Source organism: Shewanella colwelliana ATCC 39565 (assembly GCF_000518705.1).
Classification (GTDB): Bacteria; Pseudomonadota; Gammaproteobacteria; order Enterobacterales; family Shewanellaceae; genus Shewanella; species Shewanella colwelliana.
Window position 1 is genome coordinate 230686 of the sequence record NZ_JAEC01000006.1, and the last position, 55991, is coordinate 286676.

45 protein-coding genes and 1 riboswitch (1 of these 46 running past the window's edge) are annotated in these 55991 nt (G+C 46.5%); of the genes, 23 read left to right on the forward strand and 22 right to left on the reverse strand.

Annotation, left to right across the window (positions count from 1 at the left end):
• Positions 1-32, forward strand: partial view of a hypothetical protein gene (locus tag L876_RS0104390; RefSeq protein ID WP_037427952.1) — the final stretch only. The gene continues 274 nt to the left of window position 1, outside the view; the window shows 32 of its 306 coding nt (coding positions 275-306); its start codon lies beyond the left edge, outside the window; its stop codon occupies positions 30-32.
• A gap of 45 nt (positions 33-77) precedes the next feature.
• Here L876_RS0104390 and L876_RS0104395 read toward each other — a convergent pair whose 3' ends face one another.
• The 4 genes from L876_RS0104395 to L876_RS0104410 form a co-directional block, all read right to left on the reverse strand.
• The gene (locus tag L876_RS0104395; protein WP_028762682.1) at positions 78-431 is read right to left on the reverse strand and encodes a hypothetical protein; all 354 of its coding nucleotides are present in this window, start codon (positions 429-431) and stop codon (positions 78-80) included.
• A gap of 41 nt (positions 432-472) precedes the next feature.
• Positions 473-799, reverse strand: coding sequence for a hypothetical protein (locus tag L876_RS0104400; RefSeq protein WP_028762683.1), 327 nt, complete (start codon positions 797-799; stop codon positions 473-475).
• A gap of 167 nt (positions 800-966) precedes the next feature.
• The gene (locus tag L876_RS0104405; protein ID WP_028762684.1) at positions 967-4062 is read right to left on the reverse strand and encodes an efflux RND transporter permease subunit; all 3096 of its coding nucleotides are present in this window, start codon (positions 4060-4062) and stop codon (positions 967-969) included.
• 3 nt (positions 4063-4065) lie between these two features.
• Positions 4066-5145 (reverse strand): efflux RND transporter periplasmic adaptor subunit, encoded by a 1080-nt coding sequence (locus tag L876_RS0104410; protein WP_028762685.1) that lies wholly within the window; start codon positions 5143-5145, stop codon positions 4066-4068.
• A gap of 197 nt (positions 5146-5342) precedes the next feature.
• Between L876_RS0104410 and L876_RS0104415 the strand changes: the two genes are divergently transcribed.
• Positions 5343-6287, forward strand: coding sequence for a LysR family transcriptional regulator (locus tag L876_RS0104415; RefSeq protein ID WP_028762686.1), 945 nt, complete (start codon positions 5343-5345; stop codon positions 6285-6287).
• Between the two features lie 47 nt (positions 6288-6334).
• Here L876_RS0104415 and L876_RS0104420 read toward each other — a convergent pair whose 3' ends face one another.
• Both L876_RS0104420 and L876_RS0104425 read right to left on the reverse strand, forming a co-directional pair.
• Positions 6335-6985, reverse strand: a complete 651-nt coding sequence (locus tag L876_RS0104420) for a Qnr family pentapeptide repeat protein (protein WP_394229285.1) — start codon at positions 6983-6985, stop codon at positions 6335-6337.
• A 5-nt stretch (positions 6986-6990) separates the two neighbouring features.
• Positions 6991-8358 carry an MATE family efflux transporter gene (locus tag L876_RS0104425; protein ID WP_028762688.1) on the reverse strand — a complete coding sequence of 456 codons (1368 nt, stop codon included), beginning with the start codon at positions 8356-8358 and terminating at the stop codon, positions 6991-6993.
• A gap of 224 nt (positions 8359-8582) precedes the next feature.
• Here L876_RS0104425 and L876_RS0104430 point away from each other — a divergent pair, with 224 nt between their 5' ends.
• The 4 genes from L876_RS0104430 to L876_RS0104445 all read left to right on the forward strand — a co-directional run bounded on the left by L876_RS0104430 (position 8583) and on the right by L876_RS0104445 (position 12748).
• Positions 8583-8873, forward strand: coding sequence for a co-chaperone GroES (locus tag L876_RS0104430; protein ID WP_028762689.1), 291 nt, complete (start codon positions 8583-8585; stop codon positions 8871-8873).
• Between the two features lie 56 nt (positions 8874-8929).
• Positions 8930-10579: a chaperonin GroEL gene (groL, locus tag L876_RS0104435; RefSeq protein WP_028762690.1), complete on the forward strand. Its 1650-nt coding sequence runs from the start codon at positions 8930-8932 to the stop codon at positions 10577-10579.
• Positions 10580-11206: 627 nt separating this feature from the next.
• The gene (locus L876_RS0104440) at positions 11207-11443 is read left to right on the forward strand and encodes a helix-turn-helix domain-containing protein (RefSeq protein WP_028762691.1); all 237 of its coding nucleotides are present in this window, start codon (positions 11207-11209) and stop codon (positions 11441-11443) included.
• Between the two features lie 3 nt (positions 11444-11446).
• Positions 11447-12748, forward strand: a complete 1302-nt coding sequence (locus tag L876_RS0104445) for a HipA domain-containing protein (RefSeq protein ID WP_028762692.1) — start codon at positions 11447-11449, stop codon at positions 12746-12748.
• A 365-nt stretch (positions 12749-13113) separates the two neighbouring features.
• Here L876_RS0104445 and L876_RS0104450 read toward each other — a convergent pair whose 3' ends face one another.
• Together L876_RS0104450 and L876_RS0104455 are read right to left on the reverse strand one after the other, a co-directional pair.
• Entirely contained in the window at positions 13114-15708 is a 2595-nt protein-coding gene (locus L876_RS0104450) for an AAA family ATPase (protein WP_037427955.1), read from the reverse strand.
• 63 nt (positions 15709-15771) lie between these two features.
• Positions 15772-16815, reverse strand: a complete 1044-nt coding sequence (locus tag L876_RS0104455; protein WP_028762694.1) for a nuclease-related domain-containing protein — start codon at positions 16813-16815, stop codon at positions 15772-15774.
• Positions 16816-17126: 311 nt separating this feature from the next.
• Between L876_RS0104455 and L876_RS0104460 the strand changes: the two genes are divergently transcribed.
• The 3 genes from L876_RS0104460 to L876_RS0104470 all read left to right on the forward strand — a co-directional run bounded on the left by L876_RS0104460 (position 17127) and on the right by L876_RS0104470 (position 19348).
• On the forward strand, positions 17127-17780 hold the full coding sequence (locus L876_RS0104460; RefSeq protein ID WP_028762695.1) for a hypothetical protein: 654 nt from the start codon (positions 17127-17129) through the stop codon (positions 17778-17780).
• A 139-nt stretch (positions 17781-17919) separates the two neighbouring features.
• Complete coding sequence (locus L876_RS0104465) at positions 17920-18324, forward strand: hypothetical protein (protein ID WP_028762696.1); 405 nt, start codon at positions 17920-17922, stop codon at positions 18322-18324.
• Positions 18325-18487: 163 nt separating this feature from the next.
• Positions 18488-19348 carry a DUF417 family protein gene (locus L876_RS0104470; RefSeq protein ID WP_037427957.1) on the forward strand — a complete coding sequence of 287 codons (861 nt, stop codon included), beginning with the start codon at positions 18488-18490 and terminating at the stop codon, positions 19346-19348.
• A gap of 45 nt (positions 19349-19393) precedes the next feature.
• On the opposite strand, the gene L876_RS22265 is transcribed toward L876_RS0104470, so the two are convergent.
• Positions 19394-20200: a phosphatase PAP2 family protein gene (locus L876_RS22265; RefSeq protein ID WP_051412921.1), complete on the reverse strand. Its 807-nt coding sequence runs from the start codon at positions 20198-20200 to the stop codon at positions 19394-19396.
• A 326-nt stretch (positions 20201-20526) separates the two neighbouring features.
• On the opposite strand from L876_RS22265, the gene L876_RS0104480 reads away from it, so the two are divergent.
• Complete coding sequence (locus tag L876_RS0104480; protein ID WP_028762698.1) at positions 20527-21693, forward strand: BamA/TamA family outer membrane protein; 1167 nt, start codon at positions 20527-20529, stop codon at positions 21691-21693.
• A 2-nt stretch (positions 21694-21695) separates the two neighbouring features.
• Positions 21696-22478 (forward strand): hypothetical protein, encoded by a 783-nt coding sequence (locus L876_RS21080; protein WP_028762699.1) that lies wholly within the window; start codon positions 21696-21698, stop codon positions 22476-22478.
• Between the two features lie 127 nt (positions 22479-22605).
• Here L876_RS21080 and L876_RS0104490 read toward each other — a convergent pair whose 3' ends face one another.
• Genes L876_RS0104490 through L876_RS0104500 form a run of 3 tightly spaced genes read right to left on the reverse strand, consistent with a single transcriptional unit; the run spans position 22606 to position 25903 of the window.
• Positions 22606-23001, reverse strand: coding sequence for a type 2 periplasmic-binding domain-containing protein (locus tag L876_RS0104490; RefSeq protein ID WP_028762700.1), 396 nt, complete (start codon positions 22999-23001; stop codon positions 22606-22608).
• Positions 23002-23012: 11 nt separating this feature from the next.
• On the reverse strand, positions 23013-24248 hold the full coding sequence (locus L876_RS0104495; protein ID WP_037427959.1) for a hypothetical protein: 1236 nt from the start codon (positions 24246-24248) through the stop codon (positions 23013-23015).
• Between the two features lie 38 nt (positions 24249-24286).
• The gene (locus tag L876_RS0104500) at positions 24287-25903 is read right to left on the reverse strand and encodes a methyl-accepting chemotaxis protein (protein ID WP_028762702.1); all 1617 of its coding nucleotides are present in this window, start codon (positions 25901-25903) and stop codon (positions 24287-24289) included.
• 837 nt (positions 25904-26740) lie between these two features.
• Here L876_RS0104500 and L876_RS0104505 point away from each other — a divergent pair.
• The gene (locus tag L876_RS0104505) at positions 26741-28738 is read left to right on the forward strand and encodes a S9 family peptidase (protein WP_428829714.1); all 1998 of its coding nucleotides are present in this window, start codon (positions 26741-26743) and stop codon (positions 28736-28738) included.
• A gap of 86 nt (positions 28739-28824) precedes the next feature.
• On the opposite strand, the gene L876_RS0104510 is transcribed toward L876_RS0104505, so the two are convergent.
• On the reverse strand, positions 28825-29076 hold the full coding sequence (locus tag L876_RS0104510) for a DUF2999 family protein (protein WP_028762704.1): 252 nt from the start codon (positions 29074-29076) through the stop codon (positions 28825-28827).
• A gap of 165 nt (positions 29077-29241) precedes the next feature.
• Here L876_RS0104510 and L876_RS0104515 point away from each other — a divergent pair, with 165 nt between their 5' ends.
• Positions 29242-29640 (forward strand): hypothetical protein, encoded by a 399-nt coding sequence (locus tag L876_RS0104515; protein ID WP_028762705.1) that lies wholly within the window; start codon positions 29242-29244, stop codon positions 29638-29640.
• Positions 29641-29720: 80 nt separating this feature from the next.
• Here the strand turns inward: L876_RS0104515 and L876_RS0104520 are convergent, their stop codons facing one another.
• Positions 29721-30194: a hypothetical protein gene (locus L876_RS0104520; protein ID WP_028762706.1), complete on the reverse strand. Its 474-nt coding sequence runs from the start codon at positions 30192-30194 to the stop codon at positions 29721-29723.
• 27 nt (positions 30195-30221) lie between these two features.
• Here L876_RS0104520 and L876_RS21085 point away from each other — a divergent pair, with 27 nt between their 5' ends.
• Positions 30222-30905, forward strand: a complete 684-nt coding sequence (locus tag L876_RS21085; protein ID WP_248674476.1) for a substrate binding domain-containing protein — start codon at positions 30222-30224, stop codon at positions 30903-30905.
• 49 nt (positions 30906-30954) lie between these two features.
• Here the strand turns inward: L876_RS21085 and L876_RS0104530 are convergent, their stop codons facing one another.
• Together L876_RS0104530 and L876_RS0104535 are read right to left on the reverse strand one after the other, a co-directional pair.
• Complete coding sequence (locus L876_RS0104530) at positions 30955-32328, reverse strand: alanine/glycine:cation symporter family protein (protein WP_028762707.1); 1374 nt, start codon at positions 32326-32328, stop codon at positions 30955-30957.
• A 175-nt stretch (positions 32329-32503) separates the two neighbouring features.
• A riboswitch (glycine riboswitch) is annotated at positions 32504-32636 on the reverse strand.
• Positions 32637-32899: 263 nt separating this feature from the next.
• A complete protein-coding gene (locus tag L876_RS0104535) occupies positions 32900-33529 on the reverse strand; it encodes a flavin reductase family protein (RefSeq protein ID WP_028762708.1) in 630 nt (209 codons plus the stop codon).
• A 365-nt stretch (positions 33530-33894) separates the two neighbouring features.
• Between L876_RS0104535 and L876_RS0104540 the strand changes: the two genes are divergently transcribed.
• Positions 33895-34911 (forward strand): hypothetical protein, encoded by a 1017-nt coding sequence (locus L876_RS0104540; RefSeq protein WP_051412923.1) that lies wholly within the window; start codon positions 33895-33897, stop codon positions 34909-34911.
• Between the two features lie 264 nt (positions 34912-35175).
• On the opposite strand, the gene L876_RS22270 is transcribed toward L876_RS0104540, so the two are convergent.
• Both L876_RS22270 and L876_RS0104550 read right to left on the reverse strand, forming a co-directional pair.
• The gene (locus tag L876_RS22270; RefSeq protein ID WP_156029375.1) at positions 35176-36036 is read right to left on the reverse strand and encodes an energy transducer TonB; all 861 of its coding nucleotides are present in this window, start codon (positions 36034-36036) and stop codon (positions 35176-35178) included.
• Between the two features lie 63 nt (positions 36037-36099).
• The gene (locus L876_RS0104550; RefSeq protein ID WP_028762710.1) at positions 36100-36708 is read right to left on the reverse strand and encodes a hypothetical protein; all 609 of its coding nucleotides are present in this window, start codon (positions 36706-36708) and stop codon (positions 36100-36102) included.
• A gap of 173 nt (positions 36709-36881) precedes the next feature.
• On the opposite strand from L876_RS0104550, the gene L876_RS0104555 reads away from it, so the two are divergent.
• The 3 genes from L876_RS0104555 to L876_RS0104565 all read left to right on the forward strand — a co-directional run bounded on the left by L876_RS0104555 (position 36882) and on the right by L876_RS0104565 (position 38536).
• Positions 36882-37376: a peptidylprolyl isomerase gene (locus L876_RS0104555; RefSeq protein WP_028762711.1), complete on the forward strand. Its 495-nt coding sequence runs from the start codon at positions 36882-36884 to the stop codon at positions 37374-37376.
• A 320-nt stretch (positions 37377-37696) separates the two neighbouring features.
• Positions 37697-37981: a DUF134 domain-containing protein gene (locus L876_RS0104560; protein ID WP_028762712.1), complete on the forward strand. Its 285-nt coding sequence runs from the start codon at positions 37697-37699 to the stop codon at positions 37979-37981.
• Between the two features lie 9 nt (positions 37982-37990).
• On the forward strand, positions 37991-38536 hold the full coding sequence (locus L876_RS0104565; protein ID WP_028762713.1) for a NifB/NifX family molybdenum-iron cluster-binding protein: 546 nt from the start codon (positions 37991-37993) through the stop codon (positions 38534-38536).
• A 15-nt stretch (positions 38537-38551) separates the two neighbouring features.
• Here L876_RS0104565 and L876_RS0104570 read toward each other — a convergent pair whose 3' ends face one another.
• Positions 38552-38887: a thioredoxin family protein gene (locus L876_RS0104570; RefSeq protein ID WP_028762714.1), complete on the reverse strand. Its 336-nt coding sequence runs from the start codon at positions 38885-38887 to the stop codon at positions 38552-38554.
• 225 nt (positions 38888-39112) lie between these two features.
• On the opposite strand from L876_RS0104570, the gene L876_RS0104575 reads away from it, so the two are divergent.
• Both L876_RS0104575 and L876_RS0104580 read left to right on the forward strand, forming a co-directional pair.
• Complete coding sequence (locus tag L876_RS0104575; RefSeq protein ID WP_028762715.1) at positions 39113-40324, forward strand: NnrS family protein; 1212 nt, start codon at positions 39113-39115, stop codon at positions 40322-40324.
• 200 nt (positions 40325-40524) lie between these two features.
• Entirely contained in the window at positions 40525-41796 is a 1272-nt protein-coding gene (locus tag L876_RS0104580) for an ammonia-forming cytochrome c nitrite reductase subunit c552 (protein ID WP_245687000.1), read from the forward strand.
• A gap of 51 nt (positions 41797-41847) precedes the next feature.
• Here the strand turns inward: L876_RS0104580 and L876_RS0104585 are convergent, their stop codons facing one another.
• Positions 41848-42516: a YoaK family protein gene (locus L876_RS0104585; protein ID WP_028762717.1), complete on the reverse strand. Its 669-nt coding sequence runs from the start codon at positions 42514-42516 to the stop codon at positions 41848-41850.
• A gap of 440 nt (positions 42517-42956) precedes the next feature.
• Between L876_RS0104585 and phsA the strand changes: the two genes are divergently transcribed.
• From phsA to nrfD, 3 genes are read left to right on the forward strand one after another with little or no spacing between them, the layout of a single operon-like run.
• On the forward strand, positions 42957-45239 hold the full coding sequence (gene phsA, locus L876_RS0104590) for a thiosulfate reductase PhsA (RefSeq protein WP_028762718.1): 2283 nt from the start codon (positions 42957-42959) through the stop codon (positions 45237-45239).
• Positions 45240-45251: 12 nt separating this feature from the next.
• Positions 45252-45824 (forward strand): 4Fe-4S dicluster domain-containing protein, encoded by a 573-nt coding sequence (locus tag L876_RS0104595; protein WP_028762719.1) that lies wholly within the window; start codon positions 45252-45254, stop codon positions 45822-45824.
• Positions 45821-46762: an NrfD/PsrC family molybdoenzyme membrane anchor subunit gene (nrfD, locus tag L876_RS0104600; protein ID WP_028762720.1), complete on the forward strand. Its 942-nt coding sequence runs from the start codon at positions 45821-45823 to the stop codon at positions 46760-46762. Before L876_RS0104595 ends, nrfD begins: the two co-directional genes overlap by 4 nt.
• 90 nt (positions 46763-46852) lie before the next feature.
• Here the strand turns inward: nrfD and L876_RS0104605 are convergent, their stop codons facing one another.
• Both L876_RS0104605 and L876_RS0104610 read right to left on the reverse strand, forming a co-directional pair.
• Positions 46853-48010, reverse strand: a complete 1158-nt coding sequence (locus tag L876_RS0104605) for a putative sulfate/molybdate transporter (protein ID WP_028762721.1) — start codon at positions 48008-48010, stop codon at positions 46853-46855.
• A 180-nt stretch (positions 48011-48190) separates the two neighbouring features.
• Positions 48191-55991, reverse strand: a 7801-nt coding sequence (locus L876_RS0104610; protein WP_028762722.1) for a VCBS domain-containing protein, incomplete at its 5' end; no start/stop codon positions are given.

A 55991-nucleotide genomic window follows, 5' to 3' on the forward strand; every position in this document is an offset into this window, starting at 1 on the left:
CTAAAACGGTTGCGGCGAGCCGCCCCAGCTAACCGCATTGATTGATGAACGCAGCAAAGGGAGCATCGGCTCCTTTGCTAGCTAGCTTGCGCAATATCCAACTGTTTGCCAATACGGTAGGCATCAATAATTCCCACCACCCAACCGGCGATAAACGCTAGGGTTGCCAAATTGATTAGCAGGCCACTATCGCCTGGCGGCACTTGACTTATCTGCTGATAGATCACATTAAAATCTAACGGAATTTCGCCTGATAGAATGCGATCAGAGATAGCTTGCGCTCGCTCAACCGCTTTATAAAGTAGATAGACCAAACCCGATAAACTTAAAAATGAGATAAGCGTACCCGTGTTATAGCGTTTGAGGTAAAAGTGACCACTGCCGGGGCAGACCAGCGCCGACATCAGTGCGGCGGTAACGGCTTTATTCATGCTGCTCTCTTTATTTCGGTCCGTTGCATTAAGGTGGTTGATTACTCTAAGTCGATACGACGAAGTGCGGTATGTAGATGTTTGGCTTTAACAATCAGTTGTGGTTCGGCCTGAGCGCCCTGTGCTGCCAGTTGGCTTTCGACCCCAGCCAGCTCCTGTACTAACCAGCCGCGAATCATCACATAATAGCGCGAATCGGTGCCATAGTTAGCAATAACCTCAACCGATTTAGCTGAAGGGGAGTCGATGGCGACTGCTAGCGATTGCACCATAGCGCCTATCTGCTGTTGGGTACTTTGCTCCTCATGCTCTGTTGCATGGGCGATACTACTAACTAAGGCTAAGAGTAATATTAAGGTCGCTTTCATTTTGGCTCCTCATTTGTGCTCTTTTTCTACTTGATGAGCAAAATGTATCGCAAAGCGACGAGCTAAGATAGTCGTAATCATGACAAGGATTTTTACAGCAGTGGCTAAGCAGTAATAATGTAAGCCCAGCTCAAGAGAGCTGGGCGCGCCGGGAAGCGAGTTTCGGATTAGTTTTGTGGTAGTGACCTCCTGTTACCCGCAGGGTGGGAGATGCCAAAGAGCAAGGTGTAGGTCACAGGTAATACTATTAAGGTCAACACAGAGGCAAAGCCAAGACCAAAAATAATGGTGATCGCCATGGAGCCAAAAAATGCATCTGACAGTAAGGGGAACATACCTAGCATGGTGGTGATGGCCGCCATCAATACGGGTCTAACCCGGCTCACCGATGAATCGACAACCGCTTGATACGCTGCTTTACCCTGTGACAGTTCAAGGTTTATTTGGTCCACTAACACAATGCCATTTTTAATAATCATACCGGTTAAGCTAAGCAGTCCCAGCAGTGCCATAAAACTAAAGGGGGCATCAAAGAGTAACAGGCCAGACACCACACCAATTAGCGCCAGTGGCACAGTAAACCAGATCACTAACGGTTGTCTGACTGAGTTAAATAGCAATACTGTAATCAAGAACATGGCCAGATAACCCAGTGGGATAGAGCTAAACACCGATACTTGAGCTTCGGTTGAAGTCTCATACTCGCCGCCCCATTCCAGCTCATAGCCAGCAGGCAGTGCCATGGCTTCAATCTTGGGACGAAGTTTTCTAAACACAGAGTCGGCGGTTTCATCGGAACCATTTATCGGATCGGCATACACGGCGAGTACGCGCTTGCGATCGCGGCGCATGATCAGTGGATTCTCCCATTTTGTACTAAAGTCCGACACCACTTGGCTAATCGGTACAAACAGGTTGTTCTCTGAGCTCCACACTTGTAACTCAGACACGCTGTTGGCATTTAAACGTTCGCTGGCCGGTGCACGTGCCACTATGGGTAACAAGTGGCTGTTCTCTCTATATAGACCTATCTGTTTGCCACTAAAGTTTGTGAGCAAGGCATTGTCGATATCTTGCTTGCTGATGCCCGTTTCGCGTGCCTGGGCTAATGCCAATTGCGGACGTATCAGTGTTACCTGATTCCGCCAGTTGTGGCGTACGCCTGTAGCGCTTGGTTCAGCTTTAAAAATAGCTTCTGCCTGATGGGCAAGTTGTCGCAGTATTTTTGGATCTTCACCATAGAAGCGAGCCTCAATCTTAGCCGCTGGGCTAGGGCCATTTTCCATATACTTAAAGCGGTATTCGGCTTCTGGATAACTCAGGCTCAACTCCTGTTCAAGGCTGCGCATATAGCGATTAAGCGTGGTGAGGTCGGTCATCTCAATCAGCAGTTGGGCATAAGCCTTGTAACCTTTTTCAGGCACATAGGGCAGTACAAAACGCTGTGCTCCTTGACCGATGACAGTGGTGATATTAACCAGGCCCCTATCTTCGCTGGCTTGTTGAGATAACAGATCTTGCTCAATGCGTCCCAATAGGGCCTCTGTCGCTTTAATGTCTGTGCCTTCTGGCATCCAAACGTCAACAAAAAATATAGGGGTGTTCGATGCCGGAAAGAAGACATTCTTCACATGGCCAAATCCAACGACAGAGCCCATCAACGCCACGACCACCACCAACAAAGTCAGAGCGCGAAAACGCATCGCTAGGTTAAGGCTGACGCGATAGAGATTAAACAACCAGCCTTTGTATGGGTCGCGATCATTGTCTTCTTCAGTGATACCATCTTTAAACATCAGGTTGCAGAAAAAGGGGGTCAGTGTCATCGCCGTCAGCCAACTAATAAACAGTGATATCAACAACACCTGAAACAGCGATACACAAAACTCACCCGTGGCAGTATCTGATAGGCCAATGGGCGCAAAAGCGATAATCGCGATGATCGTGGCCCCTAATAATGGCCATTGGGTTTGGGTGATCACTTGCTTGGCGGCTTCAAGACGAGTTTGACCCCGCTTAATGCCAATCAATATCCCTTCGGTCACCACAATGGCATTGTCAACCAACATCCCCAACGCGATGATTAGTGCCCCCAAGGAGATGATCTGCAGCTCAATATTGAGTACATTCATCACCACAAAGGTGCCCAGTATCGTCAGCAGCAGTACCAGCCCCATTAAGATGCCGGAGCGAACCCCCATAAAGATCAATAGTACGCCAATAACGATAGCGATCGATTCCGCGAGGTTAATCAAAAAACCATTGATGGTTTGATCCACCATTTTGCTTTGGTCATATACCGTGGTGAGGCTCATGCCTAACGGCAACTCACCCTCTAAGGCGGCAATTTTCTCATTTAACGCCTCACCCACCTTAACCACATTGACCCCACCAGAGAAGGCGATGCCTACGGATAAGGCTTTTTGTCCTGCACCATGATAAAGGGTGGTGGGCACCTCATCTAAGTCTTTGTAGATGTCTGCAATATCATCTAAATAGATGAGTTTTGCACTCCCAGGAGGGCTGACAACTAAGCGTGAGAGCGCATTGGTGCTATCAAACTCACCGGTTGGATGAATACGGATACGATTATCACCCACCTTAATACTGCCAGCATTGGACACCACGTTTTGGCTGTTAATCAGGCCATAGATATAATCTTGGTTGAGTCCGAGTGCATTGATCTTTTGGGTGGAAATTTCTACCACGACTTGTTCATCAACCGCGCCAGCAATACTGATCCGCTTAATGCCCTTTACCAGAACTAACTCGCGTCTAAGAAAGTCGGCATAATTTTGTAATTCGCGATCGCTGTAGCCCTCACCGCTTAAGTTGAGCAAGATGCCATACACATCACCAAAGTCATCAATAACCTCTGGCTCCATGACGCCTTGGGGGAGGATGCCTTTGGCATCGTTCACTTTACGGCGAACCTCATCCCACACTTGCGGCAGTTCGCTCGCGCCATAGTTTTCTTGAATCTCAATCTCTATTTGAGACAAGCCTGCGCTATTAATCGAGGTGATATGCTTGATGCCATCGAGCTGCTGCAAGGCATCTTCCAGTGGCAGTGTCACCTCCTCTTCGACCTGCTCGGGTGATGCTCCGGGGTAGGCGGTGACCACAAGTGCTTGCTTAATGGTGAACTCAGGAAATTCCAACTGTCCTAAATTAAAAAAGGAGAGACTACCGCCAATCAGCAGTAGCAGCGCAAACATCCAACTGACGACTTTGTGGGTGATTGAATACTCAGCAAAATTCATCGACTAAACCCCTCGCTGCCAATGCAAAGGCTTAACTTGCAGATCGTCTTTAAGGTATTGCACGCCCGCCACAACTACTTTGTCGCCAACCTCTATTCCATTGAGCACCTCAATGCCATCGGTGGTGACTTTACCTAGGGTGATCACTTTTGCCTGCACGGCACCCGTATCACTGTTATAGGTCCATACAATGGTTTCACCGTCTAGGTCGCGTTTAATTATTGCACTGGCAGGTAGGGTAACCACTTTGTGGTTTTCGTTGTGTGACAAGTCGATGGTGAGCTGGGCACTCATGCCTGGTAACACGCTAATATCTTGTGGCACTGGGAGCGTAAACACCACTTCATAACTCTGGCTGCCCGGCGTTACTTGGGTGGCAAACTCCTTTAGGCGAGCAGGGTAGCTGTGCTCAGGAGAGTGACTAAACACCACGCTAGGCAGAAAGGGAGTATTAGGGTTAAAGCGTGTCACTTGGCTAGCGAGCGATTCAGGCACTTGAATGACAACATCAATAAAGCGATCTTTTTGCAGCAGTAACACAGGTTGATTGGCTTGAACTATTTGATGATTGTCTATGTTGGTTTTGGCCACTGTGCCGTTAAAAGGGGCCTTAATCACCGTATAACTAAGCTGATCTTGCGCGCTAGCAAGGTTTGCTGCTGCCGATTTGAGTTGTGCTTTAGCCAAGTCATAGTCAGCTTGAGAGATTAACTCACGGCGTAGCAGTGCTCCTTTGCGTTTAAAGTCCGCTGCGGCGAGTTCATGGTCGGCCTCTCGGTTAAGTAAAGTATTGCGTGCATCGCGGTCATCAAGGCGCGCGAGTGTATCGCCCTTATTGACACGTTGGCCCTCAATGAGTGAAAACTCAACGAGTTGCCCCGACAGGCGAAATGATAGCTCTGCTTGTTGGGTTGCGGCAACTTTAGCGGGAAATGTGCGCAATGACGTGGCATTGACATCCTTCACTTCCAAAAGCTTAACAGGTCGAACCGTCGGCACCGTCACCTCAGAGGATTCCGCGCTGCAGCCAGCAAGTATAATGGTCAATACCATTAGTGAAAGAGAGGTTGTCAGGTGTTTCATAACGTAAATCCCATGCGTTGTGACAAGATGTATCAAAGTTGTGGCAACGATAACAGGACTATTTGTTGAGTAAAATGGAATTATATGGAGCTATGGGTTCCACAAAATGAAACTGAGTTTACTTGATTTACCCTTGTGAGTGTGTGCAAAGTAAAAGGGCAGAATGGCCCCCATTTATCCTATTTTGAGATGTCACCATGAAAACTGAAGATATTGCGCTGTTCCACCGTATTGTCGAAACTGGCAGTTTAGTGGAGGCTGCAGATATTTTAAACTTACCTAAGTCGACCCTAAGTCGCCGCTTGCAAGCCTTAGAAGATGAACTCAATGTGAAGCTGTTCCATCGTCAGAGTCGGGCCATGACCTTAACGGCGTCTGGCAGCCATTTTTACGATAAAACTACGCCAATGTTGGCGACATTGGAACAAACCCTATCGGAGCTGTCTGGCCAAGAGGCACAAGTTGCCGGTCATTTACGCATTCTGATTTTCCCCATCCCCGAGATTCTGCACATTACCCACGCTATTTTTGAGTTTATGGATCTCAACCCAGAGTTAACCGTCGAAATTATCGTCAGCTCTGAGCCTAAGGATATGATAAGAAACAACATCGACTTAGCCTTTATGCTCGAAGATGCCTTTAACGAAAATGAGATGGTGGCACGACACATAATTGATGAAACCGTGCATTTTTTTGCTAGCCCAGAATATCTAGAGAGAGCGGGTAAACCCCTCACGCCAGAGGAGTTACCCGCGCATAACTCCATTTTGTTCCGCTACCCTAATGGCCGAATTTTTAACGAGGTCCCCTTTGGTAAAGAGAAAACTCTGTCGGTAACTGGCAACCTGTGTGTGAACAGTTTGGGCACCTGTTTAGAAGCGACTTTAATGGGGCGAGGGATCTCAATGATGCCACTGCCTATTGCACAAGAGTATGTGGAAAACGGCAAATTAGTGATGCTATTTGAAGACGTGGAGCCCTATGAAGGTAAGTGTTTCTTGGTTTATCCCTCACGGCGTTTTATTAGCTTAGCGAGTCAACGATTTATCGACCATATGATGTTGGCGTTAGAGACATGTATTCAAAATGGTGCCTGCGATCGACAAGCCAAAACCAAAGGCGCTATTAAGCCCCTGATCTAGAATATGACCTTGGATTAAGGCCATAAACGTTGAGCCTAACTAGGGTATTAATCGGCGCTGATAATGAGGCCGAAGGGGGCAAGTAGTTGCTCTTGTTGCCATTGATTAATCATCACGCCCTCAAGCGCCACTGTGCGTGGATCTAAGCCGTCGAGTTCGACTCGGGTGAGGTTGGCGCCGCGCAGCTCAAAACTGCCCCACTGCTCAGGGCTAAACTCCCCGCCACTGAGGTCTGCGCCCTTCATTGAAGCAGCCGTTAAATTAGCGCCGCGCCAGCGGTTATCAAACAGTTCGCACGCTTCAAGGAGTACGCCATCAAAGTTACTGTAGGCCAAGTTGCAGCCAGTAATAAACCCACTGCAAAAATAGCTTTTCTGGGTGATGTAGTTGGTGAAACTGGCGCGATGAAAGTCGCTACCTTGTAAGTTACAGTTGCGAAACTCGGCGCCAAAACAGCGACTACCGGTAAAGGTTGCCATGCTCAGATTACACTGCTTAAAACTGGCATTGATTAAGGTGGCGTAGCTAAAGCTGCAACCAATAAGGTCGCCGCTTTCAATAAACTGGCAGCGTTCAAACTGGCAATCACTCAGGTCTGCATGGTTAAATTGGCAGCGGTAGAACTGACAATCTTGAAAGTGGTGCGCTTGCAGATCTTCACCACTGAAATCATGGTCGACAAAATGTTGTTTCGTCATCAAGCTCATCGCTTAATCAGCTCCACATGATCTGGGCTTTTATTCGGTTCGCTGATCCGTTTGGCCAAGATATAACAGGCGATGCCCATAAGAGTATTAGTGATAGGCAATGCCAGCAGTAATCCCTTAACTCCGCCTAAGTAGGAGCCTAATGCGGCCAATGGCAGCAAGAGTAAAAATAACCGACACAGATTGAGCACGAGTGAGCTCATTGGGCGATGATAGGCGTTAAGGGAAGTAGCCATTAGAATCACCATTCCCAGCGGGCCATAGGCGGCAGGGAGGGCAATAATATAGAAGGTCAGCCATTCAATCACTTGAGGGTCGCTACTAAATAATTCGGCAATTGGTGTGGCCAAAAATAGCAGTGGCAGATAGAGCAAGGTTTGAAACACCAGCACAAACTTAAGCGACAACAGCAGGGCATCACGGGCTCGTTCGGTCTGGCCAGCGCCAAGGTTTTGGGCAATAAAAGGCACTAAGCTCGATGACAGCGCCATCACGGCAATTAACAGCACTGACTCTAAGCGCGTTCCGGCCCCAAAGGCGGCCACAGCACTGTGATCGATACGCGCCAACATCGCCATAATGACAGCATTAGCCACAGGATTAAGCAGATTCATTAAGGCTGCTGGCTGAGCAATATGAGCCAGTTGGCGCCAGTTACAGCGCAGACGTTCAAGATTAAACTCGGCAAACTCAACCAAGTTACGTTTAATAATCAGTAAGTAACCCGACAGCGACAGCGCAACGACCCAAGAGATAAGTGTTGCAATGGCCGCACCTTGGATCTCTAAACGTGGAAATGGTCCAAGACCAAAAATCAGTAGGGGGTCGAGCACTAAATTGATGATGGCGGCCAGCGCCATAATCTTAGCGGGTGATTTGGTATCGCCCGTGGCGCGTAACCCCTGGTTACCCACCATTAGTAGCACCAGCAATGGCGCGCCGAGGTACCATAAAAACATATAGTCGCGTATAAGCGGCAAGCTAGAATCGTTAGCGCCAAGCAAGGTAAACAGCGGGCCAATACAGAGGCTACCTAGCAGTGACAGCCCTGCCGTCAACCAAAAGGTGATCAGTAGGGCGTCGTGCAGAAACACCTTAGCCTTGGCACTGTTACCACTGCCAATGAGTCGCCCTAAATTGGTCGACACCCCAGCCCCAATGCCAATGGCAATGCTAGAGATCACTAAGGTTACAGGAAAGGTAAAACTAATAGCCGCTAATGCTTCAGTGCCTAACTGACTGATAAAAAAGGTATCCACAAGACTGAACCCAAGAATGGTTAAAATACCAATCAGGTTAGGGAGGCTCATGTTTAGCAGTACACGACCGATTGGCTGGCTGAGCAGCCCGTGTCTGTCTCTCATTAAAGTGGATTGCCTAGATTACAGAAGGAGGGCAATTCTATCAGGATTGGCTGATATTTTATAAAACCGAGTTAAAAAAAATGAGATTTTTTTTGTAAAGCCCTTGGATCTTGATGCAGCGACCCCCATATAACCAAACATCAGACGACATAAGGCTTATGTCGTATTACTTTGAAAAACCGCCAACGTTTGTTGGGCAAAAAAATCATTAGGAGAGTCCATAGATGAATATTCGTCCATTACATGACCGCGTCATTGTTAAGCGTTCTGAAGTTGAATCAAAATCTGCCGGTGGCATCGTACTTACAGGTAGTGCTGCTGAGCAATCAACTCGCGGTGTAGTCCTTGCAGTAGGCAATGGCCGAATTCTTGAGAACGGTAGCGTACAACCTCTAGACGTTAAGGTTGGCGACACAGTTATCTTCAATGAAGGTTACGGCGTGAAAAAAGAGAAGATCGACGGCGAAGAAGTCTTGATCCTATCTGAAGCAGATCTAATGGCTGTAGTGGAATAATCCACTAAGTTACTTTCTATCCCAGTTAAACCCAATTTTTTTAAAGGATACAGAACATGACAGCTAAAGAAGTTCTTTTTGGTAATGACGCTCGCGTAAAAATGCTAGCAGGCGTAAACGTACTGGCTAACGCAGTAAAAGTTACCTTAGGCCCTAAAGGTCGTAACGTAGTACTAGACAAAAGCTTTGGTGCACCGCTTATCACTAAAGATGGTGTGTCAGTAGCAAAAGAGATCGAACTAGAAGACAAGTTCGAAAATATGGGCGCACAAATGGTGAAAGAAGTTGCTTCTAAAGCCAACGATGCCGCCGGTGACGGTACCACTACTGCAACCGTACTTGCACAAGCAATCGTAACTGAAGGCCTAAAAGCCGTTGCTGCGGGCATGAACCCAATGGATCTTAAGCGCGGTATCGACAAAGCGGTTATCGCCGCCGTTGCTGAGCTTAAAACCCTATCTCAAGAGTGCAGCGACACTAAAGCTATCGCTCAAGTAGGTACTATCTCTGCTAACTCTGACGAGTCAATCGGTGAAATCATCGCAACAGCGATGGAGCGTGTTGGTAAAGAAGGCGTTATCACAGTTGAAGAAGGTCAAGCACTCGAAAACGAACTCGACGTCGTTGAAGGTATGCAGTTCGACCGTGGTTACCTATCTCCATACTTCATCAACAAGCCAGAAACCGGCAGCGTAGAGCTAGAAAGCCCATTCATCTTGTTGGTTGATAAGAAAGTATCAAACATCCGTGAACTACTACCTATCCTTGAAGGTTTAGCAAAAACTGGTAAGCCACTGCTTATCGTTGCCGAAGACGTTGAAGGCGAAGCATTAGCAACATTAGTTGTAAACAACATGCGCGGTATCGTTAAAGTCGCAGCGGTTAAAGCACCAGGCTTTGGCGACCGTCGTAAAGCCATGCTACAAGATATCGCTATCCTAACTGGCGGTACTGTCATTGCTGAAGAGATTGGCCTAGAGCTTGAAAAAGCGACCCTAGAAGACCTTGGTACGGCTAAGCGCGTTATCATCACTAAAGATGACACCACTATCATCGACGGTAATGGTGAGCAAGAGCAGATCCAATCTCGCGTTGCACAGATCAAGATCCAAGCTGAAGAGTCAACTTCTGACTACGACAAAGAGAAACTACAAGAGCGTATGGCTAAACTTGCCGGCGGTGTTGCAGTGATCAAAGTGGGCGCAGCCACTGAAGTTGAAATGAAAGAGAAAAAAGCCCGCGTAGAAGATGCACTACACGCGACCCGCGCCGCCGTTGAAGAGGGTGTCGTAGCTGGTGGTGGTGTTGCACTAATACGTGTAGCGAGCAAGATTGGCGAAGTTGAAGTATTAAACGAAGACCAAAAGCACGGTGTGGTTATCGCACTACGCGCTATGGAAGCCCCGCTACGTCAAATCGCTACTAACGCTGGTGAAGAAGCGTCAGTTGTTGCTAACAACGTGAAGAACGGCTCTGGTAACTACGGTTACAACGCAGGTAACGACACTTACGGTGACATGCTAGAGATGGGTATCCTTGACCCAACTAAAGTGACGCGTAGCGCGCTACAGTTCGCGTCATCTATTGCAGGCCTAATGATCACAACAGAAGCTATGGTGGGCGAAGTTGCTCAAGAAGCTGGTGCTGGCGATATGGGCGGCATGGGTGGAATGGGTGGTATGGGCGGTATGGGCGGCATGATGTAAATTTTACGGGCCTAAATCTGTGATAGCTGCGTTGCTTCACCACTCGTTTAGTGTACTAAACGTCGCGGTAAAGCGCCTTGCTCTAACAAGATTTATACCATGTAAAATGCTCTGCTGGTCTTAAGCCTAACAGCCTAAAGCCAAATGAAAGCTCTGACATCTAGCGATGTCGGAGCTTTTTGCTTTTAGGAGAGTGAGTAGCGTTGTGTTGCCACATGCTTGTAAGGTGTTAGCAGAGAACTAAACGTCGTGGCAAGAAGCCTTGCTCTAACAAGATTTATACCATGTAAAATGCTCTGCTGGTCTTAAGCCTCACAGCCTGAAACCAAACTTCTTGTAAAAGAATAGAGAAAGCCCCGATACTTTGAGTATCGGGGCTTTTTGTTAGCTGAAATTGAGTAAGGTGAGTGAGCGGTTTGGGCTAGCTCTAAAGGTGTAAATTACTACACTTTTAGGCCGATTAATGGCTGGGTAATAATAAAGGTGTACGAAGTTACACTTTATGTGGTATCGAAACGCTAAACTCCACTAAAGTGTATGAAGCTACACTTTAATGTTGAATCATCGAATAGTTAGGGCTAAAGTGTATTGAAGTACACTTTTAGTTAATCTTACGGAATTTACGTTATGGCATCTTCGCTAAATCAACAATCCTTGGGATCACTGGTTAAAGAAAACCGCAAAAAAGCAGGACTGACCCAAGAGGTGGCGGCGATGTTGTGCGGTGTCACTAAAAAGACGTTGATCCGAGTAGAGAAAGGTGAAGATGTTTATATCTCTACCCTGTTTAAAATCCTTGATGGATTGGGCGTCACTATTGTTGCTAAGCAAAAAAGCAGTGAAAACGCGAGTGGGTGGTACTAGTTTATGACCGATTCAGTCAAGCTTGTTCTGGATATGCATCTGGGCGATCGCATTATTGGTGAGTTGTCGTTCGACCCTGATACCGAGACATTTGCCGTTAGCTATACCGATAAGTGGCAGCAAAATGGTTTTCCCATATCACCCATGATTCCGCTAGATGGCAGTGGGCGTAGTAACCAAATAGCCATGTTCTTGGCTAATTTATTGCCTGAGAACAAAGGGCTCGACTATCTGGTTGAATCGCTAGGTGTGTCTAGGGGCAATACCTTCGCGCTTATTCGTGGCATCGGTTTAGATACCGCAGGTGCAATTGCCTTTGCTCCTCAAGGCGTATTATTGCCTGCTAACTCATTTCGAGAAATAAGCGACGCTGAAGTAATAAAGCGACTCGAGGATCCAGATAGCTGGCCAATGGAGGTCTGGGACGGCAAACCAAGGCTATCGGTAGCGGGTGTGCAGTCAAAATTAAACCTGTTCTATAACGGTGAAGCATTTGGTTTTGCTGAAGGTGCGCTTTCTTCGACCCATATTCTCAAGTTCGAAAAGCACCAGCATTTAGTGATCAATGAATTTCTGACTATGCGGTTGGCTAAGGCCATCTCAATGAATGTGGCCAATGTCGATATCAGCTACTTTGGCGAATATAAGGCGCTATGTGTTGAGCGTTTTGATCGCCGCTATTTGCCAGATGAGCAAAAAGTGCTGAGAAGGCATATCATCGATAGTTGTCAAACACTCGGTTTTAGCGTTAACAAAAAGTATGAGCGTAATTTTGGTACTGGCCGCGATGTAAAAGATATCCGTGAGGGCGTTAGCTTCGCAAGGCTGTTTAGTCTAGCGAGTCAGTGCGCTAATCCTGCCGCCGCTAAGCAAGATATGTTGCAGTGGGCGTTATTTAATTTACTGAGCGGCAATGCCGATGCCCACGGCAAAAACTACTCATTCTTTATGACGCCAGAAGGCCTCGTGCCTACGCCGTGGTACGACTTGGTATGTGTCGCGCTGTACGATGATTTTGAGCAAGAGTTGGCAATGGCGATTGATGATGAGTTCGATCCCAACAAGATTTATGCCTATCAGCTCGCCGCATTTATTGATGAGATAGGCTTGCCAAGGGCTTTATTAGTGAATAATTTAACTCAAATGGCGACCAAGATAACCCAAACCATAGATGAGGTTATCGCTATGCTCCCCGCGCTTGATAAGGCCGAACAAGATTTTGTCCATGCTTATAGAAAACAGCTATTAGCAAGGTGTGAGCGCTACTTAGCTATGGCACTCGATATCAAAGATATAGAGCTGTAGAACGCCTTGCTCTAACAAGATTTATAGCACGTAAAATGCTCTGCTGGTCTTAAGCTTAAAAGCCTAAAGCAAAAAGCTCTGACATCTAGCGATGTCGGAGCTTTTTGCTTTAAGGAGAGTGAGTGCTCTGCGTTATTTTGCCACTCGTTTATGAAAAACTAAACGTTGTGGCAAGAAGCCTTGCTCTAAAGCGATTTATCCTACGTAAAAACGTCTACCCCATAGGCCTCTGTTTTTTAGTTTAAAAGCTAAGATCAAAACCTAAAAAGAAAACCCGAGACTGGTAAAAGTGTCGGGTTTTTAATGGCTAATGGCTTTACAAAAGCTAGAACTTTTCGTTCAAGATTCGTGAGGTGATGATAAGGTTACTTTCTGCTATTTTTTACTTCCTTAAAAAATGCAGCCAATTGTTCGATGTCTTGATTTAGTTCGTCAATGTCAGGCATAGGCACTACACCTGCATTAGCTGGGTTATCGTGGGCATCAAGGAAGCAACAACATTTGTCATAGATGGCAGTAATAAAAGCTATTTCTGACTCGCTAATTTTCAACAGCTTAGCGATCATCGTTACTCGGACATCTCTACTGAAACGTTGAACAATATCGCCAATTAGCCACTCTTCAATGAGTCGCTCTAAAGTGGTTCGCAACTTCCCATAGACGTATCTAGCTTTCTCTTTATAGTCTTCCTCTATGAAGTTCTCTAAATCTTTACAGTATGCTCTTAGAGCATCAACTTGCTGGCGTAGGGAAGCTATTCGTTCTCTTGTGGACGTTACATCCCATGGTAGACGGCCAACAGGGAAACCAGAATATGGGCCTCTCTGAGCAATATGCAATAAGTTAAACGAAGTCTCTGTTGCTGCTTCTCTCAACATGACTAGAAATGGTAAATCGTGAGTTAATACAATTACCTGGCGGTGCAGAGATTCTAAGGCTATCCGTTTTGCAAACAACCTACGCCATTTGTGGTCTAGTGAGTTTACAGGGTCATCAAAGATAATTGCTGACTTACGATTATCGATTGTTAACTCGGACATAAAGCCTGCCAAGGCAATACATTTTTGTTCACCCTCACTGGCTATATCTGAGATCTTTGTAGAGGTTATATTCGAAATAGCCAACTTCAACTTCTGCTCACCTGCTGAACCACGAGTTTTAGTTTCGACAGGAAAAGATTTAAAACCTAATGCTGACAACTCGCTTTCAAACACAACTTTTAACTGACCGATTGCACCTGCATTACTAAGTACCGATGTAAACGAAGTTACTCTCGTGAGTACAACACTAGCTAGAGCATTTTGAAACATCTGAAAAGTGTAAAGTCTGTTGATCTCATTTAAGACGGATTGTTTTTGTTGGCGTATTGTTTGTCTATCCTGTAACTCCAACAGTCGTGAGTTCTTCTCTGCAAGCGATCTAGCTAATGAACCATCATCGGCCACGCTTTCAATCTTAGCTTTGAGAGAATCCAACTGTGCTTTCAACCAGCTTGGTACACTAAGAATTAGCGGCGGCTGGATAAAACATGGAGTGGTAGCTAGGACAGATTCTCTACGCTTGGTTAGTTGGCCCATCAGTTCACCTAAAGCAGCCATCACTTCAGGTTTTATGGCTTCGATTTCAGTTAGAATTCCAGCGAAGGGTGATAAATCGAAAGATAGGTTTTGAATAAACTGTATACGAGCTTGATATGCTTGAGTTGCTTTTTGAGCTTCAACTTGAGACTGATCTTGTAAGTAATTGTGGAATGCCTTCATACGTTCAGCTGTTGCAGAATCTATAACCTGTAAACAAGTCGGGCAATTCTCACCTGCAACTGGAGGGAAGGAACCATTTTGACTAGTTATAAAACCTTCAACATGCCTCCACATTTGTTTCCAAACTTCAGCACCAATTCCCCCAATAGGTAAACCTGTGAGAGTCGTTCTCCTTATGGTTTCTGCCGCAGCAACTTTAGATTTCTGTTCATCATACAATCGTCCTATTTCGCTCAAGTTGCCGTCACTAAGCTGAAATACCAAATTATTAATGAATTTATATATGGGTTCTCGATGACCGTACTTACCTGCAAGTTCCTTTTTCAATTGATCTGGCGTTTTACCTGTTAACTCGACAATTTCTAGCTTTAAGGGTTCTATTTGAGCTATTTCCTCATCTGTTGCACAGTGAGAGTCTAAAGTTGTGGTTGATTCTGCAATAGGCAAATTATTTAGTGACTGTACAAACGCATTAACTTTAGTCGATGGGTTATATCCAAATATCGGGTGCGGTGCTGAATGATGCTTCTGTTCACCTAAAAGTCTTCTTTTCACCTCAAGACAAACACTTACTAGCTCATCAAGTAACTTGAGTTCTGCTGGTTTGTACTCAACGCTATCTTCTTTGGATATGTAATGTACTGCTGACTTAGAATCAAAAATACGAATGGACTTTAACTCTGGACTTTCATCTCCATCTTTTTCCCAAACAAAGGGGGTAGGTGCGCTACCTGCTGTATTAAAATTTAGTGTAGCTTGAGGTTTTTCAGTTGATGGTTTGAAAACATTTGTAAGGATATTAGGGACATCGCCACGAGTTAGACACGCGCTTTTTAGGATTTTTGCATAGCTAGATTTACCTGCACCATTGTCCCCATAGACGACTGTTAAACCATTAGGGTCAAAGTTAAGGTTTTGGTCTGGTACAAGAGATGAAACGTTCCGAACCATACCGACGGAAAGTAGATTTATAGGGTGTTCTTCAACGCCGAACCCCATTACTCCCACTGGTGATATATTTGATGGGTAGATCTCATCTTTTTGTAAGAGCCCAAACTCCATCTTTGCAAGGTTATATAAGACATCAACAAATTCAGGTTTGATCTCCCCATAACCTAAAGCTAAGCGTATAGCGTGACGCCACCAAAGTGGCTTTCCGTCTTGGTTTACCCATTCTACAACCTGTGCAACTTGTGACATTTTCAAAAGCCTATTTAAATTATGAGATAAAATAAATGGGGTCAGAGTAAACTTCCTTTCCCCCTAAACCACCCTTTGCCCACAACCACACTCATTGCAACTTAAGGTGTAGGTTTCCTTGCTCTTCCTCACTCTTGTACTCTTGCTCTTGCACTGTGGGCAGGCTTGCTTCATCGGCGTGTTTTTAGTGCATTGATTGCAGTGTATGTAATAGCCAAATTTGCCATGCATTGGGTTGTAATTCGTTGATTCTCCGCAATGTTTACAGCGTAAAACTATCTGCATTGTTTGGCTTTTCTCAGTTGTTTCTTGTTGCTCAGGTTCTGCTACTGCTTGTTGAGTAGACGCTGTGTTGGCAGCTGGTGTTACTGGTGTGTTTGCTAGTGGTGTGGTGCTTTGCTCGGTCGCTGTTTGGCTTGTTTCTGGTGCAGCCGCAATCGGTGCGATATGTTGCTTGATAAGAAATGAAGCGACAGACTCTAGCTCTTGTTGATTGAAAGCTGGGCGGGTATCGCTGGTATTTATAAACCGAGCGAGTTTACTTTTTAGGTTCATCACCTTATCGAGTTTCTCTACCAGAAACTCTGATTTTATTAGCTTGTCTGATACGGCTTTGGGTATCGACTTTCTATCAATGATGGCGTCGCTGGATACTGCACACAGATGATCCCAGCATCGACCTTTGAAGCCTTGCTGTTTGACGCCTAACAATTTGCCTAGTATTTCACTGCGATGATGCATTAACAGTTCAAGTAGTAAGGCTTGTTGCAGTTCAACTTGCTTGATGGGCGAGGGCATGCCTTGCCACTTGTCAGTCTTGCCTTGATTGATGCTTAGGCTGCGCGTCCATTCCTGATGTTGATTGACCTTTACCTGACCTCTGATGCTCTTCGATTCAATGAGAATAAAGCCGTAGCTATACACGATGAGGTGGTCTATTTGCGCGACTTCGTCGTTAAAGCGGAACTTAAAGTCGTTAATCACCAACACCTGAGGATGGTCTTTAAAGGCACGGCGCAGAAAAAAGGCGACGTTTTGTTCTTGCTGTTGGCCAGCAATCGCTTGGGGGGATTGAGCGTTTTGTACTGATTTGGTTTTTAGAATCATTTATCAATCGCATCCATTCTCTGCTTGAGTCTTTTCGTTAGGTAAGCGTTAGCAGTCTGATAAAAATCAGCTTTATAATACATAGCCTTAGTATAAAAAAGCTACTGAAAATTCGTCGATTATCCTTCCATCGTTAGCAACGCACCTCATGTCACATAAACTTAGAATAAGTGACACGGTCAGTGGTGTTGCTCGCAATTAGGTTGTGCGCAATTTAATTGTGAGGTATGGTTACGCCATATGAGTGTAATGCCTGCCGATAACAGGGATTAACTCACCCCAATTAATCACCTTTAGTAATAGGAAATACCATGAACGCAGTAATAAAGATTGGCCAAGGGGCGATGATTTTATTCATGACACTAATGAGTAATACAGCGAGCTATGCCGCCACAGTATCCGAAGCGGAGGTGGATAAATCAGACACTAAAGTGGTGAATATTGATGAAACCAGTTTTAGCTGCATCCGCGACATGACGCCAGTGCGTCACTTTTATGTTGATAATCTGCTGGGTAATATAGAAGGCACATTAGCTGCTGCGAATTCGCCTGAGGGCGCTATTTATCCCACAGGCTCTGTGGTGCAACTGGTGCCGACCGAGGTAATGGTTAAGCGTGAGCCTGGCACCTTTGTGGCAACCAATGATTGGGAGTTTTTCGAGTTAGAGGTCGATGAGAGCGGCTCTAAAATTGCAAAGCGCGGTTTCGTTGATGTGGTCAATCGCTTTGATGGCAACTGCTTTGCGTGTCATGTGCCAGCTAAAGAGAAGTGGGACTTTATTTGTGAGTCTGGCCATGGCTGCGAACCTATTCCTATCGACCATAAAATGACAGGCGCATTGCAACGCTCAGATCCACGTTGTGGTGATACGGCGTTGGAGTCTGGTGATACTATGGCGCTGATAAAACTTAAGATGATGGTTGGTGCAGGTTTGACCAAAAAGTGGTTTGAAGACCTGTTCTAATACCATTAGGCAGTATGTGATAGGCGATTAATCACAGCAACTCACCTTAGGCATAGATTTTAATCTATGCCTAAGGTTAGGTGACTACAATGTGTGGTTAGATGCTCGACTTCAACCATTAACAGAGGGATCTACCTGCATGGATACACAACATTCAGCACCTACTCGCCGCATGCCTTGGGTGGCTATTGGCGTCGTTATCTCAATCGTGGCCATATTTGGGTTGCTATTAATGATGATGCCTAAAGGGTTTAAAGCGACTCATGAGCAGATAGGCACAGGTAAGCCTGCGGTGGTGTTTGTGTATGATCCTAATCTTGCTCTGAGTAACAGCCAGACCGAACAGATGAACGAAGCGCGTGCGCACCTTGGTGATAAGGTATTATTTTTGTTAGCAAGAACGGGCACACCAGAAGGGCAGCAGTTGATTGCTAAATACAAGGCTGGGCCCGCTGAACTGTTGCTGTTCGATCCTGCCGGAAACCTCATCAAGAGACAGTTCGCGGTGAGCGATGCCAATCAGCTAATGCGTTGGGTACGTTAACGGCCATAGGGCTAGTGTCTCGCTGCGAATAAGTCACCAATAATGTAAAGCCCTGATAACTAATGTTGTCAGGGCTTTTTTGTGTAATGCGGTCCACTTTTCTATAGCAAAATGAAAGGTTTTTGTTTTTTTGCGGGTCTATAGCGAAAAAATAGGAGTCTATATGTCTGCGTTACTTAAGCCCATTAGCCATAATCTGAGTTTGTTAATTGCCAGGGGGTTACTGGGTTGTTTTTTATTCTTAACCGCTATGACTCGCTTTACCGCGGGGGATGCCATTTACTTCAATAAACAACTCACGGCGATTAATTTGCCAGATATGCCTTGGCTGTCGGCAGTATTGGGGGGAATACAGCTGCTGGTCGTGTTAGCGCTTTTGCTGCCTCAACAGAAGTGGAGCCAGGTTACCCTGTACGCTTATGCTGTGCTTGCGACCGTGCCCTTATTGATGCTGTTTACCCATCCTGTTTGGATTGACGCACTTGGCGGTTTTCCTGCAATTGGCGCCGGACAAGGGCTAATAAAATATTTGGCAATTGTGGCCGTGACACTTTATGTGGCCTCTCATTATGGCGATCACTATCGGATTAAGCGCACGGCAACAGCCTTGCTTGCGGCCGGTATTATTTTAGTCATGGCATGGATTGGTACGATGAAGTTTACTCAAATTGAAGCTGATGGTATTGAAGGCTTGATGAGCACCAGCCCATTGTTTAGTTGGATATATGCCATTTTTAGTGTGTTGCATGGCTCATACTTTATCGGTGTCATTGAGCTCATTGCCGTCTTGGGCATATTGCTGGCCTCTTGGTCTCGCACTGCTTATGTGTTGGGGCTTGCCGTCGCCGCCTTGACGTTTGCAGCGACTCAAACCTTTGTTATCACTTTGCCCGCTTACGAAACCAGTTTGGGTTTTCCTGTGTTAACCGGAAGTGGCCAATTCATTGTTAAAGACTTAGCCCTACTGGCGGCGTGTATTATTTTGTACGCAAGGCTAACGACTACACATGTGCAGGCTGAATAAGTGTCATCTCATGTTTCCCTGCAATGTGGCGAGACTGTTAGGTGATCACGGTCGGTAAACGTAGCGCGTAAACAGGCACACTCCCGCGGCAAAAATATAGAAAATTTGTAGTTGCTCGACAATTGGAAGTTGCGGGAATTCGCTGTTATTAATCACGCTCAAGCTGGTTAGTAGCAGTAATAACGTGGCTAACAATAAACACTGTGCCTGCTTGGTGACCAATGAGGTGTTGAGCGCGCTCGCCGCATAAATACTACTCCAGCCGATGATCGCCCCTAAGGCCACATCAATGGGCCAGTGGGCACCAACGGACACTCTCGACAGTCCAACAAGGACGGCTAATGAGAGCAATAATATCCGGCTCAATTGTCGTGTTGATGAGAGAAAAACGGTGCCAGCGAGTAAAAATATGGTCGCTGTATGCCCTGAGGGAAAGCTATTGCTATGGCGCGCGTCGCCGACGATATGCAGTTGCGCTAACAGGGAGGCTGGACGTGAAGCATCAAAGTAGTTTTTAAGAAGATGGGTGGCAGCGAGGCAGATAATTGCTGCCAGCATTACCCGTAATATCCAAGCTGGTTTAAAGCATAGAATGATGATTAACAAGCTCCCAGTAACAATGCCATTACCTAGGTCTGTGATACTGGCAAGCAGCGCCGGGCTAAAGTGCTGGCTCGCCTGATTAATGTGTAAGAATAAGCTGTGGTTAGTGCTTTGCTTCATCATGAGGACAAATCCGCAGACCAAAATAAACAGCACCCATAAAAAGCCAGATTCACGCTTACTTTGAAGGAGAAAGGTTTGGTGGTGATTTGTGTGTTGTTGCTCGAAGCTTAGGCTTAGTGGGTTCATTAGGTGCTCTTGTTAATTCAGCTTGCTCCTATTTTATGATTGGCTGAGTGAAAGAAATGTCACTGTGTTCTGACCGATTGCAAGTGAGTGGTAGCGAACGCGCTGGGCTGGCACTTAATCGTCTATGTTATCCCCAAATCACTCTTGATGCTTTGCGACTCTGTGCTTAATTAAGTGACGGCTCAGGTGTCGGTGGCTGCGAAAAAGTCGTTGTTGAAAAGCGCTGGGGTGTTAAAATGCGCCCCTCATCGTTGGGCCTGACAGATGGCGTTCTATTCAGCTCTTGTCTGCCTACCTACTATTTTCCATTACTGATTAGAGTGTCTATGAAACGGATTTTGTTGTTATCCCTGCTTGCCTTATCCTACCAGGCTGTCGCCGTTGAACCCTTGATTCACACGCCAAAAGATATGGAGCCTACTTGGGTCGACGATATTCTGGATATTTTCGGTGCTGACGGTGAGTTTGATGAAAGCAAACCTATCGACATGAGTTACCTGCCAACGGCTTATTACACGCCAGAGAAGAAGTTTGGCGTTGGCCTGTTGATGGTGGGGCTATACAAAACCGACGGGGCCGCGAGTGATGAGCAGCCTTCATCTTTGGTGTTGAATTCGTTTGTATCGATGAACAATTCCTATGGCGTTGAAGTGGAAAATATGACGTTTTTCAACGGCGGTAAGCAGCGCTTATTATTGGGGATGGAGTTACATAACGAAGCGTCTGTGTATTACGGCCAGGGGATTGCCGCCGGCGATATCGACAGTAATCATCATGAGTTTGATGAGCAGCTTTACAGCTTTACACCGCGCTGGATGACTGAGGTGGCGGACAACTACTTTTTAGGTGTCGGGGCCGACTTTACCTACGCCAGTGCCGATAAGTTAACCTCGGTTGATACCGATCTGCCTATACCATCTGATGCTATTTTGCCTGATAATTTTAGCTCAGGTGTGGTGCTGACCAGTATCTATGACTCTCGTGATTATCGACTTAATGCCACTAAAGGCTGGTTATTTCAGCTTGATGCTGGGCTTTATCAAAACAGCGAGTACTCGACATTTTCGACCTATAATCTTGAGCTGGCCAACTATATTGATTTGAGCTCGACATCACTACTTAGCGGCGCCCCAGGGCTTATCGCTTGGCAAGTGCAGGGACACTTCACCAGTGGCGATGTGCCATGGAACATGCTGCCAGACTTAGGTGGTTCAAGTGCGATGCGTGGTTATATCAAGGGTCGCTACCGTGATGAGCAGATGATGATGGGACAAGTTGAGTATCGTCTACCTATCTTCCAACGTTATGGCATGGTCTTTTGGGGGGGCGTGGGGAGTGTGGCCTCTAAGGTGAGTGAACTCAGCGATGAGCTGATGACCTCTTATGGCGCTGGTTTTCGTTTTAAAATTAAAGACAACATCAATTTACGCCTCGATATCGGTGTGGGTGAAAACGAAACCAACTTTTACCTCAACGTGAACGAAGTGTTCTAGGCATGATGCGTTTATCTGCCTGCATGCTGGGCTGTGTGCTCGCGTTAACTTCGGTGTTGGCGTTTGCTGAAGATGCTTTGGTTGATAAGGCCAAAGTATCGGTCAGCGCTGCGCCTGTATCATCTCAAGCTCTGGTTAAGGCATTGGCGCCCCAGTGCATGCGTCAGTCAGATTACAACATTTATCTTAGCGGCATCCATACAGGTACCATGAGCCGAACCGAAACTTGGCACGGGAAAACGGCGGTGGTGACCTCTCATAGTAAAGCCAGTATTTTAGGCATAGGCACTGAGTATCGTCAGCGGGCAGAGCTCTCTTGGTCTACGACAACCCATGAGTGGCTTACCAATAAGTTTCACCAGCAGGTAAGTGGTTTTCGCGCCAGAGACTTACAGGCTACGTTTAGTGCTAATGGTCGCGAGTCTCGGGTCAACGTAGACGGAGATATCGAGCATTATCACTCTTCCGCAATCGCACTGCGTGACGTGGATACGTTGGCGATTCAGATGCGCCACCTCTTGCTGCAAGGTCGCCAGCAGTTTGCCTTAATCAGACAAGCGTCAGATGCCATAGAGCCTTATCAATATTATGTGCAAGCTAAGCAAACAAAAACGATAGCGCCCTGGGGAAAACTCTCGCTTATCCCCGTTGAGCAAACTGGAGCCGAAGACGTGACCTACTATTTCGCTCCTGAGCTAGACTACCAACTTATTCAAGCGCGTTACCATGGCATTGTGTTGCAAGGCCTTATCGCGCTAAATCACTATCATTCTACTTGTCAGTAATGGCAAGTACCTACTGTTAAGTGTTAACGGATGAGATAAACCTGTGCTCTCTAATCTAATATTGAAGGTACATAATCAAAAAAGCCGAGTGTTGATTCACTCGGCTTTTTATTAGCTTGGCTGAAGCTTACGGCTTTAAGATCACTTTTACCGTGTCGTCTAGATCTGCTTCGTCGATGTAACCAACAGCATTAGGGGTAGAGGCGACGGTTGACTTCATTGCCGCCGCGCTGCTAACTGTCGCTGGTGGATTACCTTTACCGGTAAATACCTGTTTTGACCAGTAGGCTTTCAATTGCGCATCGCTCTTGCGTGTCACTTTGTCGTGGAACTCAGAGCGAGTAGCGTTACCTTCATCAAGTTCAAAAGGCACAGAAGAAGATGAACCTTTACCGAGGAAGAGTTTCTTGGCATCAGAGGCTGAAATATCGCTGGTTCCTGGGGCACCAATTAACACTACAGCGGCTTGTGCTGAAACCATGCTGCATAGGCTAAGCGCTACGATAGAGAGTAGTTTTTTCATTGTAGCGCTCCTTAAAATACTACGTCGAATTTAACGGTATACACAGTGACATCGTCATATTCTTGCAATACATTGCTTTGGAATCCACCTGAAGTGTCGCCAAAGTTGGTAGCGTAAGTCACATCAAACTTCACCGCGAGATTGTCCAGTGCATCCCAGCGCAGACCACCGCTGTATGAGGTACGTTGGCCGTTGAACAGTGCCGCAATCAGTGCGCTGCCCTGACTGAATACAGGTCTTTGGTCATCATCTTGTGACTCATAATAGGCGGCAGTCACATATGGTGTAAACGCGTTAATGCGGTAGCCTAACGTGATATAGCCAGAATCAGAGTCGGTATATTGGCCATCTACTTCGGCTCGAGTCCATTCGGTGACAGCGAGGAACTCCCCGTTGTCATAGCTTGCGCCCACGCCTGTAAAGGTGGCTTTTTCATTGTCGAGCGTTAATAGTGGTACTGATGCTTCGATAGAGATTGGCAAACCAGTGACAGGGTCTTGCGACGGAATTGTCACAGAGCGGCTGATGGTGCCATCTAAGGTTGATTGGCCGTATACGGCTCGTAGGGTCCAGATCTCATCGGTCCATGTTAGGTTGGCGCCGAGTATATTTTTGATATCTGTGCCTGACTCTTCAGATTCACCGCCAAAGGCTTGCACCGTTAACGTAGAGTCATCAAACTCAAATTCATAGCTGACATCACCACCGGTATAGGTTGTAAAGGGGACTGAGCCATAAACTTCTTCTGGTGGACGCGCAAAAGGCTGGGCGTAACCCACATCTAAGTAATCTGAGTACATAAATAGTGGCACACGTAGTTTACCGCCGCGCAGCTGTACTCCGCCGTCAAAACGATGCGATACGTACGCCCACTCTGCTTCAACATCCCAATCGTTTTCGCCCTTCATCATGAGCTGCATTACGGCTTGGGTGTTGTCGGTGATCGCGAAGGTCGCTTGGAAGCCTAGCTTACTCTCTTCGCTAAAATCGGCAGAGGTGCTTGAGCCCATATAGCCAGAGTTATTGTCTGCAGAGACATAGGCTCCGCTCATAAAACCATTAAACTTGAATCTGTCTGTTAAGCTGGCAGTTTGTTGTTTTTGCAAGGTTTGCACCTGCTGCTCTAGTTTTGCTATCTTCTGCTCATTGGTTTCTTCTGCAGCAAAACCTTGTGCGGATACCAGCGAAATAGATATCGCAAACGGCAGTGCTTTAAGCGCCGTATTAAAGGTATGTCTTGTGTTCATCATATGCTCCCGGTTGATCTATTTTTTGTATTAATCGATTAAACTTTAAATTGGTCGGTGATGGTGGTCAGTTGTTTGCTGACCCCTTCGATGTCGTAACTGATGCCACCGAGTTCATCGGTAGTGGCTTTCACTTTTTGAGCGTTACTTTCAATTTCAGCGACGTATTGCTGTATTAGCACAGAGGTATTGTGTTGCTCCTCTGTGGCAGCCGCTATCTGTTCATTGACCACTACGATCGCGCTAACCTTGTCCGTAATGCTCACCAATGCATCGCCCGCAAGCGACGTACTCTGCACCCCTTCATCGGCGGTTTCTATGCCACGCTGCATCGCTTCTACCGCTTGGGTTGAGGTTGAGCTTAGCTCTTGCAAAACCTGCTGGATCTCTTCTGTTGAGGATTGGGTGCGCGATGCGAGCGTTCTCACTTCATCGGCAACCACGGCGAAGCCACGTCCCTGTTCACCTGCTCGTGCTGCTTCAATGGCCGCATTAAGCGCCAATAGGTTAGTTTGCTCGGCAATACCGCGGATGGTGCCTAAAATCGCATTCACATTGCTAGTAAAAGCGTCCAGTTGATTAACAACAATGGCAGTGGCTTTTACTTCATCGGATAAGCGGTTAATGGTGGCAATGGCATTTGCCACAACGGTTTGACCACGCTGTGCTTCTTGGTTGGCATTATCGGCCTCTGACGCGGCATTCGTGGCGTATTCTGCAACGTGTTCAACGCTGACAAACATTTCACGCATCGCATTGGATATCTGATCAACCGATTGAGACTGTTCGGTGACGGTGATTTCGCTGTTTCTGCAACTGTCTAGCAGTGTCGTCGACACCTTACCTAGGCTTTCTGTGGTTCGTTGCGTGTCGGCAATTGAGGCTTGCAGTTTAGTTACAAACTGATTAAACCAATGAACTAATACGGCAATTTCATCTTTACCGTCATATTGAATACGTGAACGCAAATCCCCTTCACCTTCGGAGATATTACGCAGTGAATCAGTGACATTATTGAGGGTGACAATAATAGAGTTATTGACAAAATAGCCCACTACGATCAGGAAAATAGACGCGACAAGACCTATGGTTAGCATAGATGTTGATGCGTTATCGGAGCTTTCTAACGTGTTTTGAATTGATTGCGCAAATTGCTCTGAAAAGTCGAGTTGCTTAGCGTTAAATTGCTGAAGCAGCTTATTATAGCGCTCAGCATTTTCAGCGGCTTGGTTTTTAATCACATTAAAATCGACATCATCTTTAAGAAACTCATTAACCAAGCCTTTGGCTTTTTGATGATAAACCTTGAGATCATTGCTCATGGATTGAGCTTGGGCGGCCTCGTTAGGCAGTAGTCGAGCGATGTCATTTAAGTTATTAACTATCTGTTCAACCATCTTGTCGACGGTGACTAGCGAGTCCTCTTCGCCTGTCGTCACTGCCGATTGAATATTTTGGTCGAGCTGAATAATTAAGCCTTCATTGATAGTTGCCAGCTTTAATACCGGAAACAGCTGAGTGTTAACGTAGTTGAGGCGCTCGGCGTTATCTTTAACGCTTTGATTATTAACTACTAATGAGAAAATAAATGAAGCAATTGCCACCAGAGTTAATAGTACTATTCGATGTTTAATCTTTAACTTGTTTAGTTTCATATTCTAGCCTTGGCTGCCTACGGCGAGTAAAACGATTGCACAACACTACTGGCTATAAAATTGATAATGATGATAAACCCAGCTGTTCATCCATTACCTAGCCCAATGCAAAAAACGAGAGACTTCCGTGTGTAGGAGGCTGCAAACTGCATACTTTCCTAATTTTGCGTCCAATAATTAAAAAGTGCACTACATAGTAACTAGTCGATAACTGTGCTTTAAGCAACATTATCCCTATGATTACTAATGATCATTTTTAGATCCGTTAACGTGAATTTAGAGTGAAGCGCCCGTGCAATAAACGGTGCTATAGAGTTGAATTGGAGCTTTCCTTGAATGACATCTGACTTAACATTGGTGTGCTGCTGGTAAGTCGTTTTGGTTTCCTACCTGAGTTATCTACTCGTTGTGCAATTCCAAGCCGTTATTAAACCTTTCTTAACGCCAATGGCGTTAGGGGCTCTTCGGTTTAAATTGATCAGTATCAATACCAATCACTCGGCAAATCCTTGCCCTGAGTTACTGCAATAATGCTGAATTAGTTAACTCAACACTCATTTTGGTAACAATATTAACATCCAGAGTATAAGGCCAAGGTAATCAAGTGTATACAGATGTATCACGTTTTTTTGCTGAAACACCGTGGCAAATCTCGATTTTACTAGGCATCTAACATCCCTAGGTTGAGTTTAAGCTTGGTTTAAGTGTTAAGGTCGATCATGTGGATGTAACAAGCATAACGATTAATCAACCTCGACGCGGTTAGCGTCTGTTGAGAGCAATAAGACAATAAAAAGGAGAGCACGCGTGAAGAGATTCGTCATTGCAGCCCTGTGTATGTTTATGCCTATGAGCATAGCCGTCGCAGAGCAAAGTAAAACCCTTTCAGTGGATCTGTTGTGGCAACTGAGCCGCATTGCTAGCCCAGTTATTTCTCCTAATGGTGAGATGATTATTGCGCCAGTCACTGAGTATGACGTACCCGAGGATAAGGGGAGCACACAACTGTGGTTGTTTGACCATGAGGGTAAGTCTCAACGTCCGCTGACGGCTAAAGGACTGCGAGTCAGTGAGCCTGTGTTCTCGCCTGATGGCAAGACCCTCGCTTTTATCAGTAAGCGTGATAAAGATGAAGTCGGGCAGGTGTATCTGCTGCCAATGAGTGGCCCAGGTGAAGCCCTGCGATTAACCGATGTGCCCAGTGGGGTGAAGGGGCTGAAATGGGTCGGCGAGCATATCTATTTTATCAGCGCGGTTTTTCCTGGCAAAAACTGGCAAGAGACAGAGGAGCAATTGAAAGCCGATAAAGATAACAAAGTCTCTGCCCATCAATGGAATGCCTTGCCTTATTCAAGTTTTGACCATTGGCTCGATGAAGACAAGCAGGCGCACGTGTTCCGCATTCCTGCTAAGGGGGGCGATGTTGAGCCCATCACTCAACCGCTCAAGAAGCAATTGCCTCGTTCGTCCCAGAGTGCGGCTAGCTATGATATAGACGTCAATGAGCGCTGGATCGCTTTTAATGCCAACGGCTGGGATAACCAAGTCGATGCCAAAATAGATATTTTCCTTGCAGCCATTGGTAGCGGTAAGGTGGAGAATCTCACCGAACAGAATAATGCGCCAGATTCAAATCCAACCTTTAGCCCAGACGGCAAAACCTTAGCGTTCACTCGTCAGCTTATCCATGGTTTCTATGCCGACACCGCCAAATTGATTCTGTTGGATATGAAAAAGCGCACCGAGACAGTGCTAGCGAAGGACTGGGATCGCTCTGTTGCCCGTTTTATTTGGACACCCGACAACAAAGGGTTTTACGCTTCGGTGGATGACGCCGCTACGCGACGCATTTTTCATATCAATGCCAAAAACGGCAAAATAAAAGCCATTACTCAGGCCACCAACTTTGGTAAGCCTACTATGGCCAACGATGGTACATTGGTCGCGGCTAACGATAGCTTTCTCTACCCTGCACGGGTGGTGAAAATTAATACCAGCAATGGCGAAACGACCCGTTTAGATCAGTTTAACGATGATATTTTGGCTGATGTCGATTTGGGTACCTATGAATCGGTGACCTATAAAGGTTACAAGGACCAAGATATTCAAATGTGGGTGCATTACCCACCAGGGTTCGATCGCAGTAAAAAATATCCATTGATGATGCTAATCCATGGCGGTCCGCACAACGCTATTTCTGATGGCTTTCATTATCGCTGGAATGCACAAACCTTTGCCTCTTGGGGTTATGTAACGGCATGGCCTAACTTTCACGGTTCCAGCAGTTTTGGCCAAGAGTTTGCCGATAGCATTAACCCAGACTGGAAAAACAAATCCCTTGAAGATGTGTTTAAAGCGACCGATTGGTTTACGCAGCAGTCATGGATAGATGACGAACGTTTAGTGGCGGGCGGTGCCAGTTATGGTGGCTATTTAACCTCGATTATTCTTGGTCAAAAACATCCATTTAATGCGCTATTAATCCACGCCGCGGTATATAACATGTACTCGCAGATGGCGGCCGATTTTGCGGTACACAGTACCCGTTTTGGTAATTACTGGGAAAAGCCAGAGATCTATCAATCAATCTCACCTCATTACGGTGCGGCCAACTTTAATACGCCGACGTTAGTGATCCATGGGCAGTTGGATTATCGTGTCCCTGTGGGGCAAGGCTTTGAGTTGTTTAGAACCTTGCAGACCCGGGGAGTTGAGTCAAGAATGATCTATTTTCCTGATGAGAATCATTGGATCATGAAGCCCAATAACTCCATCTATTGGTATAACCAAGTCGAGCAGTGGATGACACGATTTGCAGAGCCAGGGGCTAAGTAAGCGCCAATACGGTATTGCAAAATAAAAAAAGGCTGTCGATAAGGGCAGCCTTTCTGTTTTATCCCTAGGTGGATAATGGATTGTCGCTATTTTTGCAGTTGTGCTTTGGCTGCTTCAACTTTTGAAAAATCGAGGCCAAGCTCGGTAACGGCTTCTTTAATCAAGGCCGGGTTTTGCATGACCAAGGCCATTAACTGCTGTAGTTTTTCTGGTGCGATACCTAGCTGACCAATCACGCCCATTGCCATGAGTGGATTGTCGGTCAATGCTTGGAAAAGTTCGTTGATCTTCTCATCGCTAACATTGTGCTCTTTTAAAATGGCAATAATTGGATTCATCGCAACGCCTTATTGTGTTGTAAAGGTGAAATTGGCGCTGATTTTACCACAGAATGTAACCGTTAGTAGACTCAGTGGTCACTCCTAACATTGGTGGATTACGCCAATAAAGGGTAGATTATTAGTGTGGATTTTTGAATAGCCAGTTTTATAGAGGCAATAACGATGTCTGATCAATTTAACTGTTGGCAATGTGGCAAAGCGCTTGAGGGGGTTATTTTACCTCTTTCTCGTCGTGAGGCGTGTGCAGAGTGTCATGCCGATCAACATGTCTGTAAGATGTGTGTGTGTTTTCAGGACTCTGGTAGAGGAGATTGTAAAGAGGAGCGTGCTGAGTGGATCTCTGACCGAGAGCGGGCCAATTTTTGCGACTACTTCAAACCCGCTACGGGCGTATACAGTAAAAGTGGTCCGTCAGCCAATGAGCAGGCTTTAGCTGAATTAGCGGTGCTATTTGGCGATGCGCCAACATCAAGTAATCAGGCAGAGGAACAACCTCAAGAACGGCCGAAAACTGCGGCTGAGATTGCTGAGCAACAATTGCGAGATTTACTTGGCGGGTGAGTTTCATTGCACCACTTTCAAACTGTTATAGGGCTAATAATGACTATTGTTAGCCCTGCTATATTGCTGCTGAACCTAGACTAAAGACGCGGATCGGCGTTTTGACTCTGAACCTTTCCAATCACGGTGATCTCGCTAAGGGTTGATAAGGTGCCCCACTGTTGAATGGTCATCATATCTTTGACTTCTTGCGCTGCAAAGCCTAAACGCAAACCATCTTTTTTATACTCATTAGGCAGGTTACTGGGCAATATTTTACGGCCATCATCAGTCAATATACCCCAAAATCCGCCTTCTAAATTAATTCGTCTCACAGTGCCTTGGTTCATCATGACTCCTTTTTGTGGTGAGTGCGGCTTAACCACGGCTTGCATCCCTGTATCATCTGCGTGTTGTCTATCACCAGCGATTTCAACGGGTTTAGCCGGAGCGGTGAGCTGTGACCGATTATCGCTGACGTCGGTGCTGTTGGCTGGTTTGGACTCAGTGGCATCGTTGCAACCAGTAAGTATTAATGCGCATAAGGATATGCACAGAGGGAGAGAGGCACGCATCGAAACTTTCCTTTCGTATTGATAGTCTTGAGGGTTACTGTAGCAGAACTTACCTTAAAAAGCCGAGACGTTAGTGAGCGCTCTAAAGATCTCGGTAAGCAGTATATTTTGCCAATAGTGTCGCAGTTTATGGAGTGCTATCCAGACGTAACGCCCTATCTTTATCTCAATGATAATCTAGCGAATATTGCCGAGTCTGGCATAGATATAGTGATTCGTTATGGTGAACTGGCTGACAGTAGCCTTATTTCGCGGCGTCTCGCCTCGAGCCGACGGGTATTGTGTGCGTCGCCAGAGTATTTAGCGCGTAAAGGCACACCGTTGACGCCGCAAGCTTTGACTGAACATGACTGCTTAGCCATGCTACGTAGTAACGAAGCGCTAAAATATTGGCATTTTCAAGCCAATGATCAACGTAAGTCGGTGACGGTTATCCCCACGAGGTTTTCTGATGACGGTGAAGTGATCCGCTATTGGGCCTTAGAGGGGGCGGGCATAGCGCTCAAGTCACTGATCGATGTGCAGCAAGACATCAAGGCCCAGCGTTTAGTGACAGTGTTGAACGGTTATATGAAAAACTTCAGCGCTGCCACCACAGTGTCAAGTACCGACCTTAATGTGGTTTATTTGAGTCGCCAATATCAGCCAAAGCGGATTCGTTTGTTTTTAGACTTCTTGTTTGAGCGCTTTGAGCAACGCTTAAATCAATAGTGGTTAAGGCGTTGCGCTTATTTTTTATCGCAACGCCTTATCTTAACTATTACGACGATGCGACAGCGCGTTCAGTGGGCATCGCTCGCTGGGTAAAGTATCGCTGAGTTTCAGCTAGAATCACATGGCGTAAACCAATAATGGCGATAAGATTGGGAATGGCCATTAGGCCATTAACGGTATCGGCCAGCATCCAGATAAGGTCCAGCTGAATAAATGCGCCGACTGCAATGAGGCTAAGAAACGTTAACTGGTAAAGCCTAACACCACGTTCCCCAAGGCGAGTGCCCGTTAAATAGTACCAGCAGCGCTCACCATAGTAGTGCCAACCTAAAATGGTGGTAAAGGCGAAGCAGACTAGCGCAATGGTAACCACGTATTGACCTATGATGGCTGATCCGCCCGATGCAAACGCCGCACTGGTCATTGCAGCCCCTGCAGCATCGCCATTCCAGACGCCTGTGATAATCAGTACTAGCCCTGTCATGGTGCAGATTAAGATGGTATCGAAAAAGGTACCTGTCATACTGACCAAGCCTTGTTCAACGGGTTCGTTGGTTTTTGCGGCTGCAGCGGCAATTGGCGCACTACCAAGGCCTGATTCGTTTGAAAACACCCCGCGTGCGATCCCTATTTGTAGTGCTTGAGCGACGGTGGCCCCTAAAAAACCACCAGCGGCGGAGACTGGAGTAAAGGCAGAGTGCAGGACAAGTTGCAGCGCAGGAATGATCTGTTCGCTAAAGGCGATTAAAATCCAGGCGCAAGCCAGTACGTAGCCCAATGCCATAGTGGGCACTAACTTCTGCGCCACGTTGGCGATACGCTTTACACCACCTAGTGTCACGGCGGCCACCAATAGCGTCAGCACTAAAGCAGTTACCCAAGCTGGAATATCAAAAGCGATAGTCATGGCGTCACTGATAGCATTGACCTGAGCGAAGGTGCCAATACCAAAAAACGCGACGCCAACACCAAAGACAGCAAACAGTTTGGCTAACCAGCCAAGACCGAGCCCCCGTTCGATATAGTACATAGGACCGCCAGCAATATTGCCGCGCGCATCTGTGGTACGGTATTTAACAGCGAGCATACATTCAGCATATTTAGTTGCCATGCCAAAGAAGGCGGCTAGCCACATCCAAAATAGCGCGCCGGGGCCGCCAATTTTTATGGCCGTTGCCACGCCGACAATATTGCCCGTTCCAATGGTGGCTGACAGGGCGGTGCATAGCGCGGCAAATGAAGAGAGATCACCCTTACCGCTGGCGGGTTTAAATAAAAGCGATAGCGCCAAAGGAAGTTTGAATACTTGCAGTAACTTTAGCCGCAGTGTCAGGTATAAACCTGTCCCCACCAGCAGACAAAGGGTAACAGGGCCCCAAACAATGGCATTGATGTCGCTCAGTAGCGCGTGAAAATTCATGATATTCCTCGAATATTAAACAACAAAATTAATATGGAGGAGGAAAAGAAATGGCTGAGATATGGCGCTGACGAATGGCGTCGACAAGGTATTTTGCCATACAGATGGCAAAAGTTAGGCGCAGCGACAAACGACAGTGACTGAGGTAACGCAAGGCGTTACAACAACGTCAGTCATCCTCTCCTCTGTCCTTTTGCCTGAGCGTTTCGCGCAGCTTGATAAATTAATACTGCACTTTCGCCTTCGGCGCCGTGATGACATAAACGCTAACGTTGCGATATGTTCACAGTCTCTCCAGAGGCTCGTCCAGTAACAGTCCTCACCATAAAATGGCACCTGAAAGAGTGCTTTGCTTGCTAATCAATGGTTAGCGATAACAAAGTTGCCTCGTCGGTGTGGGGTTACTCCCCACTCTCCTGCTACCTTCATCCGAACGGATCTCCTTGAGTCCACAGTTGAACCCAAGGGGGAAGGTAGCATGCGTTATCTTAGCCATTTGCTCAAGAGAGCCTAGTCACAAATTTGCCTGTATGTGAAGGGGGTGGGGGATTAGTAAACGATGATGAGCTAATCATTCGGGAAGTTTAGGCCGAGCCAGATCAAATCTGAGGGTGTCGGATATCGTGTAGTAAGCAGAAGGGCCACCTGCTCTTAATATTGGTTCAGCTAAGGCTGTTTGATAGATGCCCTCGCTGTTAAGTAAGTGTTTAGCAATATGGACGGCGACCACTTCTCCAAGCACCAGCCAGGTATCAATTTTGTCGCCATTTGCCGCTTGCAACTGAATGCACTGAGACAGCTTACACTCAAAATTAACAGGGCTTTCGCTAACGCGGTCAGCAGCCACTATGGTGCTCGGTGTTGGCGTTAGTCCCGCAAACGCAAACTCATCGGCGTTAGGTGGCAAGTTTGCCGAGGTTAGATTCATTTTTTCGGCTAACTGACGAGTGGTGAGATTCCAAACAAATTCACCGCTGTCGATAATATTGGCAAGGCTATCTTTATACCCCACACTGGCAAAGCCTATGATGGGTGGGGAGTAATTAAAGCAGTTGAAAAAGCTATAGGGCGCAAGATTTCGAGCCCCAGTTTTATCACGTGATGAAATCCATCCTATGGGTCGAGGACCTATAATGGCATTGAGGGGATCATGAGCTAATCCATGGCCTTTGCTAGGTTCATAAAAATAGTGATTATCCATGCTGTCATCTCTGTTGTTATCGCACTCATAACGTACGGCTGCTTAATTGTGTGGGTTAACTTAATTCAACGCTTAAATTTTCTTTGGCGCTCAGGCGTGGTGATTAAGTTACGTTTATCCAGTGTAGTTTGTGTTCTAACTCGATGTGAAGCGCGTCGCGAAGAGGTTCCGTCGCCTCTGCCTACCTCTAATCGCTACTACTCACGTTGACGGAAACGGGGCGAAAAATAAAGCATTAGGTTAAGTCTTTAAGGAAATCATTCACAACTCGAAGTTAATTAAGGTTATGCTTTTGTTGGTTTTTTATTGACTTTGCGTGTGGGTGCGGTTAGTTTTTAGCGGAATTTTTTAAAGGAATAAATATTGTGAATTTTGAAAACATTAAGCTAAACGCCGGTCGCCTTATTGTACTCGCCACGGTTTTGCTCAGTACAGCCTGTTCTACCACTTACAAAGTTGATCCGGAGTTGGTTGCCAAGTTTAAACCAGAGGCCGTGCCGACACAGGAACAAACTTTTGTATACGTGATTAGAGGCTCTAATTTCCAAGGTGGCGCACGTGGTGCTTGGGTTGCCGCCAATGAAAATGTTGTTGCTGATCTCTCAAATGGCAGTCATACCTTATTGAAATTGGCGTCGGGCCTAAATTCGATTCACCTCGTTCAAGGTCTTGCTGGCTTTGGTTATGCCAAGGTTGATAATAAACCAGGTGAAACTCTGTTTTACTCTATCGACTATACCACTGGCAAGATGACTGAGTTGACCTCGGATATGGGTGCGTCGATGATTATGGAGACTAAAAAGGCAAAAGATATTGGTGAGCCAAGAAAGAACGATGCATACGATAATCTGCTTGCTAACCCGTCTCTGCTTGGCTTTAAAGTGATGAAACCAAGTGCTGAACCTATGATAGCGGATGCTGAAACTGCGGTAATTAGCTTTTATCGCATGGAGACCTTGATTGGTGAGGTACCGTTTGATATCTGGTCTAAAGCGGGCTATGTCGGCAGTACGAAAGCGGGGGACTATTTCCAGGTGAGAGTCGCACCAGGTAAGCATACTTTTGTTGCGCTTTCTGAACGCTATTCGGTACTAGAGGCTGAGGTTGAAGCAGGTAAAGAATACGTGGTCGAGTTCGATGTGGATATGGGCTGGAACCAAGCGCATGTACAAATATTGCCTATCGATCCAGTGAAATCGGCCAAAACCATTAAGAAGTGGCAGGCTAAAGCGAAATTAATGACCCTTGATGACTCTGTAGTGAGCCTGCCAGAGTTTCAGCAGCGAGTTGAGATGGCGCGAGAGTACCTGTTGCCTAAATTTAAGAGTATCGACGCAGGAGAGATGAGCACTCGAGCATTGACGACTCAGCACGCGCTGTAGTCGCCGCGAGTACTTTCCATAAAGGCGGTACTTGAAGCCGCCGACTTGCTATCCTTTAAAGCGAATCAGGGTTAATCCATGGTTCGCTTTTTTGTGTGATGAATTGATTAATACCAATCAGTATAAAGATGTGATCGCCTGTTAGGCGTGTTTTTTACCTGCTTACTTCTGCGTTGAACGGCCTCAAAAGGGAACAAGCATTCCATCGCCCATTCGTCTTGAATTAGTTGCCAAAAAACGCGCTGAGTAGATCACTTTCTTATACTAATTGGTATAAGGGGCTTGGCTGTTAAGTTTAGCTCTCGCTTCGGCAATTCTTTCAAAAATAAGCGGGTCTGCGACACCTGTAAAATTACTCCAATTGCTATAGCTATCAATTGCTGCGAGATAATACCCTTGATAGTAATTAATGTCCGCCAATAACTTTATGGCTGCAGCTTGGTCAGCATCTGACAATAGCCTTGGATCTGTGGCTTGCTTTAAGTAGTTAATCGCTAGATCGAACTCTTTGAGTTCAGCATAGAAATTTCCCAGCATTCTCGTCACAAATGCCTCTTCAAAAGGGGTCGTTGGTTTAACCTTATGCATAGTCTCTATCGCTAGATTAATCTGGTTTTGCATGTTGAGATTGAACCCTTTTTTGACAAGTTTAATGACTTTCTTATTTTTTAATACTTGATCTTTGTTTGGTTTGCGAGGAGTAAACTCTTGCTTGGCTTCAGGCTTAAGCTGTGCTGTACTTTTATCTAAGTTAAAGTCTAATTGCACAGTCAAGTCACGCTGATATTGAGGCGTGTTAGCCACTATTTTGGGGGCGTATTGCCAGCGAGCTAATGCTTGAATGGCGGCGCTATCAAAAATGCCCTCAGGTTGCGAACCCGTCACACGGATATTGACGGGTTTTCCCATTGGGTCGATATCAAACATTAGTCGTACTGAACCCGTTAACCCCTGTTGCGCTGCGTAGACAGGATATGTTGGCGCTTGGGTAAGCAAAGGTGCTGTGTTGTTTTTACTCTGGTTCTCATGGTGGATGTTGGTTTGGGTTAACTCTGACGACTTATTATTGGCGCAGCCGGTTGAAATTATCACCAGTAATATTGCGAGGTATCTTATTTTAATCATCTTGTTCTCGAGTTTATTTAAATGTAGTTGTTTAGTCACTTGGGAAGTTGTTTTAGCTTTAGGCTACTTTTTGCGTTCAAGTACAAATTTCATCCAACCACCAAAGAAAACACCGCCTAAAATATTAACCCCTATCGCCGTGAGGACTGAGGTGTGTGTGAAATTGGCCTGCACCTGCAACATGACGAGGGAAAAGAGCAACATAAACAGACCAAAGAATATTCCCATTTTGAGATAGGGAAACCGTGTCCTGGATGTTGGCTGGGTTTCACTGGCCTGCATTTTTTGTAACTTTTTGGCACGCCACAGCTGTTTTAGTGGTTTGTGAAACCAAAACCAGATGGGGGCAGTCAGGGCCAGTAGGATTACGCTGGTATAATTCTGTATGCAGGGAATATCATTCTTACAATGAGGGCAGAGTAGTCCAAACCAATTGCCAAACGCTTTGCTTTTGGACCAACGCAACGCATTGTGCAACGTGTTGCAATGGGGGCAGGGGATCAATTGTCTTTCGAGTAGTGGTCTATCACTGTGTTGATCGATAAGGCTCAATTTGGGAATGCGTTGACCTAACACCAACTCATTTATCGCCATTGCTGGATTGATCACCCAATGGAGCAACATCCAATTTGGAAGCTGTATCGTTTTATATTTTTCTTTATCGTACTGCATGTTATATCCGTATAAACTCAGTCAATTGTTGCCTAGCTTACTGTAATTATTTGGCGATTAATATACAGCGAAAAACCGCTATGGGTAAGGAGTGGTCTGTTTATGTTTGTCTGCACCCGTGATTAACTCAAGGTATACTTCGCTTACCTTTATTTTGATTAACCTCCCACATTATGATTACGTTTACTACCAATTACGGCGATATTGAGATTGACCTCAATATGGCGCAGGCGCCCGTCAGTGCAAAGAATTTCCTTAAATATTGCCAAGAAGGCTTTTTTGAAGGCACGATTTTTCATCGAGTGATTAAGGGGTTTATGATCCAAGGAGGCGGATTTACCGCAGAGATGGAAGAGAAGCCGACTCGAGCCGCGATTGTTAATGAAGCTAACCGTGGTCTTAAAAATATAAAAGGCTCGATAGCTATGGCGCGCACCGATGCCCCGCATTCGGCGACTGGACAATTTTTTATTAATTTAGCCAATAACAGTTTTTTAGACCATACCGCGACAACCAATGCAGGTTGGGGTTATGCCGTATTTGGCCAAGTGGTGGTTGGTATGGATGTAGTCAATAAGATTGCTAACGCCAAAACATGCTCTAAAGGTGACCATGATGATGTACCGATTAATGCCATTGTTATCGAGAAAGTCACGATTAACCAATAGCCTCCAAGTATGCTTTCTTTCTCTGAAGTCCTTATGCAATGGCAAACATAATAGGTAGACTCATTGTGATGCCTCGCATTAGTTAGCTTTTGCGAATATTTTTGGCTGTGACGTTCGCCACAGTTTCTTTTATGTTTATTCTTCACACTGCTAGTTATTGGCCTGCGCCAATAACTAGGCGACAACTAACGCTTCAAAATTTACACGTTAGTGCGTCGACAAATTTCATTGTTATTAACCTGAACTGGGGATGATGTATGTTGATGAATCAAAAAATCAACCTAAGTCAAAACTCAAATAAGGTGATTTAGGCCAACACTATGCCCAGACCTAAAAAATCTCGTCAACTGTCTTGTTGCGCTCCGTGCAGTATGTTTAAGCCCAACGGTGTGCCTGCAAAAGAACTGGCAAAGATTCAACTGCAAGCCGATGAGTTTGAAGCCTTAAACCTTGGCGATGTTCAAAAACTCAGTCAACTCGAAGCCGCTGCATTGATGGGGATCTCTAGACAAACGTTTGGCAACTTATTGGCGAGCGCCCGCAAGAAAAGCGCTACCGCCATTATTCAGGGGCAAATTTTATTACTGCCTCAATCCAACCAATAGGGAAATATTATGATTATTGCCATGCCAATGAGCCGCGGCAAACTGGCTAGCCATTTTACTAAAGCACAACGAATTGGCTTTTTTAATGAGTATCACCAACTCATCACAAGCTTTGATAATCCAGCGCTTGCTGGTGGCTGCAGTGCCAAAAAAGCGATGTTACAACTGATAGTCCAGCAGAAAACAGATATTGTGATTGTTCAGCATATTGGTGAGCGGATGCTTGGTAAGCTGCTAGATGCACAGATAAGTGTTAGCAAGGGCGACCATAGCGAGAGTATCGAGGCATTGTTAACAACTGCAACCGATCTTAACCGACGCCTTGTTGATGCGTCTCAAGGAAGGAGTTCGCTCAATCATGAGAAGAAAGGCGGCTGTTGCTCAAGTTCTGGTGGTTGTGCTAGTTCAGAGGCTAGTTCAGATGGTTGCGCAGGAGGGTGTGGTTGCAGTAACAAAGCTGATGAATCGAGCTCTCGCATGCTTGATAAACAACACCAATCCACAGTATTAGCTGATAAGCCGGTAAGTTATTCAGGTTTTAGAACCGCTAATTGATTCATACAATTGGGCTCAAGCTAACATGCTATAGGGGCGAGCGATCGCCTCTTTCACATCAACTATTGAAAACACTTTGGAAAATCGACCAAAGGCTTGCCCCTGAAAATAGAGCTCAACCACGGGCAGCGAAAACACATTATGATGTGCTGCGATATCAGGTTGTGCATTGCAATCGATATAGACCAATCTCATCTTGGGAAAATTATCGCTGAGCATAGCCGTTAAGCGGGGTTTGATACTTTGGCACACCCCACAGCTTGGCGCGCCAAAAAGCAGCATCACAGCATCTTGCTGGTTGATGAATTTCTCTAAATCGGCAGCTTTGTTGACCTCATTAGGCTCATGCATTGCTATTGTCCTTTCAAAAACTTCATTCAAGCTGTGGTTAGGTAATGCCTCTAAAGAGGTATTTTATTTCAATATCATAGCGCAATATCCTTGCATAGTTCACACTTCTTCACATAGCGGAGTTTATCGTTTGTCGGCAGTTCTTTGGCTGGTTAGACTACCTTATAAAGCTATATTTTTTATGTGTGTTTGAATTAAGCCTGTTCGACCACGGAGCCAATTATCGTGCTGAATATTGATGATCCCAAGGAAGTAGAAAAAACGCCTGCGATATGGCGTCTCGGTTTTCGGCCTTTCTTCTTGGGCGGTGCGGCGTTAGCCATGCTGTATATACCTTTGTGGTTGGTCACATGGTATATCCCAGAGTTTAGTCTGTTTCGTGAGCAGTTTTGGGTACGGGTCGTGCCCTTATGGTGGCACCCTCATGAGCTTTTGTTTGGTTTTGCTTTAGCCATTGTTTGTGGTTTCTTATTGACCTCGGTACAGACTTGGACCAATCAACCCAGTATGAAAGGCTGGCCGCTAGCGTTTACATTTAGTTGTTGGTTAATGGCAAGGTTACTCCTGCTGGCACCATTAGATCTGCCGATTTGGTTACCTGCATTATTTGACACTCTGTTTTTAGGTTTAACGGCGGTGACGCTCTGGCGCTGCATCTACAAGGTGAAACAGTGGAATAATATTGGCTTTCCTATCATGTTGATGGTCGCCGCTGTTATCAATCTATTGAGTTACTACGCATTGAGTCAGCGAGACTTTACCTTGAGCCACCATATTTGGCAGGGAATGCTGTGGTGGTTAGGCTTGCTTATCACGATTGTTGGCGGCCGGGTGATCCCATTTTTTACCGCAATGCGACTAAAGCTAACTAAACCGAATCCAATCATCTTACTGGAGCGTAGTCTCATTGCCCTGATGATTTTGCTGGTGGCGCAAGCAATCACTAAACAGCTGCCTATGGCTGTGGAGCAGGGCGTGTTGGCCCTTGCAGGACTATTGCATCTTGGTCGTTGGATAAGATGGCTTCCCCATAAAACCCTTAAGGAACCCTTGCTCTGGTCTTTGCATTGCGCGTACCTATTTTTACCCATCACCTTAGGGTTGTTGGCGTGGAATATTGATAATGAAAACGCTTATCGTCAATTACTGCATCTGTTTGCTATTGGTACTATGGCGGGGATTTGTCTGTCGATGATCTCGCGAGTGTCTTTGGGTCATACGAGTCGAAACATCTATTTGGGCCCCAAGATGACGCTCGCGTTTATTGCCATTCCACTGGCGGCGATCTTTAGAGCGATCATGCCGCTACTTTTACCTGAGTATGCGCAAGTTTGGTTGTGGCTTGCTGGCAGTTGTTGGACCTTAGCTTTTGGTATGTTTGTGTGGTGGTATGTCCCTATTTTAACTCAGCCACGAATCGATGGACGTCCAGGTTAAATGACTGCGATAGCGTGAAGTATTGGCACCAAGACATTGTGGTACTTGGCTTTATATTAAAGATTAAAGATTAAAGAATATGGAATAAGTGGATGATAAAGACTTTCAAAACAATCCAAGGCATGTGGGGATTGATTGTAACAACACTCGTGTTTAGCAGTGCAGGGGTGGCAGCGCAAGCTAATGTCACGCCTGAGGCGATGAAGGCGAAGTATCCGCAGCAATATGACAGCTGGTTAGCCACCTCTGAGCAAACGGCGCGCACCGACATGTTAGCAAGTTACCCCGCTGCAGTGATTTTATGGGCGGGATCTTCATTTGCTAAAGAGTACAACAGCCCTCGCGGACATCACTTTGCGGTAGCGGATGTGACTCATACTCTGCGTACGGGGGTGACGCCTGATGCGGGGAAAAAAGGGCTGTCTGCCAGTTGTTGGACTTGTAAAACCCCCGATGCGCCAAGACTAATGAACGAGTTAGGCGTTGAAGGTTTTTCAGCAAAAAACTTTACCGAACTTGGTCGTGAAATAAAGAGTGTGGTGTATTGCAACGATTGCCACGAGAATGGGTCAGCCAAGTTAGCGCTGCCACGCCCTCATGCTCAAGATGCCATGGCCAAAGTTCACCTGCCTTTTGATAAGCAGGATATCAATATGCAGGGCTCCCAAGTTTGTGGTCAGTGTCATGTGACTTACTATTTTCAGCCTGAGCGGAGCAATAAGGTCAACATTCCTTGGATCTTTGGCAGTAGCGCCGATCTTATTGAAAAATATTACGACACGCGTCGATTCTATGAGTGGATACATCCCATATCTAAGACCCCAATTTTAAAAGCGCGTCACCCTGAATTTGAACATTGGAGTCGCAGTGAACACGCTAAGCAGGGGGTCAGTTGTGTCAGTTGTCATATGCCAGAAGTTAATGACGATAAGGGCAACCGTTTTACCGATCATAAAGTGAGCAAGGCGCTCGATCACTATCAACAGGTATGCCAAAGTTGCCATGGCGATCAGCAGGCATTTATGGTCAAACTGGAGTCAGGTAAGCAGCAAATTGATATTAAGGCGCGTGAAGTTGAAGGGCTATTGGTTAAGGCACACTATGAGGCGAAAGCCGCTTGGGATGCTGGTGGTAGCTGGCCGATTATGAATGATGCCATTATGGGCATACGCCATTCACAGTGGCGTTGGGACTTTGCCATGGCTTCACATGGTTTATATGCGCACAATCCACAAGAGGGCAATGACTTACTTGACGCAGCCCTTGTCCAGGTTAAAGCCGCGCGAAAATCGTTAGCGGAGATCTTAAGTATGTTGGAGGTGAAGCAGGTTGAGTACCCAGATATTTCAACCAAAGAGAGTGCGCAGCAAGCTGTTGGGATAGCACTAGAAAAATTGACTCAAGAGAAGCAAGCGTTTATCAAGCAAGAGGTGGATAAACATTGGCCTGAAGTGAGTCAGCACGGATACTAAAATTTGAGAATTTAAGCAAAACGCCAGGGTGAATCGCTCTGGCGTTTTTTGTTAGCGCCTTGGTGCTGTTTTAGTTTTATAGATACGATAGGTGATGGCCAAAATAAAACAGATCAGTGCTGGGCCCGCTAGGGCTTGAAATTGCATTTGGTTAAACAAGAGTGCGCCGAATGTCCCGCCTGAGATAAACCCGATAATGATTAATAGAAATAGAATGGCTTTACGTCTATCGAAACGTTCTCCCTTAAGTGTTGTACCTAACATAATGCCCAAATCGGTAAAAATGCCCGTAACGTGTGTCGTGCGTACAATAGCACCGCTATAGGTGGTGGCTAACGCATTTTGTAATCCGCAGGCAGCCGAGGCCATGTAGTGGCCATAAAAACTGCCGCCTTGCAGTAGATAGATAGCGCTAAGGAGGCACAAGCCTTCAATAACTAACAGGGTGTCATAATGACGCCCAAGCTTTAATGAGCTGCCAGTGAGCAGCGCCCCCGACAGTGCTGCCCCCAGCATAAAGCTCAACATGATCCCTGATAGATGAAATAGATCTGTGTAACTGGAGTTGAGCAATTGCGTCCCTACAAGGGTTGCCGTACCTGATAGATGCGACACACTTTGGTGCTTAAAGCCCAGTAAGCCAATGGCGTTTACACTGCCAGCAATAAAGGCAAGGATAAACGCGCCAGCTTCAACCCATTTAGGCAGTTTGGAAATCAAATCTGTTCCTTCTGTTACCACAACTCTCTAGGAGAGCGTAGCCCCATCATATCGGGAGGCTAAAGGGCGCTATTTTGCGCGCTATGTCGCCAGTAAACTGTCGGCGCGATCGCAAAATGCTCATGAAAAACCTGAGTGGCTAACCGTTTGCCTTTTTGGACTGCGTTTCCGCTAGCACCGCGAGTGCAGAGCATTGGCCACGTTATTGATGACTTAGGGTGGTTATTTTTCTGCGATGAGTCAATTAGATAAAAGTCACACTTTCTTTACATAAAATAGACAGATCACTGCGTCAGATCACGCTCACTCCTGCTATGTGGTTTACCACAATACCTATGAATATTTTGTGGGATAACAATGGGGCATGCCTTCAACAAGTTGGCAAAAAAAACTAATAACAGTGTGTGATTTCATCTGCCTAGGCTGATGAGGAGGAAACCATGATAGAGCTTGATAGACGAACGTTTATTAAGGGTGCAGGTGCTGGTGGAGCCACTTGTGCGCTGGCGACACTACTGCCCGGTAGTTTGGCCGCCTTAGAACAACAACCATTAAAAGCCGTTGGTAAAGAGGTGGCGAGTATTTGTGAGATGTGCTCGACCCGCTGCCCTATTTCTGCAAGGGTTGTTGATGGTAAAAATGTCTTCATTAGCGGCAATAAAGAGGCTAAGTCTTTTGGCGGTAAAGTATGCGCCAGAGGTGGAGCCGGCCACAGTTTGTTGTACGATCCGCAACGTATCGTTAATCCGCTTCGTCGCGTAGGTGAGCGTGGAGAAGGCCAGTGGGAAGAGATCACTTGGCAACAGGCTTATCAAACAATTGCTAAAAACCTCAACGATATTAAAGCCAAGCATGGTGCCGAGGCGGTGGCCTTTTCATCCAAATCCGGCTCCCTGTCTGGTCACCTGTTTCATCTCGGTAAAGCCTTTGGCTCTCCCAATAGTTTCACCCATGCCTCAACCTGCCCAGGCGGTTATGTGATAGCGGCCAAAGCCATGTTTGGCACTAAGGTCAAACGTGATCTGGGCAACTCTAAATACATCATCAACTTCGGACATAACCTCTATGAGGGGATCAATATGTCTGAAACCCGTGGCATGATGAAAGCGCAGATGGAAAAAAATGCCAAGTTAGTGGTATTTGAACCGCGCTTTTCCGTGGTCGCGGATAAAGCCGACGAGTGGTTTGCTATTCGTCCCGGCACCGACCTTGCAGTCGCATTGGCGCTTTGTCATGTACTGATTGAAGATAAGCTATATGACCATGCATTTATCGAGCAGCATGTGGTGGGTTTTGAGGCCTTTGCCGAAGAAGTAAAAGCCTGTACACCAGAGTGGGCACAGGGCGTGAGTGATGTGCCAGCCAAAGATATTCGACGCATCGCCCATGAATATGCCGCCCATGCACCCCATGCTGTGGTGGATTTTGGTCACAGAGCCACTTTTACGCCTGAAGAGTTTGATATGCGCCGCGCCCTATTTGCGGCCAATGTATTGATTGGCAACATTGAGCGAAAAGGTGGGCTTTACCTCGGTAAAAAAGCCAAAACCTACAATAAATTTGCTGGCAACAAAGTGGCACCCACATTAGGTAAACCTGGGGTTGAGGGCTTGCCTAAGCCAACCGCTAAACGTATTGACCAAGTGGATGAGCAATACGCCATGATGTGGTCATCAGGCGGTATCTACCAAACTATTCTCGATGCGACCTTAGAAGCTAAACCCTATCAACTTAAAGCTTGGGTGATGAGCCGTACTAACCCAATGCAAACCATGACCGACAGAGCGCGTGTGGTTGAGTCGCTCAAAAAACTCGACTTTGTCGTGTGCTGTGATGTGTACATCAGCGAAACGGCTGCTTACGCCGATATCATCTTGCCCGAATCGACCTACCTTGAACGTGATGAAGAGATAGCCGATAAGTCGGGTAAAAACCCCGCTTATTACGTGCGTCAACGCGTCGTTGAAACCATTGGGCAGACTAAACCAAGCTGGCAGATCTTTAAAGAGTTAGGCGAAGAGATGGGGCTAGGTCAGTTCTTCCCTTGGGAAAATATGGAAAGCCTGCAATTACTGCAAGTTAATCGTGATGTCACGCTATGGAATACCATCAAAGAGAAGGGTTATGTTAGCTATGGTAAGCCATTAATGCTGCGTGAACCTAGCATGGTGGCAGCGTTTACCGCTCATTATCCAGAGGCTAAAGCCACTGACGCTGATGGTACTTATGCCAGCGCCATGAGTTTTAAAACTCCAAGCGGCAAGATTGAGCTTAGTTCAGATAAAGTCGAGAAAATGGCCGCCGGACGCGGCGTGATTAAGTATCGTCCTGTGCAACTTAAGCAGGCGGACGAGCTCTACTTTATTCAAGGTAAGGTCGCGGTTCATACCAATGGCGCAACCCATAACATTCCTATGTTGGCCAATTTAATGTCAGACAATGGCGTGTGGATCCATCCGCTTACAGCTGGCAAGCTGGGCATCTCATCGGGTGACAAGATAAGGCTTTCAAGCAGTGTGGGCAGCGAGGAGGGGACGGCGCTCGTCACACCTGGTATTCGCCAGGATACCGTGTTTGCTTATATGGGCTTTGGCTCTAAAAACAAAGAGCTAGCACGTGCGACGGGGAAAGGTATCCATTGTGGCAACCTGCTACCGCATCAAACTGCGCCTATTTGTGGCATGAATATTCACACTACTGGCATCACGCTAGCGAAGATCTAATAGGAGCCCAGTATGAGTAAACGATATGTAATGATACACGATGAAAATCGCTGTATTGGTTGCCAAGCTTGCAGTGTTGCTTGCCGAAGCGAAAACGGCACGCCTGAGGGCGTTAGCCGTCTGCAAGTCAGAGTCGAAGGTCCTTTTGGTGATGCACCGCATCTGCACTTTAAATATAACCGCGTCTCTTGTCAGCAATGTGAAAATGCACCTTGTGTGACAGTGTGTCCAACTGGCGCCGCGTATGTAGGCGATGATGGCTTAGTGACAATCAAAGAGGATAAGTGTGTTGGCTGTATGTATTGTGTCGCAGCTTGCCCTTACAAAGTTCGCTTTATGAACCCCGAAACCAAGGCGGCTGACAAGTGTAATTTCTGTAAAGATACCCGTTTAGCACGCGGCGAGTTACCCGCTTGTGTGACGGTATGTCCAACTGATGCGCTGACCTTTGGTGATGCCAATGATCCGCAAAGCGATGTCGCAAAACTGATCAATACCAAGGCAACCTATCAGGAGAAAACCCATCTTGGGACTCAACCTAGGGTGTATCGCATTCCAACTAAACGTGGGGGGATCCAGTCATGAACAATACATGGGGCGATATGGCGCAATACGATCCGGTAACGTGGAACTGGATCATCGCAGTTTACCTGTTTATGGCAGGCCTGTCGGCGGGGTCCATTCTTATCGGTATCGGGTTGCGCTGGTATAGCAAAGATAAGTCAATAGAGAGTGCAATATTAAAAGCAGCGGCGATTATTAGCCCTGTGGCTATCTCGCTCGGCCTGGCTTGCTTAGTGTTTGATTTAACTAAGCCATTTCATTTCTGGCTTATTCTAATCAATTACAATTTGAGCTCAGTAATGTCGATTGGTGTGCTGGCGCTATTGGCCTACTCACCCATAGGTATCGCGTACTCTCTTATCGTGCTGCGTGATGAATTACCTAAATGGAAGCTGGGCTTTTTAGTGCCACTCGCACATGCCTTAATGCCGTTTAGAAAGGCGATTGAAGTTGTGCTATTTGTGCTCGCTATCGGTGTCGGGGCTTATACAGGCTTCCTGATCTCGGCAATGAACGCCTACCCGATGCTCAATACTGCGGTACTACCAGCGTTGTTTTTAGTCTCTGGTTTATCTGCAGGGGCGGCAGCCAATGCCATTGGGGCTTTAGTGATGTTTAATACCAGTAGTCACGATGCCACACTTGGTAAAATGCATGGGTTAGAGCTGCCTGTGATGCTGAGTGAGATGATGTTTCTGTTTATGCTATTTTGCGCACTTTATTTCAAAGGTGGAGCCGCCGCAGCAGCGCTAGCTTCATTAACGACTGGTGTTTGGGCGAGTGTATTCTGGATTGGCGTCGTGGGTATTGGCTTTGCAATTCCCTTACTCTCTATGCTCATGCCTGCTCAGACTCGCCACACTAAAGGCGTGATGATCGCAGTTGCTTGCTGTAGCTTAACAGGGGTATTAGCACTGAGACACTTTGTGTTGTATGCCGGACAAAGTTACATAAGTTGATAATGAACCCATAGCCTAAAGCTTGAGTTTAGGTTTTACCGTAAAGCCCAGATAGAACTCTGGGCTTTTTATTGGCTAAAACAGCCTGTCTTAGCGCGTTAAGTCTGCAATGATTCGCCATTGCCTGCGGCCCATTTCAAGTATCACCCCGACTGCTAACCCAGCAGCGGTGTTCACCAGTAAACAGATAGCGGCGGTTGATAAAATCACCACAATACAAAAGGGCTTTCCGTCGATAAATCGTTTTGACCAAGCCAGTTGCGTCCCCGCGATGGCCAATAGGCTACCCAATACTGCCAGCGGAATAAGCGATAATAGTCTGGTGATTGCCTCTCCCCAAAATGCGGCTATGAGTAAACAGCTAGCCCCAAATATTACAGGAGCCAACCAGGTGCGCGCGCCAAAGTGATGCTGCACAGCGAGGCCTCCTGCACCGTGGCACATGGCTGTCGCACCTATGGGAGCTAACAATAAGTTAGCCCAGCCAGAGCTGGTGGCAAGCCGTTTGGGGCTGAATCTATCATTGAATTGGCTATTGTCTTCTGGGAATTTATCTTTGGCCATTGCAGAGGTTGCAATGACCGCATTGGTGAGGGTCAATGCCAATTGGGGCAGCACTAATAGCACCGCAGCAGAACTCCACTCGTTAAACGTTGGCCAACTCAGCTGCCATTGATTTTGAGCTGAAATAGCAAAGCTTGGCGCAATATCGCTAGTAAACTGCCATATCATCCCTAATGCCAAAACCAAAGGCATTGCAAGGAAGGGCAAGGGTAAGTAGCGGCTTAATAGTAGTGCCAAGAAGGCAAACAGCCCGATAAACCAGCTATCAGTGATCATCTGTCCGCCCATCCAGATAAGTTGGATACCTATGGCCAGTTGAATACCAATGCTCACCGCTGGTGATAACTGTTTGGCCATCCAGCTGATGGCACCGCTGTATGCCAGCAGCAGTAAAATGACACCCATCATGATGCCGCTGGCTTGCAGCATGCCTGGGGTGAGTCCTTGTGCGATAACCAGGGCCGTAATGACTTTCATGGGTTGAACCGGCATAGGCCGTCGATAGTAGAAAGCAGTGAACAAGGCAAACAGGCCAAAACCGGTGAAGATCCCTTGGGGCGAAAATTGGTTTAGTGCGATCAGTGCGAGGACTAAGGGTAAAAAAGTACCTAAATCGGCAAAAGCGCCGCCGAGCTCTCCTGAATATTTGTTGAAGGTGCCAAAAGGAGTCGTTTTACATCTCATAAAGCTTGCCGTAAGAAATTATCACCATGGACATTACAAGTTTAATGCCAAAATTTAGATGGGGTTACACGGCAATAGGGAGCCAAAGCGGCGATTTGTAAGGAGGCGTCGAGACAAAATGGCCAACTCGATGCTGTCCCTGTATCGAATTGGCCATTTTAGTGGTTGCTGATATTGGCGTTACGTTTGGTTATGCATGTCGTTGAGTGCATTGTGCAGCAGTTCGTCATCATTGAGTTGATGGTCCACATCGTCCATAGGATCATCGATTATCACTGCATGCTCGCCTTTATGTGAGTCTTCATCATCAGCCAGCGGGTTGTCGAAATGATCATGGGCCAAGGTGTCAAGCATATCACTGTCCACATCATGACTGGCTAACGTGGTGACATCCGGCAGAGCGGCCATCATGGGGGTATCTGTAGGTGAGGTAATATCTCCTTGAGTCAGACCCACCATATGTAGGTAGTGATCGACAGGTGCCGCAGGCAAAGGGAGTGCAGCATGAGCTAACTCTGCGTCGGTCTCTGTCTCTGCTTTGGCGACGGCTGGACTATCTGCTTGATGATCTATGGTGTCACCGGATAGGTCGAGGTCATCAATTGTCACCCTTGTTACCTCATCGTTTTGCGGTGCATCATGCATCACAGGTGCAGCATGGCTGGGAGATGGAGCTATCGAGGTGTCTGGTGTGACCGTCATGCCGACAAGTTGAGTGGTACTTTGGTTCTGTCCACTGCGACCGTGAATGTATGTCACATCAAGATTCACTTTTACATCAACATTGGACGCATGTGCATCATGATACACAACTTGAAATACGTCATGATGTTCTTCTGAGGTTGTTTGCCCAGCCCAATGGGTGCCGCCTGTCGCCTTATTACCGGCAGTCGGAGCTTGACTATAAACATAGTCCACGTGGCCAGTTACGGGATCGATGGTTAAGGTACCGTATTGGCCTTGCAAACTGGTTGAAGTATGACCGTGGCCATCAGTGATTGCCCACCCAGCGCCAGATAAACTAGGGGTGAGCTGTTGTATTATTGGAGGTGCAACCAGATCGCCTGAGATATGTGAGCCAATGCTACCACTACCTGTTGGTGTAGGGGGGGTCTTAAAGCTCAAAGTGGGTACAGGGTTAGCGCTATCGCTAATAAACAGAGGGCTGTGTATTGATGCTAAATTCCCCGCTAAATCTTGAACCGATGCGGTGATATCAACCGTTCCCCCTGGCAGCGCCTGAACCTCCGCTGCGGTTAATGAAGTGTGCCAAGCGCCTTGAGTTACCACGGCTTGATGCTGCTGACCCGCAATCGTTACTGTAACCGTTTGCCCATCTTCAACGCCAGATACTGTACCGGTTATATCAATCGCTTGCTGGTGTTCGCTGGCGTCAATGATGTTGTCGCTGGTGATTGGGTTAACCCTAATGGCTGCGTTAGTATCGGTGCTGTAGTGATGATTATCCGCCGCAGTAGCGTTGTTTCCTGCTGTATCCTTTATGGTGACTGATGCACTAATGTTGGAGTGGTTGCTTAGTTGATTGGCTGGGATGTCGATTGAGAATCTATGTTGTGCATCCACGGCGCCAGTGTATGTGTGTGTGCCTAGTGTAAGGGTGATATTATCGCCAACGCTGACTTCACTCCCTACAGTACCTGTGACTGGCACGCTGCCACTGAGCTCGGCCTGATTGAGCACGTCATCAGCAGTGATAGGGTCAAGGCTAATGTGTGGCGCTGCTATATTAGTGTCTAGCGTAAAATCAATACTGGTGGCTTTTGATGCGTGCCCAGCGCTGTCAGTTTGCCTTACCTGTAGCTGATTAAGTCCCTCGACAGGAGTAAATTGGCTGCTCCAATGAGCACCACCATCTGTGGAATACTCCACCTGCATTCCAGCGGTTTGACCTGAGATGCTAAGCGCCCCATCTTGAGTGATCAAGTCTGTTGCCGAGCTGCCGGTATCATGGGCCAGCGAGACTGCTAATGGCGCAATAATGATCGGGGCTTGATAAGGGTCTATATGAATAGTTAAGTTGTTCTGACTATTGTCTGCATAATCACCATTCGTGTCTGAGACGCGGTAGATAAGATTAGGCACTTGCCCGCTAAATTGACTGTTAGGGGTAAAGGTGTAGTCGCCGTTGGCTGAAATTGCGATAACCCCAACACCAGTAATGTTATGAGTTTGCCCAGCTTGAACCGTTATATAGTGATGCGTTACTGGGTCTTGAAATTGCACATCATGAAGCACTAACTGTGCGCCATCATCAACATCCGTAGCACCCTGCAGTAAGTTGCCTGTAACGGGGCCGTTATTCTGCTGAGAATGTGGATTAAAACTGTGGATGATTGGACGATCACTGGTGCCTGTGACGACGACTTGAGCTTGCTGCTGCGATGTCTGCACATTGCTACCAGCTCCTTGTTGTAGCTCATACTTAATGTCAACTTTTAAGGCGACGCCGTTGGCCAAATGGTTGTAGCTATTGTGCGCCGGATCGACCTGTAATGTATGGCCATCGCTTGCTAGCATAAAGCCATCGGGTACCTGATTAGTGTAATGAACGCCGTCGGTCGAAAATTGCATGTGGCTTACTATGCCACTGCTCAGTCCACCGAGTAAATCGAGAGATTTACCCGCTCCACCTTCATTAACGCTCAAGCTCGGTGTGTCATCATGGCCATGAATTTGAACATTAATGGTGTGGCTAGCAGTGCCATCTGGAGAGGTAACCGTAAAGGTGTCAGTCACCACTTGGCCATTAACCAAGCCATTGGTTGGTGCTAAGTTGTTGTTTAGGTTGTATGTCCAGTGGCCATCGGCATCAAGGCTGAGCTCGCCATATTGACCCGCTAACTGACTGATTGTGGCAAACTGATTTTCGCCACTGTCGACATCTGTCAGTGTTAACTGCCCCGTCAGACGACTCGTTGCACCATCTTCGAAGATATCGACGTTTGATGATGCTCGTGACTGACCATTAATAAGGGCGGAATCATTCACCGCCGCAAGAGTCGTACTTGCACTGGTGTGGGTTATTCCGCCGTGTGCATCTTTGACGTCATAGCTAAAGTGCACCGCGCCGTTGTAGTCTTTCTCTGGCGTAAAGGTGAAGGTGCCATCGCCATTAATTAATATCGAACCATGGTCAGACTGAAGGTTTTCAATGGTTAGTTTACCGACGTCATTGGCATCCACATCTACAGTATTTGCCAACAGTTGGGCGGTAGTCAGCGTTTGGCGTGTATCTTCGCTCGCATTTGCAAGCACCACTTCAGATGAACAGTAAGGTCTGTCGTTACTGCCATGAATGGTGATAACAATGTCATGGGTGGTGCCGTCTTTCGAGCGGATTGTGATGGTATCGGTGAGTGACTGCCCATCCCCCAATTTATCAATGGCCGTTCCTGCAGTACCGGGCATGGCACCATTATGCCGACTACCTGCATTGACATTATAGTGCCAGTTGCCGTCCGCGTTTAAAATAAGGCGGCCGTAACTGCCGTGATAAGTGTAACCCTGAGTACCTACTTGGTTAGTATCAAATTCATTTTCACCGGTATCTAGGTCTGTGATATTTAATTTCCCATCAGCGTATAACATGGCGCCGGTTAAATACCCCATGCCTGCATGGGCTTGGTCGGGTGACATATCTTTACCTGCTGTGTTTTCAGAAACATCGCCAGTATCAACACCAGTTATGATTGCGGCATCATTTGAGCCCTGCACGTTGATTTGAATATGCTTAGTTGCTGTTGAACCATCGCTTGAGATAGCGACAATATCAAAACCTTCTGCTTGGTTTTGCCCAGCGACGAGGCGGTCGGCTTTGCTTGGATCTACATCGTAATGCCAACTACCGTCTCTTTTTACAGAAAACGTCCCGAAATTTCCGGCCAGAGTTCGCGCTTCAAAATGCACGCTGTCATCTTTATCAACATCGTGTGCTTGTAATGTGCCCGATAGGGAGGTTTTTTGATCTTCAATGGCAGTGCCTATCGATGCTGTTAATGAATCAGGAGTATCGATAATGACGCTATCTTCTGTGCCTTTAATCGTCGCTGTAATAGGAATACGCGTGCCATCTGCGGTGATCAATGTCATGTGATCGGTGAGACTTTGACCATCTTTTAATTGTTGAATTTCAGGGTGATTATTATTTGCGATATAAAGCCATTTATTATGTCCATCACCAGCATGTGTGGTCACAAATGAACCGTGAGTACCCTGTAGATTCATTGCAAAATTGGCAGGGACGCTATGCTCTACACCATTAACTTCAATTTTGACAATTTGCGCATCTGCTTGACCATCGGTGTCAGTAATATCAAGATTTTTCCAATAGGAAGTTAACGTATGAGAAGCGGGACGGCTAAGATGATCTTCAACCACTTCGTTGCTAGATAACGCACTCGCAAGTACTGAAGCATCATTGACAGCAACTAAATTGATCGTTGCGTCTGTGTGTGTAGCTCCGCCGTGGCGATCAATGACATCATAGGTAAAGTGCACATCTCCGTTGTAGTCTTTTTCTGGCGTAAAGGTGAAACTGCCATCGGTATTGGTACTGATTGTCCCATGATCGGCGGTTAGGTTATGGACTCGAAGCCAGCCCCGATCGTTGTTATCGGCATCACTGGCATGGGCTAACAAATCCTGTTGGGTTAAGATAACCTGTGTATCTTCATTGGCTTGGGTCAACACAAGTCCACTGGTTACAGTCGGTGCATCATTACTACCATGCACCGCTACAGAAACCGTTTTACTCACTTTGCTTCCATCAGTCGATAACGCTTCGATGGTGAAATGCTCGTTCCATTCATCACCTTGCCCTAATGCTCCTGCTTTTGACTCATCGACAATGTAGTGCCACTGACCATTGGCATCTATTGAGAACGCACCATATTTCCCAGTTGTTTGAGTAATGGCCCAGCTCACTGAATCATGAGTATCACTATCATGAGCCTGTAGTTGACCGCTGACTTGTGCGCCTGTTGATTGATGCTCAATCACATCACCAATATGATTGGGTGAATCGATGATAACGTGATCTTCGGTCCCTTTAATTTCGACAGATAAGGACTGGCGAGTGCCATCAGGGGCGACTAAAGTAATACTTTCGTGTAAAGATTCTCCTTCTTTTAAGCCTTGAATTGAAGTGTTTGTATTATCGCCGTTATAGAGCCAAGCGAGTTCACCTTTGTGAGCACCAGAGGCGACAGTGATTAATTCAAATTTACCATATTGGGTATCGATATCGATGGGCGATCCGACTTGCCAAGAGTAGGTATTCCCTCCAAATTCAATGTTAACGTGATCGACTTTATTGTCAGTATCGGTAATCGTCAATTGATGCCATTGTGACATTGAATAACTATTGCCGCCAAAATTACCATAAGAGCTCACTCCTGGGTCAACATCTTCTTTGGCTACTGCTGTGGTAATTCCACCAAATACTGTATGGTCATCGACCGCAGCTAAGTTGGTGGTTGCGCCAGTGTGGGTCACACCACCGTGGGCATCTTTGACGTCATAGCTAAAATGCACCTCGCCGTTGTAGTCTTTTTCTGGCGAGAAGGTAAAGGTGCCATCTTGGTTGTCTCGAATGGAGCCATGGTTGGCAATCAAGTTAGCGACGGTAAGCTGACCTTGGTCGTTACCATCAATATCGGTTGCATGCGCCAGCAAATCAGCCGCAGTAATGGTTTGAACAGAGTCTTCCTTGCCTGAGTTTAACTGCACTTCACTTGATACTGTCGGGGCGTCATTAGTGCCGTGGATGGTAATGACGATATCGTGGGTGGTGCCATCTTTAGAGTGCACCGTCACGGTATCCGTTAAGGTTTCGCCTTTACCTAAGTGCTGGATTTCAGGTTTGCGGTTATCTATGTAGTAATTCCAGTTTCCTTTTGGGTCAATTGCCAATTGGCCACCCAGCGATGATGAATATGGCCGCCACTCTGGGTGCGTTGCTGCTGAGATAAGGGTTTTAAAATCAAAGCCTGATTCATCCTTGTCGGGGTCGATAGCAGATAATGAGCCTTGAGTCTCCAATTTATAGGCGTAGTTTCCTTGCTCGCTGGCATGAGGGTTTAGGTCTTCAGTAACACTACCTGTATCAATGCCTGCAATAACCGCATTATCTTGTACCGCCGCTAAAGTGGTACTGGCGCCAGTATGAGTCATGCCGCCGTGTGCATCTTTGACGTCATAGCTAAAGTGCACCGCGCCGTTATAGTCTTTTTCTGGGGTAAAAGTGAAGGTACCATCGACATTTGACGCAATTGAACCGTGGTCAGCCTGTAGGTTTTCAATGGATAATTTGCCAATATCGTTGTCATCAATGTCGGTAGTATTGGCAAGCAATTGTGCAGAGGTGAGGACAATTTGGCTGTCTTCTAAGCCATTGGCTAAACGTACTTCAGCTGTTGCGACGGGGGCATCGTTGGTGCCGTGAACGGTCACTGTGATATCTTTATGTGCACTGCCATCGATAGATTCAACGGTAAAGGTTTGCTGGAAGCTTTCCCCTGCGCCTAAATGTTGGACTTTATCATTCTCAATATTGTATGACCAATGGCCTTGTGCGTTGATACTGAACCGACCACCTTCGGCGGTGGTGATGGTTTGTGCAATAAAACCGGCTTGGTCATGATCGGGGTCAATTACGTGTAACGTGCCACCACTGCTGAGCTGATTGGTGGTATTGCCAAAGGAAGTGTGATCTTCATAAACATGATTATTGAGGCTGGAGTAGGGCGTCACTTCAATTTTTGCTTGGTTATCTTCGCCGGTCACCTTCACCATAATGGTGAGCTTTTGACCATCACTGGTTCCGACTTCGTAGGGGAGTTCCATCGACTCGCCAGCATGTAGGCTACCAATGAGATCGTCCGCATGACGATTGGTACCAGCATCTAATCTGAATTGATAAGTGCCATTAGGCCAAACATCAAGGTGACCAGGTGCAAAACCTTGACCTAAATACTTCCCGCTAAAAACAAACTGAGTGTTATCACCACTATCAGGATCAATCAGCTGAAGCTGGCCTCTATAGGATTTAAATTCACTATCAAGCGCTTGTGTTTCAGTAAGCTGAATGACATTAGAGACCAGTGTCGCTTTATCGTCTGTCCCAGCAATCGTAAGTGTGGCGGTTTGTTGCGTACTTCCACCATGACCATCTTCTACTTGATAGGTGATAGCCACCTTTTGCGACTGACCATTTGCTAAATGATTAAATGCGGCATCAGTGGAGTCAACAATCAACGTATGCCCATCAGCACCTAAGGTAATGCCCGTTGGCAGTTGACCCGACTGAGGTTGACCATCGATGGCATATTCAAGGTGGCTGATGGTTAAAGCGTCGCCCTCTTTATCTGTGGCACCTAATAGCAGATTGAGGGTGTGATGATTATCGGCCCCCTCACTGACGCTGTCTGTTAAAGGCGTCACATCAGGGTTGTCGTTAACCGCAGCTAAGTTGGTGGTTGCGCCAGTGTGGGTCACACCACCGTGGGCATCCTTAACATCATAGCTAAAATGCACATCGCCGTTATAGTCTTTTTCTGGGGTGAAAGTGAAGGTGCCATCGCCATTAATTAATATCGAACCATGGTCGGCGTGTAGGTTTTCAATGGTTAGTTTACCGGCATCGTTTTTATCGACATCGACGGTATTCGCTAATAATTGCGCAGTGGTTAAGGTTTGGCGTGTATCTTCACTGCCATTTGCAAGCACAACTTCAGATGAACAGTAAGGTCTGTCGTTACTGCCGTGAATGGTGATAACAATATCGTGTGTTGCACCATCTTTTGAATGGACTGTAATCGTATCGGTTAAGCTTTGGCCTTCACCAAGCTGGTCAATCGCGGTACCACGCGTTGTGGGTCTAGCACCTATACCTGATAGATGCCCAGCATCGGCATGGTAATGCCAGGTGCCATCGGTGAGTAAGATTAGATCGCCATAGGTG

What these genes read in the sequence shown, in the direction of transcription:
- L876_RS0104395 (WP_028762682.1), bottom strand. Translation starts at nt 431, where the DNA reads ATGAATAAAGCCGTTACCGCCGCACTGATGTCGGCGCTGGTCTGCCCC.
- L876_RS0104400 (WP_028762683.1), bottom strand. Translation starts at nt 799, where the DNA reads ATGAAAGCGACCTTAATATTACTCTTAGCCTTAGTTAGTAGTATCGCC.
- L876_RS0104405 (WP_028762684.1), bottom strand. Translation starts at nt 4,062, where the DNA reads ATGAATTTTGCTGAGTATTCAATCACCCACAAAGTCGTCAGTTGGATG.
- L876_RS0104410 (WP_028762685.1), bottom strand. Translation starts at nt 5,145, where the DNA reads ATGAAACACCTGACAACCTCTCTTTCACTAATGGTATTGACCATTATA.
- L876_RS0104415 (WP_028762686.1), top strand. Translation starts at nt 5,343, where the DNA reads ATGAAAACTGAAGATATTGCGCTGTTCCACCGTATTGTCGAAACTGGC.
- L876_RS0104420 (WP_394229285.1), bottom strand. Translation starts at nt 6,985, where the DNA reads ATGACGAAACAACATTTTGTCGACCATGATTTCAGTGGTGAAGATCTG.
- L876_RS0104425 (WP_028762688.1), bottom strand. Translation starts at nt 8,358, where the DNA reads ATGAGAGACAGACACGGGCTGCTCAGCCAGCCAATCGGTCGTGTACTG.
- L876_RS0104430 (WP_028762689.1), top strand. Translation starts at nt 8,583, where the DNA reads ATGAATATTCGTCCATTACATGACCGCGTCATTGTTAAGCGTTCTGAA.
- groL (WP_028762690.1), top strand. Translation starts at nt 8,930, where the DNA reads ATGACAGCTAAAGAAGTTCTTTTTGGTAATGACGCTCGCGTAAAAATG.
- L876_RS0104440 (WP_028762691.1), top strand. Translation starts at nt 11,207, where the DNA reads ATGGCATCTTCGCTAAATCAACAATCCTTGGGATCACTGGTTAAAGAA.
- L876_RS0104445 (WP_028762692.1), top strand. Translation starts at nt 11,447, where the DNA reads ATGACCGATTCAGTCAAGCTTGTTCTGGATATGCATCTGGGCGATCGC.
- L876_RS0104450 (WP_037427955.1), bottom strand. Translation starts at nt 15,708, where the DNA reads ATGTCACAAGTTGCACAGGTTGTAGAATGGGTAAACCAAGACGGAAAG.
- L876_RS0104455 (WP_028762694.1), bottom strand. Translation starts at nt 16,815, where the DNA reads ATGATTCTAAAAACCAAATCAGTACAAAACGCTCAATCCCCCCAAGCG.
- L876_RS0104460 (WP_028762695.1), top strand. Translation starts at nt 17,127, where the DNA reads ATGAACGCAGTAATAAAGATTGGCCAAGGGGCGATGATTTTATTCATG.
- L876_RS0104465 (WP_028762696.1), top strand. Translation starts at nt 17,920, where the DNA reads ATGGATACACAACATTCAGCACCTACTCGCCGCATGCCTTGGGTGGCT.
- L876_RS0104470 (WP_037427957.1), top strand. Translation starts at nt 18,488, where the DNA reads ATGTCTGCGTTACTTAAGCCCATTAGCCATAATCTGAGTTTGTTAATT.
- L876_RS22265 (WP_051412921.1), bottom strand. Translation starts at nt 20,200, where the DNA reads ATGAACCCACTAAGCCTAAGCTTCGAGCAACAACACACAAATCACCAC.
- L876_RS0104480 (WP_028762698.1), top strand. Translation starts at nt 20,527, where the DNA reads ATGAAACGGATTTTGTTGTTATCCCTGCTTGCCTTATCCTACCAGGCT.
- L876_RS21080 (WP_028762699.1), top strand. Translation starts at nt 21,696, where the DNA reads ATGATGCGTTTATCTGCCTGCATGCTGGGCTGTGTGCTCGCGTTAACT.
- L876_RS0104490 (WP_028762700.1), bottom strand. Translation starts at nt 23,001, where the DNA reads ATGAAAAAACTACTCTCTATCGTAGCGCTTAGCCTATGCAGCATGGTT.
- L876_RS0104495 (WP_037427959.1), bottom strand. Translation starts at nt 24,248, where the DNA reads ATGAACACAAGACATACCTTTAATACGGCGCTTAAAGCACTGCCGTTT.
- L876_RS0104500 (WP_028762702.1), bottom strand. Translation starts at nt 25,903, where the DNA reads ATGAAACTAAACAAGTTAAAGATTAAACATCGAATAGTACTATTAACT.
- L876_RS0104505 (WP_428829714.1), top strand. Translation starts at nt 26,741, where the DNA reads ATGTTTATGCCTATGAGCATAGCCGTCGCAGAGCAAAGTAAAACCCTT.
- L876_RS0104510 (WP_028762704.1), bottom strand. Translation starts at nt 29,076, where the DNA reads ATGAATCCAATTATTGCCATTTTAAAAGAGCACAATGTTAGCGATGAG.
- L876_RS0104515 (WP_028762705.1), top strand. Translation starts at nt 29,242, where the DNA reads ATGTCTGATCAATTTAACTGTTGGCAATGTGGCAAAGCGCTTGAGGGG.
- L876_RS0104520 (WP_028762706.1), bottom strand. Translation starts at nt 30,194, where the DNA reads ATGCGTGCCTCTCTCCCTCTGTGCATATCCTTATGCGCATTAATACTT.
- L876_RS0104530 (WP_028762707.1), bottom strand. Translation starts at nt 32,328, where the DNA reads ATGAATTTTCACGCGCTACTGAGCGACATCAATGCCATTGTTTGGGGC.
- L876_RS0104535 (WP_028762708.1), bottom strand. Translation starts at nt 33,529, where the DNA reads ATGGATAATCACTATTTTTATGAACCTAGCAAAGGCCATGGATTAGCT.
- L876_RS22270 (WP_156029375.1), bottom strand. Translation starts at nt 36,036, where the DNA reads ATGATTAAAATAAGATACCTCGCAATATTACTGGTGATAATTTCAACC.
- L876_RS0104550 (WP_028762710.1), bottom strand. Translation starts at nt 36,708, where the DNA reads ATGCAGTACGATAAAGAAAAATATAAAACGATACAGCTTCCAAATTGG.
- L876_RS0104555 (WP_028762711.1), top strand. Translation starts at nt 36,882, where the DNA reads ATGATTACGTTTACTACCAATTACGGCGATATTGAGATTGACCTCAAT.
- L876_RS0104560 (WP_028762712.1), top strand. Translation starts at nt 37,697, where the DNA reads ATGCCCAGACCTAAAAAATCTCGTCAACTGTCTTGTTGCGCTCCGTGC.
- L876_RS0104565 (WP_028762713.1), top strand. Translation starts at nt 37,991, where the DNA reads ATGATTATTGCCATGCCAATGAGCCGCGGCAAACTGGCTAGCCATTTT.
- L876_RS0104570 (WP_028762714.1), bottom strand. Translation starts at nt 38,887, where the DNA reads ATGCATGAGCCTAATGAGGTCAACAAAGCTGCCGATTTAGAGAAATTC.
- L876_RS0104580 (WP_245687000.1), top strand. Translation starts at nt 40,525, where the DNA reads ATGAAGGCGAAGTATCCGCAGCAATATGACAGCTGGTTAGCCACCTCT.
- phsA (WP_028762718.1), top strand. Translation starts at nt 42,957, where the DNA reads ATGATAGAGCTTGATAGACGAACGTTTATTAAGGGTGCAGGTGCTGGT.
- L876_RS0104595 (WP_028762719.1), top strand. Translation starts at nt 45,252, where the DNA reads ATGAGTAAACGATATGTAATGATACACGATGAAAATCGCTGTATTGGT.
- nrfD (WP_028762720.1), top strand. Translation starts at nt 45,821, where the DNA reads ATGAACAATACATGGGGCGATATGGCGCAATACGATCCGGTAACGTGG.
- L876_RS0104605 (WP_028762721.1), bottom strand. Translation starts at nt 48,010, where the DNA reads ATGAGATGTAAAACGACTCCTTTTGGCACCTTCAACAAATATTCAGGA.